Genomic DNA, 57,671 nt, shown 5'->3' with positions numbered 1-57,671 from the left:
ATATTTACATATTCACCTTTTGCAGCATCAAAACCAGTATTTTCTTCTTTACTATTTTCTACTGTATTTACAACTACACCAGCATCAAATCCAGCATTTTCAGCAATTTGTCTTAAAGGTGCTCTTAATGCTCTTTCTACAATAGCTGCACCAATAGCCTCATCACCTTGCAAATTCAAGCTGATTTTTGATTTTGCTTTGATTAATGCAGCGCCACCGCCTATTACTATACCTTCTTCAACTGCAGCTTTTGTAGCACTTAATGCATCATCAACTCTATCTTTTTTCTCTTTCATTTCAGTTTCAGTAGCCGCACCAACTTTAATCACCGCTACACCGCCGCTTAATTTAGCTAATCTTTCTTGTAATTTTTCTCTATCATAATCTGAACTTGTTTCAGCAATTTGAGCTTTGATTTGGTTAATTCTTGCATCAATATTTGCTTTTTCACCTGCACCATTTACAATAGTTGTATTGTCTTTATCAATAATCACGCTTGAAGCTTGACCTAAATCTTGAATACTAGCACTTTCTAAAGTTCTTCCAAGCTCTTCAGAAATCACTTCACCACCTGTTAAAATAGCAATATCTTCAAGCATAGCTTTTCTTCTATCGCCAAAGCCAGGAGCTTTAACTGCTGAAATATTTAAAACACCTCTTAATTTATTTACAACTAAAGTTGCCAAAGCTTCGCCTTCAATGTCTTCAGCTATAATTAAAAGTGGTTTTCCTGTTTTTTGAATTTGTTCTAAAATTGGTAATAAATCTTTTAAGTTGGCAATTTTTTTATCAAATAACAAAATAAAAGGATTTTGCAATTCAGCTGTCATTTTTTCAGTATTTGTAATGAAATATGGGCTTAAATAACCTCTATCAAATTGCATACCTTCAACTACATTTAATTCATCATTGATTGATTTTGCTTCTTCAACAGTGATAACACCATCTTTTCCAACTTTTTCCATAGCATCAGCGATTAAATTTCCGATTTTCTCATCTGAATTCGCAGAAATTGTTGCAACTTGAGCTATTTCTTTTTTATCTTTAACTTCACGAGAAAGTTTTTTAAGTTCAGCTACTATAGCTTCGCAAGCTTTATCCATACCTCTTTTAACTTCGATAGGATTAGCACCTGCTGTAATATTTCTCAAACCTTCTTTAAAAATAGCATGCGCTAAAACTGTTGCTGTTGTTGTTCCATCGCCTGCTTGATCAGCTGTTTTACTAGCTACTTCTCTAACTAAAGAAGCACCCATATTTTCTAAAGAATCTTTTAATTCCACTTCTTTAGCTACACTCACACCATCTTTTGTGATAGTTGGAGCACCAAAACTTTTTTGGATTAATACATTACGACCGCGTGGCCCCATAGTGACTTTTACAGCATCATTAAGTTTTTTAACACCTTCATAAAGTTTATTTCTTGCTTCATCTGAAAAAAATATTTCTTTTGCCATTTTTTATCCTTTTTTATTTAATAATCCCTAAAACATCTTCAACATTAAGAACTAAATACTCTTCATTATCAAGTTTAATTTCAGTTCCACCGTATTTTGCAAACATTACTTTATCATTTACCTTAATATCTTCTATTTCTTTGCTTACTGCAACAACTTCACCATTTAATGGTTTTTCTTTAGCATTATCTGGTATAATAATCCCAGAAGCAGTAGTTTTCATTTCTTCTAAGCGTTTTACTAAAATACGCTTTCCTAGAGGTTGAAAATTCATTTTTTATCCTTTCTAAAATGTGCCATTTTTAGCACTCTTTGTTTTTGAGTGATAGAATTATACATTAAAGAAAGTTAATTGTCAATAAATTAAGTAAAATATATCATATAAGTTTAGTCTATATCACTAAATTTATATGATATATCATTATAAAGGTTTCTCATGAAAAAAATTCTTTACATTCTTTTAGGTGTAGTGTGTATAGCATTTCTAGCTATATATACATTATTATTTACAAGCATGGGTAATGCTTTTTTAAAGCCAAGAATCGAAACGATTATTGCTCAAAAAAGCGGTATGAATGTTAAATTTGAAAATTTTAAAATTAGTTTTTCACAACTTGACATTAAAGCAAATATTGATGATAAATTTTTTGCTAACATAGAAGGTGGCATATCACCTTTAAGACTAGGATTTGATTTAAACTATCTTTTAGGACTTAAACAAAACTATATTCAAAATCTTGGCTTAAAAAGTGATAAAGATTTTACATTTAAAGGTAGTGCTGTAGGTAAAAGTAGTGATTTTTTAGTAAAAGGTAATGGATTTTTGTTTGATTCTAATCTTAGCTTAGATGCAAAAATTGTTGATTTTTCTCCTATAAATCTTGAATTTATTGGTAAAAATATAGATTTGGCTCAAATTTTAGATTTTGCTAATCTACCAAGATATGCTCAAGGAAAAATTAGCATTATAAGTGATATACAAGCTAAAGATTTAAAACCAAATGGTAATGCTTTGATTAATTTTTACACAAGTTCTATCAACAATACTCTAATTGAAAAAGATTTTAATCTAAGCTTACCAAAACAAAGCTATATAAAAGGTGAAATAAGATCTTTAATCCAAAGCAATGAAGTTATTTCTAAAAGTGAAATTTTAAGCAACTTCTTCAAACTTTATACACAAAAAAGCATTTATGATATAGCAAAACAAAGCTTAACTAGTGATTTTGATATCAAAATAGATGATTTTAATCAATTTTCATCTCTAGCCAAAATGAAACTCCAAGGTAAAAGTCAAATTCAAGGTAATTTACTTTTTGCAAACAATCAATTGCAAAAATTAGATGCTAACTTACTTGGATTTGGTGGTAGCTTAAAAGCTGTTTTAGAAAATAATAATCTTAATATCAATACAACTAATATAGAAGTAGCAGAACTTTTAAAAACCATATCCATACCTGCTTTTATTAATTCTAAATTAGTTTTAGATTTAAAAGTACAAGGGCTTGATTTTAAAAATTTCAATCTAAACACTAGGTTAAACAATGCAAATATAAATGTTATGGAATTTAAAAAACTAAGCAATCTTGATTTTCCAAAAACAAATTTTAACTTACAAGCTAAAGCAAATGCGAAAAATTCTTTGATTGATTATGAAGCTTTACTTGATTCAAACATAGCAAAAATACCTCAACTAAAAGGTTCATATAACCTTACAAACAAAGATTTAAACGTACAAATTAGTGCTTTTATAGATAATCTTAACAAATTAAAACCTTTAACCAAACAAGATCTCAATGGACCTTTAAATTTAGATGCCAAAGTTGATCTTAAGTCAAATCAAATTCAAAATCTTGATGCAAATATTAAAATCATGCAAGGGCTTATCAATGCAAAATCCAATGGAAAAAGTTTACAAGCAAAGATTGATAATATAAAACTAGAACAACTTTTTCCTTTGATAGGACAAAAAGTTTTAGCATTTGGTGATGTAAATGCAGATATTGACTTAAAGTCACTTGATTTTAACAATATTAATGGTGATTTTAAAGCAAATATTAATTCTTCTTTTAATGAAGTAGAATTATCCAAGCTTTTAGAGAAAAAATTTCCAAAGAATACTTCAGCAAAAATCAATCTTGATGGAAAAATTTCTAAATCAATCATTGATTTTAACGCTAAAGCTCTAAGTTCATTTGCAAATATTAATTCATTAAAAGGTAAATTTGATCTTAATCAAATGGCTCTAGTAAGCACTTATAATATATCATTGCAAGATTTTTCTAAGCTAGGATTTTTAGTTGATAGAAACTTGAAAGGCAAGGCTGATTTTGAAGGAAAATTTGATTTTAAAAACGCTTTAATAGATGCAAGTATTAATAGTAAAAATATATTTAACGGCTCATTAAATGCCACTTTAAAAAATAATATTTTTAACGCTAAAATGCAAAATACCGATCTTTCAAATTTAACTCAAAGCTTAGATTTGCCTGATTATTACCAAGCAAAATCAAATTTAAGCATTGATTATAATCTTTTAAAAGAAAGTGGTGTAGTGCTAATGAATTTAGCCGATGGGCAACTTAAGAAAAATCTTATCACAAGTGCTTTAATGTTACTTTTACAAAAAGATATCACTCAAGATGTATATCGCAACGGTGAAGCCAAAATAAACATCAACAAAAATCTTATAGATTTAAATTTAAACCTAGTGGCTGATAGAAGCAATATAAATATTAGCAAAGGTAAGGTTGATACAAAAAGTACCAAATTAAACATTCCTTTTAATATCGTCATTGATAGAGCAAACTTCAAAGGTACTATAAAAGGAACAACACAAGATCCTAAAGTAAGTCTTGATACAAAAAGTGTTGTAAATTCTATTGTTAATACAATAGGCGGAAATGCTAGTGATGGTGCTAAAAATACAGGTAAAAAAGTAGATCAAGCAATAGATAAAATTTTTAACAAACTCTTCTAATAAATCTAGCCTTTAAAAAAGGCTAGATTTTTATTAAAATAAACCAAATTTACCATCTTTTTTCTTATATAACACCCTCATTTTTGCATCTATATCATTAAAAACTAAAAATATATCTTTACTTGCTTTTAATTTTTCCAATGCTTCTTCAATTTCCAAAGGCTTATATAGCTCAAGTTCTGTTGGAACTATCTCATCTTCCTCAATCAAGCTCGGTAATACTAAATTTTCTTTTATCTCATCTTGATGTTTATGGGTAATATTTTTATCATGCAATCTTCTTAAAACCTTAGAAATTCTATCAGTAGCTAAATCTATAGCAGCATATAAGTCTTTGTCTTTTTGCTTTACAACCACTGTATTAATACCGGCTAGATTAATGCTAAATTCAGCCCAAAATCCTTTCTTTCCATGCCTTTCATCAGCACTTATAACACAACGCGCAGAAATCACATCTAAGCCATATTTACTTAAAGCATCAAAGCTTTTTTCCACATACTCTTTTATAGACTCAGTTAGCTCAAATTGCTTTCCAACTATACTTGTATTCATTACTTCTCCTTTTTATGAAGTTAAATACATTATAGCACTTTAATCGTAAAAAAATAACTTTTTAAATAAAAAATAAATTTAAAATTTTAAAGGATCTAGAATAAGCACACCATCCTCTGAAAGTTTTTTACCTTGAAAGTGTGTTTTACAAAAAGAAACAATTAAAGCATGAAAAATTTGATAAAGCTCATATAATTTACATTCTTTTTTTAATAAAACACACAATTCTTGTTGATTTTTAGCTATGTCTTTTTTTAAAAAATCTGCCAACTCATCATAACTTTGACACTCATAGCCTAAATAATTAGCTATTTTTGCACTATAAGCATCAACTACTAAAACTTCTTTTTTGCATATATAATTTAAAATTCCATCAGCACTTTCTTGACCAAAACCCTTAATATCCAAAAGCCATTCTCTATCAACTTCTTCTTTAAAAAGCTCAAAAGAATTAAAGTATTGAAAATATTTTTGAGTAAAATTTTTAATATATTTTGCCTTAGTATTATAAAATCCACTTGGCTTTATTAAAAACGCTAAATCTTGGGTATTTAAATTTAATAAATCTTCTATCTTAGTAATATTTGCTTGTTTTAAATTTGTCAAAGCTTTCAATACATTTTTCCAGTTTGTATTTTGAGTTAAAACTACAGAAATTAAAATTTCAAACTCACTTAAAGTATTATTTTCTAGCCATTCAAAATCTTTATAATCAATATTTGCATTAACTAAAGCTTTAAAAATTTCATATCCACTCATGTTTTTTCACTCTTTCTTAAATGCATCAAAATAGCCTCAATTACATCATCATCGTCTTTACTTTTTGCTTTAATGACTTCTTTGCTCTCATCATCTTTTACAAAACAAATATTTTGTTCATAATTGCTCACTAATTTATAATGTTTGCTAGCTAAAATTTTTATGATGATTAAATCCAAAAACTGCTTTGTGAAGATATCAGGCCTTCCAAAACGATCATTCATCTCACTTTCTATCTCATAAACTTCATTAGCACTCATACACTTACTAAGTCTTCTGTAAAGTTCTAATCTCAAACGATCTTCACTAATATACTCACTATTTAAAAAAGCATTGATATTAAGCTTTAGATCTATTTTTTTCTCTTTAATTTCTTCTTTTTTACTTAATTTATTAATCTCATCTTCTAACATTTTAAGATACAAACTATAACCAATTTGTTCTATATGTCCACTTTGATCCACACCTAATAAATTTCCACCCCCACGAATTTCTAAATCATGGTAAGCAAGCACACTTCCTGAACCTAAATAAGAATTACTCTCTAAACTCGTAAGTCTTTTTAAGGAATCTTTTGTGATTTTTTCCTTATCTTCAATCAAAAAATAACAATATCCTTGCTTAGCACTACGCCCTACTCTTCCTCTAAGTTGGTGCAAATCAGCCATACCAAAGCGATCTGAATTTTCTACTATGATAGTGTTTGCATTTGCCAAATCAATACCACTTTCAACTATAGAAGTACAAAGCAATAAATCATATTCTTTATTTTCGAATTTAATCATTTCTTCTTCAGTAGTTTTTGCATCAATTTTAGAATGCAAGATTAAAATTTTTAAATTTGGAAACAAATCTAAAAGATATTTTTTACACCCATCAATACTTGCTATATGATTGTGTATATAAAAAATCTGTCCTGCTCTTCTTAATTCTCTTGAAATAGCTTCTTTAATCAAAGCGTCATTACTTTCTCTAACAAAGGTACGCACATCCAAACGATCCTCAGGTGGAGTTTGTAAAACACTATATGATTTTAAAGAACTAAGAGCTTGATTTAAGCTTCTTGGTATAGGCGTTGCCGACATAGATAGAATATGTGAATTTTTACTTAGTTCCTTGAGTTTTTCTTTTTGTTTTACACCAAATTTATGCTCCTCATCTATCACGACTAAACCCAAATTTTCACACTCAACCCCTAAAAGAGAATGCGTTCCAACCACTACACAAGGCTTATTTTCTTTTAAAAATGCTAAAACTTGTTTTTTTTCTTTAGCACTAGTAAAACGATCTAGCTTAAAAACCTCTATATCAAAAGAATCAAATCTTCGTTTTAAGGTTTTAAAATGCTGGGCTGAAAGCAAAGTAGTTGGCACAAAAAATAAAGCCGTATAACCACTTTTTACACAAGTAAATATAGCGTTCATAGCAACTTCTGTTTTACCAAAACCCACATCGCCACTTAAAAGCCTATCCATCACCTGCATACTTTTTAAATCTTGAGTGATTTCTTGACAAACTTGACTTTGATCTTTGGTGTAAAAAAATCCTGCCTTATTGATAAATTCATCTTGTAATTCTTGAGAAATTTTTAATTCTTTTGCTTTTATCAAAACTCTAGCCGCTGCTAAAGAAACTATATTTGAAGCAATGGCAAATAATTTTTCTTTTAATCTTTCCTTGATTTTTAAAAAACTTCCTTTTCCAAGCTTATCAAGTAAAGGCACGCCACCACTTGCACCGATATATTTATCAATCATATATAAATTTTCAACAGGTAATAAAAGCTTATCGTTATTTAAATACCCAAGAGCGACAAATTCTTTTTTTGCTCCTGCTATTGCAATAATCTCAAGACCTAAAAATTTAGCTACACCATAATCTTCATGCACAACAAAATTTCCAACTCTAAGTTCATCTATTACCAAACTTGCTTTTCTAACTCTTTTATTTTTTTCTTTTTTATTTAAAGATATGATAAGCTCATCTTGAGTACTTAAATTAATTCTTTCTTGGGATATTTTTAATTTAATATTTGAAAATTCTTGTAAATTTAAAGCTTTAAACAAAGCTTCATTTTTTGCCAAAATAGTAATTTTTTTATCTTTGTGAAAAGTGAAAAAATCATAATTATAAGAACTTACCAAATCTTTATAAAATTTTGGTTCAGGTAAAATATTTTGATTGATTTTACTAATATCTTCTTCAAAATCATTTACATCAAATTTTTTTATGCTTACAAAATTTAAATCTAAATAATCACAAAAATCATCAACACACCAAAAACCTAAAGAATTAACATCGTTTATAATACTTTGGCTTTGGAAATTTTGAATTTTTTCTTGTAAATTTTCATATTGCTCTTGACTAAAAGCACTCAAAAAAGGACAAATTTCTATATTGGAGAGTTCAGCAGGGATTGATTTTTGTGTATGTATATCAAAATATCTTATACTTTCTATCTCATCTGAAAAAAGTAAAATTCTAAAAGGTTGTTCTTCATTAATCGCAAAAATATCTATAATATCCCCGCGTATTGAAATTTCACCCTTATCTTGAACTATATCTACAAACTCATATCCACTATGTAAAATTTCTTCTTTAAATTTCTCTAAAGCAAGAAGTGAATTTCTTTTAAGAATAATGTTTTTTAGATGCTTTTTACCTGGTAACTTTTGCAAAATTGTTTTTATAGGAGATATTAAAATTTTATTTTCATTTTCTTTATGATAAGCATTTAATACTTTACAAATTTCAAAAAGTTCTTTAGAAAAAGAGCGTAAATCGCTACCAAATTCTGCTCTAAAATCAGGTAAAATAAAAGTTTTTAATTTTAAAAATAAGCAAACTTGAGCTAATTCATCTGCTTCTTTATCATTCTCACAAATTATTAACTCAGTTTTATTACTTAATAAATATTCATATAATTTAGCTTGCATTTTCTGAATTTTCTATACTCACATCAATAGTTGTAAGCTCTTCTTCTTTTTCAATTATTTTACTACTTCCGTTAAATTTCCCACCATTTTCAATACTTAATTGTTTAACTATGATATTACCATTAAGCACACCGCCGGATAAAATTTCTAAAGAATCAACTTGCATTTCTCCCTCAAAAACTCCATTGATTACTATCTTACTTGCCTTAACTTGTCCTTTTAATACACCACTTTTACCTATCACTATCACATTAGAAGAATTAATTACTCCTGTAATTTCTCCATCCAAATGAAGCATAGAATCAAAATAAAATTTTCCTTCTATTTTTGCTCCGTTTGAAATGACTGTAGTTTCGGATACTGCAGCAATAGAGCCTTTATTAAAGATTGCCATGGCACTCTCCTTTCTTTTTCAAAAATTTGTTCATAGTTTTTTCGGTTTAAATCTATAAAAATCTTAGGATCTAAAAGTTTATTAATAAATCTAACCTCATAATGCAAATGCGGCCCCGTAGAAAGACCTGTATTTCCTGTATAACCCAACAAATCACCTTTTTTTACAAATTGCCCTGCTTTGACAACATCCTGACGCGTCATATGCGCATAAACCGTTTTAAAACCAAAATTATGGATCAAAATCACTGAGTAACCATAGCCATTATTGCTATATGCAGCGTATTCAACCACTCCATTTGCAGGCGCATAAATAGGAGTTTTTAAAGCTGCTCTTAAATCAATACCTGGATGAAATTCTTTTTTATTTAATATAGGATGATGACGCCATCCGAAATTACCTGTGACTCCATTATCTTCTATCACATGACCATTTGGAATTTGTGTTAAAAATAAATAAGCTTGATCATTAGTAAGTTTGACTTTTTCTAATCTTTCTGGTATATCTAAACTTTCATCTTGCTTTAAGCCTAAATTATCCTCAATATCTGCAAGTTGGATTTGGAGTTCATCATATAAGGCTGTTTTTTCCTCTAAACTTTTTTGCATACTCTCATTTTGAGAAAACAATTTAGTATTCTTTGAAGATAATATTTCTTGTTCTTTTAAAAGCTCTGAACGCTTATCTGCTAGATAATTAATATATAAAGCACCTAAAACTATAACAACAAAAACAAAAGTAGTAAAATAAATTATTACTTTTTTTATAATCTGACTTAATAAAAAATGTCTAGAACCATTTACATCTGTAATAGTTAGCGTAAATTTATCTTTCATTATAGCCTCTTAAAAATTTTTCTACCAATACAAAAGAACCAAAAACTAAATATAACTCATCTTTTTTTATTTGTTCAAATTTTTGATAAACAATATCTAATTTTTCTAAATTTTCTAGCAAAACAGAACCCGCCAAAGGTCTATCTTTACTTTCATAATCATAAATTTCAACTATTTTTATTATAGGTTTTAAGACCTTTAAAATTTTATAAGAATCTTTATCTAAAAAGCAATTATAAACTAAATGAACTTTTTTTTCCTTGAAAATTTCAACTAAAGCTAAAGCCGCCATTTCATTATGTCCTACATCAATAAAAATATTTTGACTTATTTGCTCGCACCTTCCTTTTAAATCAAGTTTTGGTAGATTTTTGATACTTTGAATCAATTCTTTTTCATTTTTAGCACAAATTTTAGAAAAAGCTTCTAAAGCTAAAAAAAGATTATCTTTTAAAAAAGTTGCAAAATTGTGCTTTTGAATATATTCTTGCACATAAGGATAAATAAAATTATTTTTTTCTAGCAAACTGATACTTAAACTAGCTTGTTTTAAATTTGCTATTTTTTGAGCCAAATTTAATACTTTTGCTTCTTGCTTATGATTAATTAAAGCTTTAGCACTCATGGCTTTTAATTTTGTTCTTGCTATTTCTTCTAAATTTTTACCTAATAAATCTTGATGATCAAATCCTATTTTAGTAAAAATACTAAAATCTATTTCAAAAACACTTGTCGCATCATACTCCCCACCTACTCCGGCTTCTAAAATCACATAATCACAATCTTTAAAAATAAAAAAAGCTAAAAAAGTAGCGTATTCAAAATAACTAAGTTTTTTTACATCTTCCAAAAAAACACTTTCTAGTTTTTCATGCGCTTTTTCTAAAAGTTCATTGCTTGCAATTTTGCCATTTAACCAAAATCTTTCATTAAATTCAAAAATATGTGGACTTGTATAATGACCTACTTTATATCCTTGCTCTAAAAGTAAAAGCGCTAAAAATCTACCCGTACTTCCTTTGCCATTAGTGCCAATAATTTGGATATTTTTAGTTTTTGGAATAAATTTTTTATACTTCTCATACATACTAAACATAAAAAATCTACTAATTTTCTGCACATACATAGTTTTTTGTGAAAGTGTTTGTTGAAATTTCATGCTAAGCTTTTTGGATTAATTCTTTTAAAATATCACCATCTGGAAATTCTTTTTTTTCTATGCAAGAAGATGATAAAATAAGTTTAACTACTTCTTCTTTATAAATAAATTTATAATCATCTATAAGCTTTAAGGCTTTTTCTATAAAAATTTGAGCACTTTCTAAATTTTTACCCGGAAGTATAACCAAATAAGAACTTTCATCTAAAATCCAAATTTCACCCATATCTTTACATAAATCTTTAAGTATCTTTTTAAACTTTCCACTAATTGCCTTAAAACTATCAACACCATAGACATTAATAACATGCTCTATATTATTAATTTTAAAAAAACATAATGCATAATTAACAGCATAAAGCTTATAGTTTTCATCAAGTTTTTTAAGTTCTTGAGCAAGACTCCACTGCTCTCTTTGCTCATCATCACTTGTGGCTTGAATTTGAGTTTTAATTTGCGCTATTTGCTCGTTTGCATACAAAAGTTTATCTTTTAGTGTATCAAAATTAATTTGAACATTACCATTTTCATCTTTAGTTAAAGCATTAATAAATTTCACATCTTCTTGGCTGTTATCATAAAGCTTTGATACCATTTCATTTAAGCTTTCTAAGTGCTGATTAAAAAAAGAAAGGTTTTTTTGTATATAATATTTATCTGTTGCTTCTTTTTTTTGCAACATTAAATAATACTCATGTGCAAATTCTTTCCTGGCAATTAATTTAGGATTTTCTTTTAAATTTTGTTTAAACTGCTCAAGCTCTTTACTTACTCCAAACAAAGACTCCAAAGAAGCTAGTAAAAGTTCAGCCTGCTTCTCATAAGATCTCTCCTTTAACATAACAATGAGTTTTTCAACTAAAGTGTGAAAATCCAAAAACGCTCGAATATTAAATTCTTCTAATTTTTTTAAAAGCTCATAATCCTCATAAGATTTTTCAAGCTCTCTCCATTTAGCCCTTAAAAGATATATGGTTTCTAAATCCATAGCTTGAGATAATCTGTGTTGAGTAATTTTTGCTAATTCTTTGATTTTTTTATCTTTGCTAATACTAAGCTGTTGCACAATCAAATCAAGCAAAGCATAAACATCTTCATATTTTCTACTTACTTGCCTATTAAGCCTAGAAACTAAAAACATCAAAAACTCATCAATAGTTCGAATGCTTTTTCCTTTTAGCTCTTGCTTATAAATATCATCTAAAAGATTAGTATATTTTTCTATCCTTGCTTTATTAAAACTCATCACTCCCGCTTTTTTAGCACATTCTTCAAATACCTCACTATAATTTTCAGGAGTTGGATGCAACTTACGCTCTTTTAATTTTATCAATGTTTCTTTTGCAATCTCATTGATATGACTTGCCATTTATTTATAACCCCTAATAGCTATGATAGAAACAAATTCATCAAAAGCTTCACTTGATGCATTTTTAATTGCTTCAAATCTAGCTTGATCACTAATAATAGAATTTGGATTAATATCAAAATTATAACTTCCCTTGGTATTTACAACTTCTTCTTTACCATTTTTATAACGCATAAGAAATTCCAAGTAAAGCTCTGCTTTATAATTAACTACATAACCATTTCTATCATACACCATAGGATGAAATTCTAACTTTTTCATCGTAACTATAATAGAACTATCTGCATTATGCTCATCTGTGACTTTTCTGCCAAGCTTATTAAGCATAGCTTCTCTTAAAATATCTGTTATATAAACACTATTTTCGGGATCTTGTTTACTAATATTGATTTTCAAAAATACATTTTCACCCAAAACCCTACTTGCCATTTGAGATGATGGGATATATCCACAAGATATAATAAAAAAAGCAAAAAAAGATATTAAATATTTTTTCATTTAACCACCAAATTTACCAATTTCTTATCAATATAAATTTCTTTTACAATGGTTTTTCCTTCTAGCCATTTTGCAACATTTTCTTTAGCCAAAGCTAAAATCTCATCTTCTTTAGCCTCTGAATTTATTTCAATCTGTGCTCTTTTTTTACCATTAACACTAATAGCTATATTAAAACTATCTTTTACAAAAACTTCTTCTTTTATTTTTAATACTTTAAAATTTTCACATTTAAACAAATGCTCGCTAAGCTCAAAACAAACATGAGGGATAATAGGCTCTAAAATATTTAAAATAATATAAAAAGCTTCTTTTAAAACTTCTTTATGATTTATAGCATTTAAGGCATTTAAAGCTTCCATACATGCAGCTATTAAGGTATTAAAGGCAAAACTTTCTTCATAAACTTCAAAAGATTTTTTCAAAGCTTCATATACTTTTAATCTAGCATATTTTTCTTCTTTATTTAAACTTTGATGATCAATTTCTTGTAATTTTCCACATTCTAAACTCATAGCCTTTTCATAAAGCCTATTGATAAATTTAAACGCACCCTCTAGCGCACTATCGTTCCATTCAAGTTCTTTAGCAGGTGGTGCAGCAAACAATATAAACAATCTTGCACTATCTGCTCCATATTTTTCTATAATATAATCAGGATCTACTACATTACCCTTAGATTTACTCATCTTAGCACCATCTTTAGTGACCATTCCTTGGGTTAAAAGTCTATTAAAAGGCTCATCATCTTTTAAATAACCCAAATCTCTAAGTGCTTTTTGGAAAAATCTAGCATAGAGTAAATGCAATATCGCATGTTCAATCCCGCCAATATATTCATCAACATTCATCCAATAATTAACACTTTTTTCATCTACCGCTTTTTCTTGCCATGTTTTATCATCACTTGCAAAACGCGCAAAATACCAAGAACTTTCAAAGAAAGTATCTAAAGTATCGCTTTCTTTTTGTGCTTTTTTGCCACATTTTGGACAAATGCACTCTTTCCATATTTCATGCTTATCAAGTGGATTTCCCTCTCCATTTATAATCACATCTTCAGGCAAGGTAATAGGTAAATTTTCTATTTTTTGAGGAACTATGCCACAAGAATTACACTTAATCATTGGTATAGGAGCACCCCAATATCTTTGTCTAGAAACACCCCAATCACGAATTTTAAAATTGGTAACCTTTTTACCAATACCCAAAGATTCAATTTTTAAACTAATTTTTTCTCTAGCATCATTACATTCTAATTGATCAAATTCGCCACTATTAGTTAAAACACCTTCTTTTAAAGTGTAGCATTGTGCATCATTTTCATCTTTATAAATTACTTTTTTTATAGCTAAATTATAAGTTTTTGCAAACTCATAATCTCTTTCATCATGAGCAGGCACACTCATAACAGCCCCACTACCATAATCACTTAAAACAAAATTAGCTACCCATAAAGGAATTTTTTCTTTACTTAGTGGATGGATTACATGAAGATTTAAAAAATATCCTTCTTTTGGCGCAGCTTGTCTTTGGCGGGGTGTTTGATTTTGTATATTTTGAATTTTTATGATAGTATCTTGATCTAGTAATTTTTTATCAATTAATTCGTTTACTATTTCATGATCAGGCGCTAAAGCAATATAAGACACTCCATAAATAGTCTCAGCTCTTGTTGTAAAAACATTGATCTTTTTTGAACTGATTTTATCATTTTCTTCTATATCAAAATCAAAACTAAGCCCTATGCTTTTACCTATCCAATTTTCTTGCATAGTCAAAACCTGACTTGGCCATTTTCCTTCTAATTTTTTAAGATCTTGCAATAATTCATCTGCATAAGCGGTAATTTTTACATAATATCCTGGCATTTTTTTTCTAATGACTTCATGTCCACAACGCCAACATTTGCCATCTTCAACTTGCTCATTTGCTAAGACCGTTTTATCATTCTCACACCAATTAACTTCAGCTTCTTTAGTATAAACAAGTCCTTTTTCATACATTTTAATGAAAAATTCTTGCTCAAATTTAGTATATAAAGGATCAGAAGTAGCAAACATTCTTTTTTTAGAAAAGGAAAAGCCCAAAGAAGCAAGTTCATTTTGCATATAATCAATATTTTCATAAGTCCATTTCTTAGGATGAATACCGTGTTTTATCGCAGCATTTTCAGCAGGCATACCAAAACTATCAAAACCTATAGGATGTAAGACATTAAAACCTTTTTTTCTATAATATCTAGCCATAGCATCACCTATGCTATAGTTTCTCACATGCCCCATATGAATTCTACCACTTGGATATGGAAACATAGATAAAATGTATTTTTTTGGTAAAGAAAAATCATCTTTTGGCTCAAAATATTCTTTTTCTTGCCAAATTTTTTGCCATTTTTTTTCTATTTTACCTGCCTCATATGCCATTTTAACTCCTAATTTTCTTCTTGACTTTTTACTGAATCAACTATAACTAAAATCATTGAAAAGATATTAGCTATCAAAGCACCAATTGCTAAAGTATAAACCATAATATTAGCTTCTGGATTAATTTGTATTAAAGCAAAAGCTGGAATTAAATGCAAATCAGCCACTAAAGAACTAGCAAATAATTCAGCTGCTAAGAAATTTCTAACTCCAATTTTCAATAAAGTAGAAATTAAATTCACACAAGCTGCAATAAATAATGCAACTTCATTTTGATCATATAAAAATCCTGCGGTTGTAGTTAAGCTCATTAGAGCAAAAAAGATATAAATAACCTTACCCCAATTCATTTTTACACCGTTCCTTTTTCATACATCGCTCTTAATTTCTCTTTTTCTTGTTTTTTCTTTACTTTTTCTAATTCTTTTTGACGATACTGCGTAACACTAAATTTAAACCATAAAAGTGCTGGACTTGCTACAAATATAGAACTTGCAGTACCTGCCACAATACCCACTATCATAGTTAGAGCAAAACCTTCTATCATAGATCCACCAAAGAAATAAAGCACTACAACAGTGATTAAAGTTAAACCTGTTGTTAAAGTAGTTCTTGATAAAGTTGCAGAAACTGATTCATTAATAATTAAATCAAGTTTTGAATTTTTACTTGTTTTAACACCTTCTCTAATCCTATCAAAAATAATAATCGTATCATTTAAAGAATATCCAAGCACAGTTAAAACAGCCGCCAAAATATCTAAATTTACATCTATTTCAAATAATGCAATAGCACCTAAAGTAATGACTATATCATGAATTTCACACACAATAGAAGCCATAGCAAAACGCCATTCAAATCTCACTGCCAAATAAATCAAAATAGCAATCAAAGAAATTCCAACTGCCATAAGACCTTTATTACGCAGTTCATCTCCTACTTTTGGACCTACTACATCTACGCGGCGCACTTCAAATTTACCTGTATCTTTTAACAAATTTGCAATACTTACTCCAATATCACTTCCCAAGCTATCGCTACTTCCTGAAAAACGAATAATAACTTCATTAGCACTACCAAATTCGGTAACACTAGCTCCTTTTAAATTTTCATTGATAGCTAAAGCTTTGCGAATTTCAGCCAAGGGTGCTTTTTGCTCATATTGAAGTTGTACCAAAGTTCCACCGGTAAAATCAATACCAAAATTCAAACCCTTAGTAAAAAGGATAAAAATAGAACCAAAAAATAAAATAAAAGACAAAGAGATGGCTGCAAATCTCATTCTCATAAAATCATAAATATGTTTTTGACTAAAAAATTGCATTAAGGTCTCCTATATCCAAACCATAATCTTGTGTTATTGCTTTTTTCCATACGGTTCATAAACATTTCAAACATACCATGAGTTCCAACAATAGAAGTAATCATTGAAACTAAAATTCCAATGCTTAAAGTCACCGCAAAACCTTTTACCGCACCTGTTCCATAAGCATAAAGTACTACTGAAGTAATAAGCGAAGTAATGTTAGAATCTAAAATCGCACTCATTGCATGCTTATAACCATTTTCAACACTTTGCCTTATGCTAGCACCTTCTCGCAATAACTCCCTAATTCTTTCATTAATAATAACATTAGAATCTACTGCCATACCTACAGTAAGCACAAGTCCTGCCATACCAGGTAAAGTCAAAGTTGCACCAAACATAGCCATTACAGCAATAATCACTAAAATATTTGCCACTAAAGCAATATTAGCAAAAATTCCTGCTATACCATAATACATCACCATAAATGCAATAACTAATATAGAAGCACCTGCTAGGGCTATCATACTCATTTTAATACTATCAGCACCCAAAGATGGTCCAACACTTCTTTTTTCAAGCATTTTAACTGGTGCTAAAAGTGCCCCGCTTCTTAAAGCAATGGCCACATCATGAGCTTCTTCAACGGTAAAACTACCACTAATTTGACCACTACCTCCACCTATTCTTTCATTAATTCTTGGAGCTGAATATACTTTATTATCTAAAACTATAGCTAAGCGTTTGCCTACATTATTTCCTGTATAGTCTCCAAATTTTTTAGCACCTTCTGAATTTAAGGTAAAATTAATCACAGGAAGATTATTACTTTGCGCAAAACCTACTTTTGCATCTGTTAGCATAGAACCATCAAGAATAGGTATAGATTTTACTAGATATTTAATTTGAGGATTTTTTGCATCTTCAAAAATTAAATCTCCATATTCAGCAGCTTGAGCTGGAGTAAGATTATTTACCTGATCCATTCTAACATCATCTACTTCCATTAATTGTAAATGTGCAGCTTTTGCGATAAGTTCTCTAGCTCTAGCCTCATCTGCAGCAGTTTTAATACCTGGAAGTTCGACTAAAATTTTATCCTCACCTGATCTTGCTACATTTGGCTCTGCAAGACCAAATTGATCAAGTCTATTTCTAATTGTTTCTACAGCTTGCAAAATAGCTTGTTCATGAGTTAATTTAATTTCTTCTTGGGTTAAAGAAAGTGTGTAGTGTAAATTTTCGTGTGTAATAGCCAAGCCTTTAATGTCTTTTAATAATAAATCAACCTTAGCTACATCATTTTCATCCAATAAACTAAATTCAATACTAGTATCATTTACTTTGATTTTATCAACAATAATATCTTCTTTATTGATAGAATAACTAAGAGAAGAGGCTATGGATTTAACCTTTGACTTAACCGCCTCTTCTACTTCTACACCTAATAACATATGCAAACCACCTTGCAAATCAAGTCCTAGGTTAATCTTAGCACCACTTTGGGTTTGCATAAAAGAAGGTATAGAAAAAACAAGCCCTATAAGAAAAACTGCAAAGAAAATAATACTTCTATAAGTAATTTTTCCACTACGCATCAATTTTCTTTGCTATAAAATCTCTAGAAATTTTTACAACTACATTTTCATCATTAAGCTTAACTTTGATAAAATCCTCTTCTGGTTTTACCACCTCGCAAATTATCCCACCATTTGTGATGATTTTATCTCCTTTTTCTAAAGATGAAACCATCAATTTATGGTCTTTTGCTTGTTTTTGTTGTGGTCTAATAACCAAAAAATAAAAAATCGCAAAAAGCACAATGAGAGGCAACAATGAAGTCCAAATATTTCCGTTTTCTGCCATTTCTTCCCCTTTTTTTTAAGTTCATAAATTCTAATTCTACCACTTTTAAAATAATAAAAGCCTTTTTTTCTGCACTTTTATTGTCAAATTTTATTTATTTTTCTTTTTTTGAAAATTTACTTTTCGAATTTATCTCACCATTTTTAAGCATATATGGTTTAATTTTATTACTAAGAAACAAAAGTAAAGCAGGATATTTTTACACCGGTTTTTTTATAGGAATTTTATGGTTTTGGTGGATAGGTTTATCATCAATTTATTTTAATTTAGCTTATTTAATTCCTTTAGAAATTATCTTAATTGGATTAATTTATGGATTTTTGTTTTTTATATGTTTTTTTCTTAAATATGATTTTTTAAGGCTTTGTGGAATTTTTTTACTTTGTTTTATTCATCCTTTTGGCTTTGATTGGCTAAATTGGGGTGTTTTAAGTGTATATGGAATCTTTGATGCAAGTTACCGAGGTATTATAACTATGTTTTTGACTGCTTATTTTTATTATGAAAAATATATTTCAAGATATTATAAAATAGCAATTATTCTAATCCTTATTCTAATCGGAGCTCAATATAATCAAAAACAATCACAAACACTAAATTTAGACTATAAATTAATCCAAACTAATATCTCTCAAGATCAAAAATTCATACAAGAAAATTTACAAACTCATTCTAAAGATATATTTTATCAAATCAACAAGGCCATAAAAGAAGGTAAAGAAGCAATTATTTTTCCTGAAACTGCTTTTGCTTTTGCATTAAATAAAACACCAAGTTATTTACAAGCCTTAAAAGATTTATCAAAACAAATCATCATCATCACAGGTGCTATAAGCACTACACCTAATCATCTATACAATAGTACTTATGTATTTGACAATGGTAACATACAAGTTTTTAACAAACATTATCTTGTACCTTTTGGAGAAGAAATTCCTACATTTAAAAACTTTTTTAAAAAACACCTTTTAAATATTGATGAATTTTCAAAAGGAAAAGAATTAAATCAATACACTCTAAATAATCAGCTCATCACTAATGCTATCTGCTTTGAAGCTACAAAAGAAAAACTTTACAAACACTCAAAAATCATCATCGCTATTTCAAACAATGCTTGGTTTAATTTTTCAAGTGAGTATAAATTACAAAATTTTCTAATGCGTTTTTATGCAAATAATTATAATGTAAGCATATATCATGCAGTTAATGGAAAAGAAAATGCAGTAATTAAGCCAAAAGAAGTATTGATTTTAAAGATAAAAGAAAAACTTTTAAAGCAAAATGAAGCTTAAAAGCTTCATTTTATAATGCCTTAAATTCATCAAGTGCGTCTAATTTTTCCCAAGGATAATCAGCTTGACCCACTTGACCACGAGCAGCTACATCAGCATACATGAAAGTATCTTTACTTGGTTTATCAAGATTGAATTTATTTTTAATCCAATTTGGAGTTAATGGGAAAGTTTTCATCACAAAATCACTTAAAATATCATCATTTAATCTTGTATTTGTTCCCATGCAATCCACACTTACAGAAGTTGGTTTAGCCACACCTATAGCATAAGAAAGTTGTACTATACATTTTTTAGCAAGCCCTGCTGCTACAATATTTTTAGCAAGCCATCTTGCAGCATAAAGTCCGCTTCTATCAACCTTAGTATAGTCTTTAGAAGATTGTGCACCACCTCCTATTGGAGCATAGCCACCAAAGCTATCTACTATAAGTTTTCTTCCTGTTAAACCACTATCATGCAATGAGCTGTGATTTACATATTTTCCCGTTGGGTTGATTAAAATTCTTGTTTTTTCTGGGCAAAAAAGCTCTTTTGGTAAATTTGAATCCAAAATCAAATCCATTACCAAAGCTCTTAAATCTTCTATTTTCATACTTTCAACACAAGGAGCTGAAACTACAATAGTATGGATACTTTGAGGTTTGCAATTTTCAAAATTTTCTTTATTTGCATAATCAATTGTAACTTGAGTTTTAATATCTACTCCAAGTTTATCAGGATTGTTTTTTGCAAACTCATATACTTTATCACAAAGCATTCTAGCATAAGAAATAGCTGCTGGCATATATTCTTTTGCTTCATTGCTTGCAAAACCAAACATTATACCTTGATCACCTGCTCCAATCTCTCCATCTTCTTGATCAACACCTTGATTAATATCAGGACTTTGCTCATTTAAAAATACCATTACATCTAAATCATCAGGGTGTAAACATTGTTTTTTGCTAAAATGCGGATTTCCATTGTAACCAATATCTGCTAGAGCTTTTTTTACAATATTTTCATAATCTTGTTTTTCTAGTTTATATTTTGATTTAATCTCACCACCAATTACTACTTTATTTCCTGCTACAAAAACCTCACTAGCAACCCTTGAGTCTTTATCATGAGTTAAAAAGGCATCAACTATAGAATCAGCTATAATATCAGCACATTTATCAGGATGTCCTGCACTAACAACTTCAGAAGTAAATAAATACATATTTTATATTCCTTATCATAAAAAATTCTAGATTTATTTTAACACAAGCTAACTTAAAAATCAAAAAGCTTATTTAAGCTTTACTTTGCTAGAATAAATTTAAATTTATCACTACAAAAAAGGTAAGAAATGAGTTTATTTTCTTATGCAATCAAACGCTATAAAGATGGAAATCTTATTTTACAAATTTGCATAGGTATTGTTTTAGGAATTTTAGTAGGTATTTTTTCTAAAGATTTAGCTATTTTTGCAAATATTTTTGGTGCTTTATTTACAGGAGCTTTAAAAGCTATAGCACCAATTTTAGTTTTTATTTTAATTTTAACAACCATTTGCACAAAAGAATTTAATCATGGAAGTGAGAAAATAAAACACATTATTTTCTTGTATATTTTTGGAACCTTTTTAGCTTCTTTAAGCGCAGTTAGTATAAGTTTTATCTTTCCTGTAGAATTAGTATTAACCGATGTTGAAAAAGCTTCCACTACAAGCCCTGTGCATATAGGCGAAGTATTTAAAACCTTACTATTTCAAGTAGTAGACAACCCGATCCATGCCTTATCTTCAGGAAATTATTTAAGCATATTAGCTTGGGCTATTGGTGGAGGTTTTGCTCTAAGACATTGCTCTAATGATGCAAAACAACTTTTTACTGATATAAACGAGGGTGTATTAAAAATCGTTAAATTTATAGTCAAGCTTGCTCCTTTTGGAATTTTTGGACTTGTGGCTAATTCAGTTGCTCAAACAGGAGCAGCAGGACTTTTTAGTTATATTAAATTATTAATAATTTTAGTTTTGACTATGTTTTTTGTAGCTTTTGTGATTAATGCTTTAATTGTCTTTGCTTATACAAAGAAAAATCCTTATCCTTTGATTTTTATTTGTTTAAAACATAGTGCTGTTTTTGCATTTTTTACAAGAAGTTCTGCAGCAAATATTCCTGTAAATATGGCACTTTGCTCCAAATTAAATATCAATAATAACCTATATAGCATTTCTATTCCACTAGGTGCTACGATTAATATGGCAGGGGCAGCTGTAACTATCGCCATATTAAGTCTTGCGGCAGCTCACACAGTAGGTATTGAAATAAATTTTTTACAAGCTATGCTTTTGAGTGTTTTAGCTGCATTTGCAGCTTGTGGAGCTAGCGGGGTTGCTGGAGGTTCGCTCTTACTTATACCACTTGCTTGCTCTTTGTTTAATATTGATTATGACATAGCTATGCAAGTAGTTGCGGTTGGTTTTATCATAGGGGTTATCCAAGATAGCGTTGAAACAGCTTTAAATAGTTCAACAGATGTTTTATTTAGTGCTATTTGTTCAGATAATGAGCTTAATTTAAAAATTTAAGGAGGACTTATGAGGCATTTAATTACTACAAAAGATTTTAACGATGATGAAATCTTGGCTTTATTTAAAGAAGCAAAAGAATTTTTGGATGAAAAACCGCGTACATTTTTAGAAGGAAAAAGTGTTACAACAATTTTCTTTGAAAATTCAACACGCACTCAATCAAGCTTTGAAACAGCCGCAAGAAGACTAGGTGCTAAAGTTTTAAAATTAGATGTTTCAAGAAGTAGTTCAAGCAAAGGCGAAACACTTTTTGATACTGCTGCAAATTTAGATGCAATGGCACCAAGTGCTATTGTAGTTAGACACAAAAACTCAGGTGTGCCTCATACTTTAGCAAATTATACTCATTGTCCTATAGTTAATGGAGGTGATGGTAAACACGCTCATCCTACCCAAGCTTTACTTGATCTTTTTACCATAATGGAGCATTTTGATTATAATGTCAAAGGTAAAAAAATAGCCATAGTAGGAGATATTAAAAACTCACGCGTTGCTGCTTCAAATTTAGAATTATTACCTCGTTTTGGTATAGACATTACCCTAGTAGCCCCACCTCATTTTATGCCAAATTATCCTATTAAAAAAACAAATAAACTAAAAGAAGTTATTGATGATGTAGATATTATCATGAGCCTTAGAACACAAACTGAAAGACACAATATTCCAACCTATGCATCGCTTAAAGATTATGCAAATGATTTTTGTATTAGCAAAGATTTAATAAAAGATAAAAATCTCATTATCTTACATCCTGGTCCTGTACATAGAAATATCGATATTAGCGATGAAGTAATGTCTGATAAAAGATGTAAGGTTTTAACTCAAGTTAAAAATGGTGTTGCCATTAGAATGGCTGTATTAAAAAAACTCATTTTAGAAAGCTAAAATCATGCAAAATTGGAACTTAAGTACATTATTTAAAGATGAGCAAGAATTAAATCTTTTTTTACAAAAAACCCAAGATGAAGCTTGTGAATTTAAAAAACAATATGAAAATAATCTTCATAGTTTAAGCAATGAACAATTTTTACAAGCTTTAAAAAACTATGAAGAATTAATCTTAAAACTTTCTCACATACTAACCTATGTGTATTTAAATTTTGCTCAAGATACTACCAAAGGTGCTTTTTATGCAAAATATGAAAATTTAAGTAAAAAAATAGAAGAAAATCTTTTATTTTTTGAACTTGAATTTTGTGAGTTAAAAGAAGAAAAAAGTAAAACTTTCATCACATTTTGCAAAGATTATGAGTTTTATTTAAATAATCTTATCAAAAACAAAAAACACAATCTTTCTAAAAAAGAAGAAAGAGTTATCCTAGCTCTATCAAGTACAGGTTCAAATGCATTTGCAAGATTATTTGATGAAACCTTTAGTGCTTTAAAATTTAATTTTGAAGGACAAAAATTAAGTGAGGAAGAAATTCTAAGCAAGCTTTATGATAAAGATAGAAGTATAAGAAAAAAAGCTTCAAAATGCTTTAGTAAAACCTTAAAAAAACAAAACAAGCTTTTAGTATATATTTTCAATATGATTAAAAGCGAACTTGCTAGTATTTGCGAGTTAAGAGCCTATGAAAGTCCTGAAACTCCAAGACATATAAGAAATCAAATTTCTAAAAAAAGTGTTGATGCGCTTATTAGTGCTGGCGAGAATAGCTTTGATATCGTTTCTAAATTTTACAATGCAAAGAAAAAAATTCTAGGGTATAAAAAGTTAAAAGATTATGATCGTTATGCGCCTATTGGAAAAGAAATGCAAGTTGATTTTGATCAAGGAAAGGATATCGTTTTAAAAGCCTTTGAAAAATTTTCTAAAGATTTTTATATGATAGCAAAAGAAGCTTTTGAGAATAATTGGATTGATATCTATCCTAAAGAATTTAAACAAAGTGGTGCTTTTTCTCACTCAAGCACGCCGCTAAGTCATCCTTTCATACTTTTAAACTATACCAACCAAAGACGCGATCTTTTCACCCTAGCACATGAGCTAGGCCACACTATACATCAAAAACTTTCTTATAAAGTAAGTTTTTTAAATCAAGATACACCTCTAACTACAGCAGAAACTGCTTCAGTGTTTGCGGAAATGTTGATTTTTGATTATATTAAAGAAATTTTAGACAAAGAAGAACTTTTATCTTTATATGCAGCAAAAATTGAAGATATTTTTGCTACTCTTTATAGACAAATTAATTTTACTACTTTTGAACGCAGATTTCATGCTAAAAAAGAAGAACTAAGTGCTCAAGAACTAAGTGAAATTTGGCTTGAAGAATCAAGAAAAATGTTTCAAGATAGCGTAGTTTTAACCAAAAACTATGCTCTTTGGTATTCTTATATACCACATTTTATACACTCTCCATTTTACTGCTATGCTTATGCTTATGCACAACTTTTAGTTTTAGCACTCTATGGTCTATATAAAAGTGGTAAATGCTCTAATTTTACTTCAATTTATATCAAATTTTTAAGTAGCGGGGGAAGTAAAAGCCCAAAAGAACTTGTAGCTATGTTTGGCTTTGATATAGAAAGTGATGAATTTTGGAATATAGGCTTAGAGCAAGTTAGGATACTAGTAGATGAATTTTTAAGGCTAAGTAATGATTGATAAAATTTTAAATAATAAAAATTTTATAACTTTAATGCAAAAAAGCATTTATGAATGTTTGCAAATTTTAATCCAAGAAGATATTGAGTTTAATATCATTGTAAATACTAAATTTGTTACACTCGAACCTCCTTTACCACCAGAATTAGATGTAGTGAGTAAAAATCCTTATTGTCTTTTTGCACTTGGTGGTTATACTTTTAAATCCATAGTTTTAACAAATGAGCATATAGAATTTCATGCAGGTTTTGGGCCTGATGATTTTGCAACCTTTGTGAAAGTGGATTTAGGGGCAATTACTCAAATTCAAGTTGAAGATAATATCATTTTTGTCAATTTTTCAAACTATTTTAAAAAGCAAAATGATCAAAAGTTAAAAGAAAAATCCATGAATGCTTTTTTAAACAATCCCAGCAATAAAGATTTATTTAAAAAATGAGTTTTTTTGAAGGTTTAAATGATAGCCAAAAAGAAGCTATCATGCATATTGATGGAGCTATGCTGATACTAGCAGGTGCAGGTAGTGGAAAGACTAAAACCATTACCACTAGACTTGCCTATTTAATCGATCATGTAGGTATTCCTGCGCAAAATACCCTCACGCTAACCTTTACAAATAAAGCTGCTAATGTAATGAAAACAAGAGCCTTAGCACTTTTACAAGATCAAAATTTACATAATCCCCTTTTATGTACTTTTCATAAATTTGGTTTGTTATTTTTAAGACTTTATAGCGAAAGAATTAATAGAGCAAATAATTTTGTCGTTATCGATACAGATGATAAAAAGAAAATACTAAAAGATTTAGCTAGCGAAAATTTACAAAGCTCTTTAGCAAGCATAGGTGCTTATATTTCAAATTTTAAAAATCAAAGCAAAAGCGCTCAAGAAATACGCAAAGAATTAGAATTTTTAAAAGATGAAAAAAACAAAAATTACGAAGAAATCATTCATTTATATGAGCAATATGAGCATTTTTTAACCCAAAATAATTTCATGGATTTTGATGATTTACTCATGCTAACTAATAAAATTTTAGAAGATGAACAATTTGCACAAGAGCAAAGTCAAAAATATACCTATATAACAGTAGATGAGTATCAAGATACCAATGCCTTGCAATATCAAATTCTAAAAAAACTTTGCGTGTCTCATGAAAATATTTGCGTGGTGGGTGATGATGATCAAAGTATTTATGGTTGGCGTGGAGCTAAAATAGAAAATATCTTAAATTTCAAAGAACAATTTAACAATGTAAAATTAGTAAAACTAGAGCAAAATTATCGCTCAACTAGCGCTATTTTACAAGCTGCAAATGAGCTTATAGAGCATAATAGAAAAAGACTAGGAAAAACTTTGATTTGTACCAAAGATGAGGGCGAAGAAATTACAATTTTACAAAATGATGATGAAAAAATTGAAAGTTTTAAGGTTGCAAGAGAAGTTTCAAAACTTTTAAACTCGGGGATTAATCCTAGTGAAATAGCCATACTTTATAGAGTAAATGCCCTATCTCGTGCTCTTGAAGAAGCTTTTAGCAAAGAAAAAATTCCTTTTAAATTGCTAAGTGGAATTCGTTTTTATGAAAGAGCTGAAATTAAAGATATTATTTCTTATTTAAGATTACTTTCAAATTTAAATGATGATTATTCTTTTAAACGCATTATCAACCGCCCTAAAAGAAACTTTGGTAATGCAAGTTTAGAAAAGCTAGAAAATTATGCCAAAGAAAATCATTTGTCTTTATTTGAAAGTCTATGTGCTTTGCAAGGAAGTGGTTTTTTTAGTAAAAAAACAGACAAAGAGTTAGAAAAATTCATACTAAGCATACACAAAATCAAAGAAAAAGATGATTTGCTTGCAATGATTTTAGCCTTAGAAGAAGAATTTAAAATCAAAGAATTTTACAAAGATAATCCAGAGGGTGAAGATAAACTTTTAAATATAGATGAACTTTATGCTAATTTAAAAGATAAAATTACTCATGGAAATTATAATGGCTTAGATGATATTTTAAATGAAATTTCTTTACTTAATGAGCAAGATGGACTTGATAAAGAAAGTATTTGTATTATGAGTATTCATGCAAGCAAAGGACTTGAGTTTGATTATGTTTTTATCATAGGTTTAGAAGAAGGATTTTTCCCACTCACTAGCGAATCAAGCAATATAGAAGAAGAAAGAAGACTTGCCTATGTAGCAATCACTAGAGCCAAGAAAAAACTTTATTTAAGTTATGCTAATTCTAGATTTTATAAAGGAAGTCGCACAAGATTAGAAAAAAGTAGATTCTTTGGCGAGAGTAATGTAATCAAAAAAGAATTAACACTAGATCATCAAAAAAATTGCTACAAAAAAGGCGATTTAATCAAACATAAAATTTTTGGCATAGGCAGAGTCACTGGGGTAAGTAAAATAGGTGCCGAAGAAAAACTCACGATTAATTTTGGAGGCATAGAAAGAATGATAATGTCAAGTTTTGTGGAAAAAGTAATATGAATAAACTTTTTGTAGCTTACAAACCAAGTGGTATGAGTTCTAATGCTTTTTTAGGCAAACTCAAGAAAAAATATAAAAATAAAAAAGCAGGTTTTTCAGGAACACTTGATCCTTTTGCAAAAGGTGTTTTACTCATAGCCTTTGATCAATACACAAAACTTTTTCGTTTTTTTGATAAAAATCCAAAAGTTTATAAAGCAACACTTTGGCTAGGCGCGCATTCACTAAGCCTTGATAATCAAAATATCAAAGAAATCAATCTTATAAATGCTTTTGAAGAGAAAGTTTTAGAACAAATCAAAAATGAACTTTTAGGTAAAATCACCTACACCCCACCCGCATTTTGTGCAAAAAAAATAGATGGGGTGCGCTCTTATGAGCTTGCAAAAAGAGGTTTTGAAGTCAATTTAAAGCCTTGTGTTATGGATATTTTTTATACTAAAATTTTACACTATAGCCACCCCTTTTTAACCATAGAAATAGCAGTTAGCGAGGGTTCTTATATACGCTCTTATTGTGAATTATTTGCTAGAAAACTTGGTATTAAAGCCACACTAAGCTCATTAGAGCGTTTAAGCGAGGGAAGGTTTTTTTATGAGAATGAAAAAGAGTTAAATCCTTTAGCTTATTTAAATCTTAGAAAAAATACGATAAAATATCCCCAAAAATTACACAATGGACAAAAAATATTTTTGGACGATTTGGAAATTCAAGAAGAAGGTAGCTATATTTTAGAAGAAAAAGATTTTTTTTCTATCATTTCTATCCAAGATAATCAAGTGCAATATTATTTAAATAAGGTATTAAAATGTTAATTTTATCAAGAAAAGAAAATGAAAGTATAAAAATCGGAGATGATATAGAAATCAAAGTAGTTCAAACAGGCAAAGGCTATGCTAAAATAGGCATCGAAGCTCCAAAGTCTTTAATGATACTACGCAAAGAGCTTATCGAGCAAGTAAAAAGTGAAAATTTACATGCAATTAGTGATGAAACGATAAAACTTGACGATCTGAGTAAAAAGCTTAAAAAATGAAAGCTTACGCAAAAGCTAATATTTTTTTAAAAATCATAGGAATTGACTCAAGATCTTATCATTTATTACAATCACGCTTTGTTTTATTAAAAGATATTTTTGATGAGTTAAGCTTTAGTGATGAAAAAACTAAAGAAGGATTTGAAATTATTGGAAATTTTACTCAAGATACCATCATACACAAAGCTTATAAAGAATTAGAAAATTTAGGTTTTTCTAATGAATTAAATGAATTTTTTAAAGACAAAAGTTTAAAGCTTATCAAAAACATTCCCATAGGTGGAGGCCTTGGTGGAAGCAGTACCGATGCGGTTGTATTTTTATTAATGATCAACGAAACTTTAAATTTAAAACTCAATCAACAACAACTTAAACAAATCTGCCAAAACCTTGGCTCTGATTTAATCTTTTTTTTAAGCGGATATGATAGTGCAAATGTTAGCGGGTGTGGCGAGATTGTAGAATATTTTGAAGATGATTTTGCCCAACTTGATTTTACTTTTCCAGCTATTGAATGCTCAAGTGCAAAAGTATATAAAGCATTTGATGAAAGTTCATATGATTTAACAGCGAATTTAAATTTAGCCAAAACACTTAAAACACTTAAAACAAGTGAAATTTTAGAGTATAAAAATACTGATTTAAACGACTTATTTGCTCCTTGTGTAAAAATTTATCCTAAAATGCAAACTTTTCTTAATGAGGCTTATTTTTTAAGTGGAAGTGGAAGTGGAGTTTTTAAGGCTAAATGATGAAAAAAACTATAGTAAAAAACAAAAAAGCTTTTTTTGATTATGAAATTTTGGAAAAATTTGAAGCAGGTATTGTTTTAAAAGGTTCTGAAGTAGTGGCATTAAGAGCTAGTAGAGCAAATTTGAAAGATTCTTTTGTGCGTATTATCAAAGGTGAAATTTTCTTACTTAATGCTCATATTTCTCATCTTAGCACTACACATTCTTTTTATAAGCATGATGAAAAAGGTGCACGAAAACTTTTAATGCATAAAAAGCAAATCGATAGGCTTTTTGGTAAAATTAGCACCCAAGGCTTTACTATAGTGCCATTAGAGCTTTATTTTAATGAAAAAAATAAAGCAAAAGTCTTAATAGCCTTAGCCAAAGGAAAAAACTTACACGATAAAAGAGAAAGCTTAAAGAAAAAACAAGCAGATCTTGAAGCAAGAGCTGCTATGAAAAATCATTATTAAAAAAGGATTTTGATGAAAAAATTTACTTATTTGTTTTTTACATTTGCTTTTGCATTTTTAATAAGTGCTTGCTCAAGTGAAGAAAAAATCGAAAATGAATTTGCATTTGCTGAGTATAAAATGGGTGATGAAATTCTTTTAAAAAGTGTCAATGGTGGCGAGAAAACCCTAGTAAGAACACAAAATGGTTTTGTAGTAAAAGGTGAAGAGGGTAAAATTTTAATGTTTGATTTTTTTGGAACCTTTTGCACACCTTGTCAAGAAGAAGCCACTCATCTAACAAGTTTGTGGCAAAAAAATGCTGACAATTTTATCATCATAGGACTAAGTCATTTTGAAAATGTTAGCGATCAAGCTGTAAAAGATTTTGCCATTAAATATGGGGCTTATTATTTCTTAAGCAATTCTAAAGAAAATGATAGAATTGTTGCACAAGCATTAAAAGATATCAACTATCAAAGCATGGAACAACTTCCTTTTAAAGTAGTTTTAAAAGATGGAAATTATCAAGATCTAACAGATTTTTGGAATAAAGACTCAAAAAGTTATGTGAAATATTATCTTGGAAAAGTTTCTACTGAGATTATGCAAGAAGATATTACTAGGATATTAAATGAGTCTAAAAAATGAAATTTTAGAACAACAAAAACTAGCAGAACCTAAAATGTTTAAGGTTTTGCTTTTAAATGATGATATTACCACCATGGATTTTGTAATTGAAATTTTAATGAATATTTTTCATCATGATTTTGAAAAAGCAAGCGCAATTATGCTTGAAATCCATCATCAAGGAAGCGGAGTTTGTGGCATATACACAGAAGAAATTGCACTTAGCAAAAAACAACAAGTTGATATGGCAGCAAAAAATAATGATTTTCCACTCCAAACAAGGATAGAAGAACAATGAAATATAAAGAATTGATTGACTCATTTATACCAAATGCAAAACATTTAAGCTTTATCAATCATCATGAATTTATCACTTGTGAGCATTTGCTTTTTGCTTTAGTTAAGCTTAGCAATGATTTTAAAAATCTACTTGAAGAAATCGGAGATGGTGATTTACAAGGCTTTGAAAATGAGCTAAAAAATTATCTGGCTAAAAATAATGAAATTTTAAAAAAAGAAATAGAACCTATTTTTTCTGTAATCTTGGAAAATATATTACACAAGCTAAATGCAAAAAATCAAACAAGTGTGATTGATTTTATCATCGCACTTTGCAAAGAAGAAAAAGCTTATTCTTATAATATCTTAAAAAAACACCTAATAGAAGAAGAAAAAATAAAAGAATTGTTACAAAATGCTGAATTTGAAAATTTAAAAACCCATACCATAGAGCTAGTTGAGCTTGCAAAAAAAGGCAAAATAGATCCTGTTATAGGTAGGAAATTTGAACTTGAAAGAATGATGCAAATTCTAAGCCGTCGCAAGAAAAATAATCCTATTTTAGTTGGTGAACCAGGTGTTGGTAAAAGTGCTATTATAGATGGGCTAGCACTAGCTATAGCTGAAGAAAAAGTGCCAAAACATTTAAAAAACTCAAAAATTTATAGCCTTGATATGACAAGCTTGCTTTCGGGGACAAAATATAGGGGTGATTTTGAAAAAAGGTTAAAAGATATCATTAAAGAATTAGAAAATATCCCTAATGCTATTTTATTTATAGATGAAATTCACACCATAGTAGGAACTGGCGCAAGTAATGAAAGTCATGCAGATATGTCAAATTTATTAAAACCTGCATTAAGTAATGGCAACATCAAATGCATAGGTGCAACTACTTTCATAGAATACAAAAATACCTTTGATAAAAACAAAGCTCTAAGTAGAAGATTTGCAAAAATTGATATAGATGAGCCAAGTGAAGAAGAGTGTTTTTTGATCTTGCAAGGCTTAAAAAGCAAATATGAAAATTTTCACAGAATCAAAATCAGTAATGAAATTTTACAAACAAGTATAAAACTAGCAAAACAATTTTTACATGATAAATTTTTACCCGATAGTGCAATTGATTTAATTGATGAACTTGGTGCAAGCTTTGCCTTAGAAGATAAAAAAAGTAAAAAAATAGTAAAAATAAAAGATTTAGAAAATACTTTAGCAAGAATGACACATTCTCATAAAATTTATGAAAGTGATCAAGGTAAAATCTTAAAAAATTTAGAGCAAAACTTAAAGCAAAATATTTTTGGACAAGATGAAGCCATTAAAGCTTTGTGTTCTATTTTAAAACAAAGCTATGCGGGGTTAAAAGGCAAAAATACCCCAAAAGGCGTGTTTTTATTTACCGGTTCAAGTGGAGTTGGTAAAACCGAACTTGCAAAAAATTTAGCACAAATTTTAAACCTTAATCTTGAAAGATTTGACATGAGTGAATACTCGCAAAAACATGATGTAAGCAAACTCATAGGAACTTCAGCAGGTTATGTGGGCTATGAAGATGGCGGCTTGCTTAGTAACAGCATTAGAAAAAATCCTTTTAGCGTAGTCTTATTTGATGAGATAGAAAAAGCTCATCCTGATTTAACTAATACCTTTTTACAAATTTTTGATAATGCAAGTTTAACAGATAATAGTGGGTTAAAAGCTGATTTTAAAAATACTATTATCATTATGACTTCAAATTTAGGTCTCAAAGAAAGTAATGAGCTTGGTTTTTTAAGCAGTAATAAAGAAAAAAGTAATAAAGCCATAAAAGATTTCTTCGCACCTGAATTTATCAACCGTATAGATAAAATCATTCATTTTAATGACTTAAGTCAAGAAATTTTAGAACAAATCGTTCAAAAAGAACTAGATTTAATGGCAAAAAATTTAAACAACATCACCATGGAAGCTGATAAAAAAGTAAAAGAATTTCTTGCTAAAAAAACTAATAATAAAGAATTTGGAGTAAGATTATTAAAACGCATTATTGCCGAAGAATTAGGCGAGAGATTAAGTGATGAAATTTTATTTGGAAAATTAAAAAATGGTGGTAAATTAAAACTCAAACTTTCCAAAAATGAAAAAATTGAATTTGTATTCTAAACTTTTAAAAAGCCCTGATGATGCGCCTGTTTTTATTAGTGAAAAACTAGAAGTAGATTTTATACCTCATGCTTATAGCTTAGGGCTTTTTCCATGGACTAGCAATCCTGTTACTTGGTGGTGTCCTTCTCCTAGAATGGTGCTTTTACCTGATGAAGTGCGCATACAAAAAAGCATAAAAAAATCTTTAAAAACTTATGAAATAAGACTTAATTTTGATTTTAACTCGCTTATAAGTCATTGCGCAAAAAGAAAAAAAACTTGGATAAGTCAAGAATTTATACAGGTTTATACAAAGCTTTTTGAGCAAAATTTAGCTCATAGTGTTGAAGTTTATGAAAATGATGTTTTAATCGGCGGTTTATACGGACTTATAATAGGTAAAATATTTTTTGGTGAAAGTATGATAAGTCTTAAAAAAGATGCCTCAAAAGTAGCCCTAATAAGACTTTGTGAGCTTTTAAAACCATATGATTTTTTAATAGATTGTCAAGTGCCTAATGAGCATTTAAAATTTATGGGTGCTAAAGAAATGACAAAAAAAGATTTTTTGAAAACACTAGAAAAAAAAGTTTCACTTGAAAGTGGCTTTAAAAATTTCAAAAATTTACTATAAAAAGATATACTTATACATAAATAAAATTGCATAAATATTTTGGAATGATTTTTGCTTTTAGTCTATAAAAGCTTTATTTTAAAGGAAAAATTATGATAAGCCCTTTTAAGTCAAAAGAACTTATTGTTAATGCTTTAGCAGGAAGAAATCTAAGAAGTCAAATGATTAATTCTAACCTTGCAAATGTTGATACTCCTTTTTATAAAGCAAGAGATATAGAATTTGAAACTGCTTTAGTTAATAGAGCAAATGAAATTTTCAAAAAAAAAGATACTAAAGAGCTTGAATTAGCAAGCACAAATACAAATCATCAAAAACCTTGGAAATTTCCAGATCCTAATAAATCAACTATTTATTTAAGAGATGGACATTTGGCAAGAAATGACGCAAATACAGTAGATCTTGATGTAGAAACTACTGAAATGAGCAAAAATACTATGATGATTTCTGCTTTAGATGGTGTTTTAAGAAGACAAAGTAATATTTTTTCAACCATCATAGAAACAAGCTCTAAATTAGGCTAGGAGAAAAATAATGGCTTATTTAAGTGATTTTGATATTAGTGGATATGGACTTAGTGCTCAACGCTTTAGAATGAATGTAATTAGCTCAAATATAGCTAATGCTAATACTACTAGAACAGCAGAAGGTGGTCCATATAGAAGAAGAGAAGTGATTTTCAAAGCAACTGATTTTAATGAATTGCTAAACAAGCAAATAGCTAAAGATAATAATTTTTTAGAATATGAAAATCCTTTAAACGATCCTGCTTCACAAAAAGATGCAAAACCTGCTATAATGAGCGTAGTAGTTGATAAAGTTGTAAGAGATGATAAAGATTTTCGTATGAAATTTGACCCATCTCATCCAGATGCGAATGAACAAGGTTATGTTGCTTATCCAAATATAAATCCTGTTATTGAAATGGCCGATTTAATAGAAGCAACAAGAGCTTATCAAGCTAATGTAAGTGCCTTTACTAGCACCAAAACTATAGCACAAAGTGCGATAGATTTACTAAGAGGTTAATAAATGAACACTATTAATGGTATAAATCAATTTAACAATGTTAATAACAAAAACAATAATAACAACACAAGCAACATAGGAGATGAGTTTTCGAGTTTATTAAAAAATTCCATCAACGATCTTAATAAAACTCAAGAAACCGCCGAAGCTGCTATGGTAGACATTGCAACAGGTGAAGTCAAAGACTTACATCAAGCTGCAATTGCGATTAGCAAAGCTGAATCAAGTATGAAATTTATGCTTGAAGTTAGAAATAAGGCTATAAACGCATATAAAGAAATTTCAAGAACTCAAATTTAATATATGCTTTCAAACACCATTAGAAATAGGGTTTCAAAAGTAGCTTTTGCTTTTTGTATGGCTCTGTTTTTTATGGCCTTATTTTTACTTTCTACTTTTTTTCTAACCTCAAAACGCCATATACCAAATACTCAAAAAGAACAATATTTTTCCGCTCTTAGAGGTAATATCATCACAAGCGATAATTTTACCGTAACTTCTAGTAGGCAAATTTATAGAGCTGAAATTGATCTAAGGAGCTTAAATCCCGATAAAAAGGATTTATTTTTAACTCTTTTTCAAATTTATAGTGGCGCAAGTGATGAACAAATGCAAGATATAAAAAAAAGAATGCTTGCAAAGAAAAAAAGAAGTTATAATTTTATTTTACTCCAAGATATTAACTCAAAAGACGCAAGTTATTTAAAAGAACTAGCTAAAAAACTTTATACTCAAGGTTTTTTTAAATCCTTCACAAATAATAATGGCAGAGTGGAGACAAGAGGGCTTGATATTATAGAACACAAAGAAGATCGTGTATATATGCCAAAAGATTCACTTACTCCAATCATAGGCTACACAAGAACCTATATGGATGAGCAAAGTGAAATTTTTAAAAATGTCGGCATAAAAGGTTTGGAAAAATACTATAATGAATGTTTAAATCCTTTGCAAAATGCTAAAATTCAAGGTTTAAGAGATATAGGTGGTAATATCATCTTGAATTTGCATTCTTATGAACAACGCAAAATAGATGGTTGTAATTTATACTTAAATATTTCCTTAAAACTTCAAAAAGGTTTAGAAAAAGCTATCGATAAAAGAAATGAAGATCTAAAAGCCAATGAAATTATAGTTGCCATCATGGAAAGTAAAAGCGGAAAAATTCTAGCACTTGCTAGCTCAAGAAGATATGATCCGCAAAATCGCGGAAAAGATCTATCTGTGCTCAATGCAAGTGCCATAGAATATGGCTATGAAGCAGGATCTGTTATAAAACCTTTTATATTTACCACTGCATTAATGCTTGATAAAATCAAAGTTGATGAAATCATTGATACTCAAGGTGGACAATACAAACTTGGTCGTTTTACCATACGCGATGATCACAAAAAAAATAAAATGAGCATGGAAGAAGTTATTACTTACTCTTCAAATGTCGGTATGATTAAAATTGCCCAAAGATTAAGTAATCTTGAAATCATCTCAGGCCTTAGAATTTTTCGTTTTGGAGAAAAAAGCGGTATTGATCTTCCTTATGAACAAAAAGGAGAAATACCAAATCCAAAAAGATTAAGAGAAGTAGAAAAATCTGTATTAAGTTATGGTTATGGCTTGAAAACAACTTTTATACAACTTTTAGCTGCTTATAATGTATTTAACAATGATGGAATTTACATCACTCCACAAATTGCAAATAAAATTTATCAAGATGGACGTTTAATAAAACTTGATGATGAAGTTAAAAAAGAAAAAATTCTTTCAAGCAAAGCTGCCAAAGAAATGCAGCAAATTTTAATTAATGTTATAGAAAAAGGAACCGGTAAAAAAGCACGAACTCAAGGTATCATTATAGGTGGAAAAACGGGTACAGCTAGGATTGCTGAAAGAAAAGGCTATACTTCAAATCGCTATAATGCCTCGTTTTTTGGCTTTGCAAATGATGAGAAAAATACCTATACCATTGGAGTTTTAGTAAGACATCCTACCAAAGCTTATAGTTATTATGCCGCACAAAGTGCTTTACCTATGTTTAAAGATACAGTAAATCTTTTGATTAAAGAAAGTTATTTAAAACCCATAGAAAGCAAAAACAATGACATTAAAAAATAAAATTACAATAATAATCTTTTTTATATTGATTTTTTTGTTTCGCTTATTTAAAGTATTGGGTTTTATTATTTATAACTTTACTTGTGTTTTTAGTTATATTGTATTTACTCAAACTGCAATCAAAAAAGATAATCCACAAACCAAAAACAAAAGAAACTCTTAAATATTTGATACTATCAGATATTCCGCTTAAAAATATAGATACAAGTTTAACTCAAGATATGAGCTATTTATTTAGTAGTATTAGTGAAGAAAAATTTATAGGTATAAAAACTTGAGATACAAACAATGTTGATAACATGGAAGGAGTGTTTTTAGGATGTAAAAATTTTAATTCCTATATCAACAACTGGGATGTAAGCAAAGTAAAAAACATGGCTAAAATGTTTCAAGGGTGTGAAAATTTTAATCAAGCTCTAGATAAATGGAATACATCTAATCTTGTTAATACACATAAAATGTTTCAAGGGTGTAAAAATTTAATCAAAATATTAATTCTTGGAATACATCTAATCTAAGAATAACTTCTAAAATGTTTTATAATTGCATAAGTTTTAATCAATCTCTAGATAAATGGAATATACTTAAAATTACAAATTCAAAATCTATGTTTGAAAATTGTAAAAATTTCATGCATTCACTTGATAATTGGGACATAAAAAATATAACTATCAAAGATAATATGTTTAGTGGCTGTTGCAAATCCATATTTTCTTTGGCAAATTTTAAACAATATGAGAAATTATTCAAAGACCACAAAAACAATACAACACAATCTTTTCTTTTTGGTAAAAAAGAATATGCTCATATGTATAATCCAAAAACCAAAAGCGAACTAAAAGCCTTAGTTAATGATTTAAACACAAGCCTTAAAGATATCAATGTAAGCAATATACAAGAAATGGATTGTTTATTTAAAAATAGCAAAAGAAAAGATTTTAGTGGTATAGAAGAATGGGATGTATCAAATGTAACAAGCATGAATGAAATGTTTTATGGATGTAAAAAATTCAATCAAAATCTAAATAATTGGGACACAAAAAGTTTAAAGTCCATTGCTGGGATGTTTTACAATTGCAAAACATTTAACCAGCCACTAGATAAATGGAATACTAGCAAAATCATTAGCATGCACGCGGCTTTTGCTGGTTGTGAAAATTTCAATCAAAATCTAAATAATTGGGACGTAACTAAAGTTATAAATATTAGTTATATGTTTTCAAATTGCTTTAGCTTTAATCAAGCTTTGGATAAATGGAATGTTTCAAATGTATTATGGATGGAATATGCATTTTTTTGTGAATCTATTTTCAAAATTCCTTTTTCAAAAACTCCAAAATTTAATCAAGATTTAAACAATTGGAATATTGATAGTGTTATAAACACACAAAGTATGTTTAGTGGATGTATAAATTTCAATCAAAAACTATCAAACTGGAATTTAGAAAATATCCCGAGAAAAAAATATATGTTTTTTAATACCGCTATAAAACATTAATATAAAAACTATATTTTTACTTGATTTAAAATAAACTCTATAAACTCATCACTATCATTAGGACATTTAATAAGCTCATAATCGCTTTTTGCTAAGTGCCTATATTCAACTCCAAGCTCAAAAATCGTTTCAGAGCAATCTATACAAAAAGATATAGGATAAATCAAAGCTTTTTGATCTAAACTTTCTAAAATATCACTTGTGTTAGGCTCAAGCCATTTAACTGGACCTAGTTTTGATTGATATGATAAAATGATTTGGTCAAATTTATTTTTAAGTTTTCCTTTTAAAATATCCACATGCTCTTGCACATGTTTTTCATACAAATCACCTTTTTTAATCACTGAAAGTGGTAAAGAATGCGCAGAAAAAATCAAAGTTTTATAATCGTATTCTCTTTTTTTTTCTAAAATATGCTTTATAATCATTTCATTATAAAGTTCATCTTTATAAAAAACATCAATGATTTTTACATTAGCTTGGTTTTGGATATTTCTTAGCTCATTTTCCACTACTTCTAAAGAACTAGTTACAGTGGTTTTAGAATGATGAGGATACAGAGGAAATAAAATAATTTCATCATTTTTTTGAAAATCATATTTTGAAAAAACCTCATTTGCAAAAGGTGGTACATAAAGACTAATAAAATCGAATTTATATTCTCTAGTTTTAGAATTTAATTTATCACATAAACTTTGTGTGATTTGAGTAAGTGGGGATTTCCCACCCATTTTTTCATAGTTTTGTTTCATAGCTTTTAATCTTGATTTTCTTATTATAAAGGCTACAAATTTTCTTAAAAAAACATTTTTTATCCCTAAAATATAAGGATCATTAAACATATTTTTTAAAAAAACTTCACATTCGTCAAGTTTATTCACTCCACCCATATTTAAAAAAAAGACATATTTCACTATCAAACACCTTCTAAAATTTCTTGTACTCTCAAAGCATCTTCAATGCTAGCCAAATTTTCACAAACCCCATTTTGTAAAAACTCGAAAAAAGCCTCATGCTCAGCATATAAAGGAGAATTTTTATATAAATTTGGAATTTTTTGCATATTAATAAAAAGTTCAAAATTTTTAAGATCAAGTTCATAAGTATGTTTTTTACCTAAAAGTGTGATCTTTCTTATAATGCATTGTCCATTCCAACTATCATGGATATTTGCTAAAATATTTTCCAATTTTAAACTTATCATTACCTCATCTTCAAATTTATCATGATGAAAGCTTTTATAAACATTTGCTTTTAAAATTTGTTCTTGACTTAAAAATCTAACTAAGTCAATATCATGCACACTAAGATCACTTAAAACACCCACATCATTTATTCTTTGTGGATAAGGAGAAATTCTTTGTATGTTAATACTTATAATCTCATCTTCTAAAAGTTTTTCTTTTAAAGTTAAAATAGCCGGATTAAATCTCTCACAAAAGCCCACCCCTACTCTGACTTTATTTTCTCTAGCTTTTTGCTCTAAAATTAAAATTTCATCTACATTTAATGCCAAAGGCTTTTCTATTAAAACATTTTTTATTTTAGGAAAAACCTTTAAAGCTATATCTAAATGCGTATGAGTAGGCGTGGCAATGATAACACCATTAAGATTTTGTGCTAAAAAATCATCAAAATTTTTATGAAAAAAGTGTTTAAATTTATCTTTACAAAAAGGATCATAAAGATGAATTTCTTTTACTTTTAAATTACGCTCGAGTTCTCTTAAATGGTTTTTACCCATTTTACCAAGGCCTATAAGCCCTATTTTCATTTAAAAGCCTCAATCACTCTAGCTTGGTGCTCTTCTTTTAAAAATGCACTCATAGGTAAGGATAAAATTTCATCACTTAATAGCTCCGTATTTGGCAAATCACCTTTTTTATGAGCAAGATAATCGAAAGCTTCTTGCAAATGAAGCCCCAAAGGATAATGCACCGCAGTAGGTATACCTTGCTCTTGTAATTTTTGCATGAATTTTTCTCTATTCTTTACACGCACGCTATATTGAGCCCAAGCACTCACAAAATCATCTTTTTTTGGCGGTAAAATACAATTTTTTAAATTTTCATCATAAACTTTTGCTATTACTTCTCTTTTTTTAATCTCTTCATCTAAGTATTTTAATTTCACATTTAAAACAGCCGCTTGGATGGTATCAAGCCTTCCATTAATACCGATGTATTTATGCTTATATCTTTGCACTTGTCCATGATTTAAATAAATTTTTATTTTTTGCGCTAATTCATCATCTTTGGTAAAAATCGCCCCGCCATCTCCATAAGCACCTAAAGGCTTAGACGGAAAAAAACTCGTGCAAGATATATCAGCTATAGCACATGATTTTATACCCTTTTGACTAGCTCCAAAACTTTGCGCACTATCTTCTATCAAAGCAATGTTTTGACTTTTACAAAGTTCTTTTAAAGCAAATATATCAGGCATAAGCCCAAAAATACTCACAGCAATTACAGCTTTAGTTTTAGGCGTGATAGCGCTTTGAACTTTTTCTAAGCTAAGATTATAATCTTTAAAATCAATATCTACAAAAACAGGCTTAGCACCGATTAGAGCAACCATTTCAGCCGTAGCTATAAAGGTAAAACTTGGCACTATTACCTCATCATCCCTACCCACACCCAAAGCCATCAAGGCTAAAAATAACGCGCTTGTACCACTTGAACAGCCTATTGCATGTTTAACACCTACATATTTAGCCAAATTGTTTTCAAATTCTTCTAATTTTGTACCACCTATAAAAGAGGTGCTTTGTAAAACTTCACCAATAGCCTCATCGATTTCATTTTTATAAGCATTATATTGAGCATTTAAGTCTATAAAAGGAATTTTCATTATATTAACCTTATAAATTTAAAATCATGATTATAAGATAGTTTTACTTAATTTAAAGTATTTTTGGTATTATTTTAAGCAAAAAACTAGCTAGGAAAATCTATGGATATAAGAAAAGAATATTTAGAATTTTTTAAATCAAAAGGACACGAAATCACTCCTTCAAGCCCTTTGGTGCCTGATGATGTGACTTTACTTTTTACTAATGCAGGTATGGTACCTTTTAAAAGCATATTTACCGGAGAAGTACCACGCCCTAATCCTCCGCGTAAAACAAGCTGTCAAACTTGTATAAGAGCCGGTGGAAAACATAATGACTTAGACAATGTAGGCTATACGGCAAGACATCATACTTTCTTTGAAATGCTTGGGAATTTTAGTTTTGGAGATTATTTTAAAGAACAAGCCATTGCTTATGCTTGGGAATTTGTAACTGAAGTTTTAAAATTACCTAAAGAAAAATTATATGTAACCGTTCATGAAAGTGATGATGAAGCATATGAGCTTTGGCAAAAACATATAGAAAAAGAAAGAATTTATAAATTTGGCGATAAAGATAATTTCTGGCAAATGGGCGATACTGGACCATGTGGGCCTTGTAGTGAAATTTTTTATGATCAAGGCGCTGAGCATTTTAATTCTAGTGAAGATTATATGGGTGGAGATGGAGATAGGTTCTTAGAAATTTGGAACCTAGTTTTTATGCAGTATGAAAGAAGTGCAGATGGAACGCTTACTCCATTACCAAAACCAAGTATTGATACAGGCATGGGGCTTGAAAGAGTTAGTGCTATAAAAGAAGGAAAATTTAGTAATTTTGATAGTTCTTTGTTTATGCCTATTATTGAGAGTATTGCAAAACTTTGCGGTAAAACTTATACTTATGAAAGCGGAGCTAGTTATAGAGTAATTGCTGATCATATAAGATCAAGTGTATTTTTACTTGCTCAAGGAGTTGGGTTTGATAAAGAAGGCAGGGGCTATGTTTTAAGAAGAATTATGCGTCGTGCCTTAAGACATGGATATTTGTTAGGTCTTAAGAGAGCTTTTATGTATGAGCTTGTAGATGTAGTTTGTGAGTTAATGGGTGGGCATTATACTTACTTAAATGAAAAAAAAGAATTTATTAAAGAACAAATCAAACTAGAAGAAGAAAGATTTTTAAGCACTATTGAAAATGGTATAGAAATTTTTAACGAAGAACTTAAAAAAACTAAAGATATTTTTAGTGGTGAAGTAGCTTTTAAACTTTATGATACTTATGGTTTTCCGCTTGATTTAACCCAAGATATGCTAAGAGAAAAAAATCTTAGTATAGATGAGGCTAAATTTAATGAGCTTATGCAAGAACAAAAAGATAGAGCTAAGGCTTCTTGGAAAGGAAGTGGGGATAAAGCAGTTAGCGGGGACTTTAAAGTTTTATTAGAAAAATTTGGCAAAAATACTTTTAGTGGTTATGAAAATTATGAAGAAAAAACTAAAATCATGGCTATTTTGGATGAAAATTTTAAAATCATAACCGAAACTAAGGCAGGAGATATAGCGTGGTTAATGCTTGAAAAAACTCCATTTTACGCAACAAGTGGAGGGCAAAGTGCTGATATAGGTTTTATCAATGAAAATGAGGTTTTAGATACACAAAAATTCTTTGATATTAATCTTAGTCAAGTGAAATTAAAACAAGATCTTAAAACAAACGATGAAGTGTTAGCTTGCATAGATACTAAAAAAAGAGAACAAATCGCAAGACATCATAGTGCGACACATTTATTACACCATGCTTTAAGAGAAATTCTTGGCTCACACATTAGCCAAGCAGGCTCTTTAGTAGAACATAATAAATTAAGATTTGATTTTACTCATCCAAAAGCTCTAAATAAAGAAGAATTAAAGCAAATAGAAGCTTTAGTAAACACTTACATCATACAAGCAAATGAAGCTAAAATTGAAATTTTAGCTTTAGATGAAGCTAAAAAAAGCGGTGCAATAGCTTTATTTAGTGAAAAATATCAAGAAAAAGTAAGAGTTTTAACCCTAGGAGCTAGCAAAGAGCTTTGCGGTGGTACTCATGTGAAAAATAGCTCTGAAATAGGAAGTTTTTACATCATCAAAGAAAGTGGTGTTAGTGCTGGGGTTAGAAGGATAGAAGCGGTGGTAAGTAAAGCTGCACTTGATTATGTTAGTGAAAATTTAAAAGAGCTTAATCAAGCCAAAGAAGAATTAAAAACTCAAGATATTTTAGGCTATGTAGCAAAATTAAAAAATGAAATAGTCAGTTTAAAAAATGAATTAAAAAATTCAAACAAAACAGAATTAAACTCTAAAGAACTAAATGGCATTCAATATTGTGTACAAAAAATAGATAGTGGTGATATAAAAACTATGATAGATGAGTTTAAAAACAAATTTAACAAAGCTGTAATTTTACTTTTACAAGAAAAAGAAGGTAAGATTATCATAGCAGCAGGTGTTAAAGACACTTCGTTAAAAGCTGGTGTTTTGGTAAAAGAAATTGCACAAATGCTTGGTGGAAACGGTGGCGGTAGAGATGATTTTGCAACAGCTGGCGGTAAAGATACAAGTAAAATAGAACAAGCACTTGATCATGCTAAAAAAATCATAGAAGAAAGTCTTGCTTAATGCTTTATTTAGCTTCAAGTTCGCCCTCACGCGTTGCTTTGCTAAAAGAAGCAAATATCGCTTTTGAGCAAATTATTATCGATTATGATGAGAGTTTAATAAAAAAAGATAATCCAAGCTCTTATGTGCAAAAAATTGTTTTAGAAAAAGAAAGACAATTTTTTACAAAATATCCTGACTTAAAAAATGTTTTATTTGCTGATAGCATAGTTTGTGCTCAAAATATCATTCTTACTAAAGCTAAAAGCGACAATGAGGCTTTTAATATGCTCAATTTGCAAAGTGGCAAAAGCATTAGCGTTTTAAGCGCGATGATTTTAGTTTTAGAAGATAAAAAGATTTTTAATCTTAGCAAATGTGATTTGATCTTAGATAAATTTGATTTAAAAGATATACAAGAATACATTGATTCAAAACTTTATCAAGGTAAAGCCGGTGCTGTGATGTGTGAGGGATTTCATAAAAAATACATTAAAAAAATCATAGGCCATCAAAGTACAGCACTAGGGCTTAATATAGAACTTTTGAAAGCATTTTTATGATAAAAATTTTAAAAATATTTCTTTCTTTTTGTATAGTATGCATGGTTGGAGTTTTTATATTTATTGCATATTTGTTTTCTGATTCTGATTTAAATCAATATACCTTTAAAGATTACAAACCGCCTCTTACAACACAAATTTTTGATAAAAATGGAAAATTAGTTGCAAATGTTTTTGAGCAACACCGCTTTTATGCCCCTTATGAAGAACTTCCACCAAGACTTATAGAAGCTTTGGTAGCCATTGAAGATACTAGCTTTTTTGAACATGGCGGGGTTAATATAGATGCAATTTTTAGAGCAGCTATTAAAATCATAAGAAGCGGTGGAAAAACTATGGAAGGAGCTTCCACTCTTACTCAACAATTCATAAAAAATACAGAATTAACTCCTGAGCGTACTTTGAGCAGAAAGCTAAAAGAAGCTTTGCTTGCATATAAGATAGAAAACACTTTAACTAAAGAGCAAATTTTAGAAAGATATTTAAATTTCATCTTCTTTGGACATGGATATTATGGAGTAAAAACTGCTGCGCTTGGGTATTTTAGAAAAAATTTAGATGAGCTTAGCTTAAAAGAAATTGCCATTTTGGTAGGTATGCCAAAGGCTCCAAGTACTTATGATCCTACTAGACATTTAGATCTTTCTTTAGCTAGAGCAAATAGCGTAGTACAAAGAATGTATAATCTTGGTTGGATTTCTAAAGAAGAGTATGAAAACGCCTTAAAAGAAATTCCAAAAGTATATGATGATACTTTAACACAAAATGCAGCCCCTTATGTTACTCAAGAAGTTTTAAAACAACTAAGCGGGATTAAAGACTTAAAAAGTGGTGGCTATAAAATAGAACTTGCTATCGATCTTGATGTGCAAAATATTGCAAGAGAAGCCTTAAAATTTGGCTATGATGAAATAGTTAAAAGAGATAAAGATGCAAATTTAAGCACACTCAATGGAGCTATGATAGTAGCAAATCATCAAAATGGAGACATTTTAGCCTTAGTTGGCGGGGTAAATTACACAAAAAGTAATTTCAACCGCGCCACTCAAAGCTTAAGACAACCGGGGAGTTCTTTTAAGCCTTTCTTATATCAAATTGCCATTGACATGGGCTATTCTCCTATGAGTAAGGTTGCTGATATTTCAAGAATTTTTGAAAGTACTAAAAAAGATGAGAAAGATTGGAAACCTAAAAATTATGGTGGAAAATTTCTAGGACTCATAAGTTTAAAAGAAGCGCTAACTGGCTCAAGAAACCTAGCTACCATAAATTTAGCTCTTGCCCTAGGACTTGATGTAATCCACGATAAGCTTCAATTTATGGGCTTTGAAAACATACCGGTTGATTTATCTATAGTTTTGGGTAGCTTTGGAATTTCCATTTATGATTATGCTAAACTTTACACGGTATTTGGAAACTATGGTGTGCAAAAAGACTTATTACTCATTAAAAGAGTAATCGATAAAAATGGTAAAATAGTAGTAGAATTTAATTCCGGAGAAAGAAAAATCAGTGAACCTGAACAAGCTTTTTTAGTCAATGATATGATGCAAAATGTTGTAAAAAAAGGCACTGGGCGTAATGCTAGAGTAGAAGGGATTGAAATAGCTGGAAAAACAGGTACTTCAAATAAAAGTATAGATGCGTGGTTTTGTGGCTTAACTCCTGAAATAGAAGCTATCATTTGGTATGGAAATGATGATAATAAGCCTATGAAACAAATAGAAGGTGGTGCAAGAACTGCTGCGCCGGTTTTTAAAGAATTTTTAACAAAATACTTAGAACTTTATCCTGATAGCGCTAGAAAATTTATCATCCCAAAAGGGGTTTATCAAGGAATTTATGAAAAACAAAGAGAGTACTACACCAATACTTCTCCATTTCCAAAAAACAACCCTGCTCTATCTGAAAATAATGAGGTAATTTTTTAAAAATATTTTTTATAAAATAATAAAAATTATCCTTCTATTTTCCTTTATATGTTTTAATATCACAAAATATATAAAGGATGCTTCATGAATATCACAAACGAACAATTATATAACAAAAGACGCCATTTTTTAAAACTAGGTGCTGGAGCTTTAGTTAGTTCAGCTTTAGTTCAATCTGAATTAATGGCATTAAATTTCTTTCCTGATCCTAACAATGAAAAATTAAATTTAAGTGAAGAAAAAATTGCAACTAATTATGTTAATTTTTATGAATTTTCTACTGATAAAAAAAGAGCTGTTGAGCTTGCAAAAAATTTCAACACAAATGGTTGGAAAATAGAAGTTAGCGGGGAAGTTGAAGAACCTTTGACTTTAACTATGCAAGATTTATTGGCTTTTCCATTAGAAGAGAGAATTTATAGATTTCGCTGTGTTGAAACTTGGTCCATGGTGGTGCCTTGGGTTGGTTTTGAATTGCGTGCTTTAATAGAAAAATGTAAAGTTAAAAGTGAGGCTAAATTTATAAAATTTACCACTCTTTTTGATAAAAATCAATTTGCCGATCAAGCCTCATTTTTTCCAACTCTTGATTATCCTTATGTAGAAGGCTTAAGATTAGATGAGGCTATGCACCCACTAACACTTATGGCTGTGGGCATGTATAAAAAGCCTTTATTAGGACAAAATGGAGCACCGATTCGCCTTGTAGTTCCATGGAAGTATGGCTTTAAAAGTATAAAATCTATTGTAAAAATAGAATTTACCAAAGAACAACCTAAAAGCACATGGGAGTTAGCAAACCCTAGAGAATATGGATTTTATGCTAATGTTAATCCAAATGTCTCTCACCCAAGATGGTCTCAAGCAAACGAGCGTCCTTTGGGAGATTTTTTCACTAAGCCTACGCAAATGTTTAATGGCTATGAAAAAGAAGTAGCGCATTTGTATAAAGATATGGATTTAAAGGTTAATTTTTAATGAGCAAAAAAGTTTATAATATCAGTGGATTTTTAGCTTTTGTTTTAAGTATTGTTTTTAGTGTTTATCAAATCATGCAAGAATTTGATATTGTAAAATCTGTATATTTTTATAGTGGTGTATTTGGCTTAATCTTTTTTGGATTAAGCCTATTTTTTTCACTTTTAAAGTATAAACACACAAAAGATTACCCTAAATTTTTAGGTTTTTATGCATTTTTTTGGGTTTTGATTCACTTTTTTAATTACTTTGCTTTTAGTAAAAATTTAGATTTAATGCTTTTTTTCAAAGATACTTTTAGTAAAAATTTAGAATTTAGTGGTTTTATAAGCTTTTTCATACTCACACTTATGTTTATAAGCTCATTTAAGCTTTTTAAAAAATTAAGCAAGATAAGAAAATTTGGCTATTTTTGCTTTTTACTAGTATCTTGGCATTATTTTTTATCTGCAAAAATACCGCAAATTCCACATTTTTTAGCACTGAGTCTAGCTTTAATTTTTTTGTTTTTTAAATTATGGAATAATTACAAAAAAAGAAGAAATAAATATTTACAAGCTCAATCATTATAAAAACATTTTATATTTTTCACAAACCCTCAACAGAGAGTTTGTGATTTAATCATCGTTTTTAATACTAATATAAACTAATGCTAAAAGCATATAGGTTACTAATCTAGTAGCATCAGGCAAACCATTCCAAGTTTTACTCATCCACATGCCAAACCACTCTGCAGCCACCACTTGAAAACCAAAAAACCATAACAAACAACAACAAGTTAAAGCAATGATTCCAAATTTTTTAGCTTCATGGAAAGTTTTTGCATCTAAATTTCTTGCTTTAAACATATCTAAAGCACCTTTTAAAGCAGTCAGCATAATAAAAGCTTCAAAACAAATAATAAAGATATAAGCAATATGATGGATCGTAGAATTTGTAATAGCCCTATAAACAATAGCATTACCTAAATAATCAGGCTTAGTATCCATACTCATAACATGTTTTACAAACTGAAAATTTGAATTATAATCAGTTATATTACCAAAAACAACAATAGCAGCCAAAGAGGCAACGGTAAGCAAGATAATCATTTTAGAATATCTTATTACACTCATCATAGAAAAACTACAATTGCAATTCATTAAATACTCCTTTTTGTTAAAATTATATTAATATAATACAACAAATATTAAATAAAACTGAAATATCTAACGCAATCTTAAAGAATTGACTACAACCGTTACTGAACTAAAACACATTGCTAAAGCTGCCAAATGCGGACTAAGACTTATAAATGGCACAAGACCTGCCGCAATGGGAATACATAAAGCATTGTAAACAAAAGCCCAAAAAAGATTAAGTTTGATGATATTTTTAGTTCTTTGAGAAAGCTCAAAACAATAAGCTACTAAAGATAAATCATCTTTTATCAAAATCAAATCTCCGCTTTTTTTAGCAAGCTCACTTGCTTTAGAAAAACTTATGCTTGCGCTAGCTAAATTTAAAGCAGGAGCATCATTGATACCATCTCCTACAAAAAGAACTTTTTCTTTTTTGATTTTTTCTTTTATGAAATCAAGTTTTTGATCAGGTTTTAAATCAGAATAATATTCATCAACATTAAGCTCATTTGCTATTTTAGTAACACTTTTTTTATTATCACCACTTAAAATAATACTTTTTATACCTTTTTGTTTTAAATTTGCTATCAAATTTTTAGCTTCGTTTTTAAGTTCATTTTTTAAACAAACCCCGCCAAGACAAATATTATTTTTTGCAAAATACAAACATATAGGTGCTTGATCTTCAAATTCTTGCAAAAATTGCTTGCTTTTTTGTATATCAACACTATTTTCAAGCATTAATTTTTCATTGCCTATTAAATATTTATCATCATTTTCCTCATAAAGCAAACCACTACCCACTAAAACACTTAATTTTCCTTGTAAATTTAAATTTACATTCAATTTTTTAGTAAAAGCCTTTGCGATTGGATGTGAGCTTAAATTTTCAATTTGCGTGAGTTTTTGAAAATTTTCTTGAGTTAGATCATGCTTATAAACACTTAAATCATCTTGACTTAAAGTGCCTGTTTTATCAAAAATAGCAAGTTTTATACTAGCTAAATTCTCTAATACCGCTGGATTTTTTACTAAGATAAAATTTCTTGCACCATTTGCTAAAGCACTAACTATGGCTATAGGGGTTGCTAAGCCCAAAGCGCAAGGACAAGAGATTAAAAGAGTGGCACAAGCATGTAAAAATGCTGCGTTGACTCCTTCTTTAAAATACCAAAAAACAAACACAAAAAGCGATAAAACAATAATACAAGCTACAAAATAAGCTGAAATTTTATTAGCTAAATTTGCTAAAGGTGTTTTGATATTGCCTGCTTTAAAAACAAGATCTTTAATTTGTTCTAATGAGCTTTCAATCGCCTTTTTACTAGCTTTAATCTTTAAGCTTCCATTAATCAACACACTTCCTGCTAGAATTTCATCATTTTGCTTTTTCAAAAGTGGTAAAAATTCTCCTGTTAAAAAACTCACATCAACCTCAGCCTCGCCTGCTATAATCACCCCATCAACAACAACGCTTTCACCCTCTTTCACTAAAATCACATCATTTTCTTTTACAAAAGCACTAGGTATGCTTTTTATACTTGCATCTTCTAAGATTATATTAGCTTTTTTAATATCTATATTTTTTAGTTTGTTTTGATATTCTAAGGATTTAAATTTAGCCTTTTCTTCTAAGTATTTACCTAATAAAACAAAGCTTACAATCATCGCTCCGCCACTAAAATACAAATAACCATCTTTACTAAATACCTCAAAATACACAAAAAAAGAATATATAAAAGAAGTAAAAGCACCTAAGGATATCAAGGTATTCATATCTAAATTTTTATGCCTTAATCCTTTAAGAGCGTGGATAAAAAAACCTTTTCCACAATAAAAAATCGCTATCATAGATAAAAACATTTGAATTAAAGCAGAAACATTTCCTTGAACAAACATTTCAAAATACATCACAATAGAGCTTAAAATTATACTCACAATAAGCTTTGTTTTCATATTTTTAAGCTCTTTAAGTTTAAATTCGTATAAATTTTGCTCTTCTTGTAATATCTCAAAACCCAAAGCCTTAATTTTTTCTTTGATCTTTGCTTCTAAAGATAAATCTTTAAGCAAAAACACTCCACTAGAATTGACATAAGAAACACTTACATCTTCTACCCCATCAATTTTTGCACAAACTTTTTCTATAGCATTAGAGCAATTAACACAGGTCATATTGCCTATTTTTAACTTTAATTCATGCTTCATCTGTCTCAAAACCTAAATCTTGCAATTGTTTTTTAAACTCTTCAACTTGCTCTGCTTTTAAATCAATCTCTATGCTTTTATTTTCAACACTTATTTGCATAGCACCAAATTCATCTTCCAATGAAGCTTTGATTAAATTTACACAACTTTGACAATTAATATTTTTAGTTTTTATAATCATTTATTCTCCTTTTTCTCTGTATTCATATTTATAAGTGTGAAAAATTTTATTTTTTATAAATTTAAAACCCATTTTTTCATAAAGCATTTTTGCATTTATATTTTCATCTTCTACGATTAATGAAAGTTTTTTATCATTTTTCAAAGCTTCATCGAAGGCATATTCAATCAATTTCTTAGCAATGCCTTTCCCTCTTGCCTTTTCATCTACGCAAATACTATCTAAATAAAACTCATTATCGCATTCTTTTAAAACTTTTTCATTAATTCCTAAAAATTCTAAATGCTCATTTAAAGGCTTATCTAGCTCATCTGCCAAAGCCCCATCATAAAAACAAATCACACCTAAAATTTCATTATCTTCTTCATAAACATATATATTTTCATAGCTTAAACGATTATTTTCTTGAGTGAAGAAATTTTCTAAAACCTCTATGGCTTTTTGATGATCATTATAGCCACTAAGTTTATATATAAAATGATCCATTGCCAAAGCAAGCAATTGTATGCATTTTTTAACATCATCTTTCCTAGCTTTTCTGATCACTCTTTTGCTCCTTTAAAATCAAATTTAGACTTCTTAGTTTATACTTTTAACTTTAAAACAATATAAGAAAGAGAGAATTTATGGGAAGAGCGTTTGAATATCGCAGAGCCTCTAAAGAAGCAAGATGGGATAAAATGAGCAAACTTTTTCCAAAACTTGCAAAGGCTATACAAGTAGCAGCAAAAGAAGGCGGAGCTGATCCTGATATGAATCCAAAGCTTCGTAGTGCCATAGCTACTGCAAAAGCTAATAATATGCCAAAAGACAATATCGATGCAGCTATTAAAAGAGCAAGTGGAAAAGATAGTGCTGATATTAAAAATATCCACTATGAGGGAAAAGCAGCACATGGAGCTTTAATCATTGTTGAGTGTATGAGTGATAATCCTACACGCACAGTGGCTAATGTAAAAGCAATTTTTAGCAAAAATGGTGGAGAAATTTTACAAAATGGCTCTTTAACTTTTATGTTTTCACATAAAGCTGTTTTTCATCTTGAAAAATATGATGGAGATTTAGAAGAGCTTGAACTTGAACTCATTGATGCAGGACTTGAAGAACTTGAACAAAATGAAGAAGAATTACTGATTATAGGTGATTACACTGCTTTTGGTGAACTTAGTAACGCCATAGAAAAAAAAGACTTAGTGCTTAAAAAAGCAGGACTTGAATATCTTGCTAATAACCCCGTAAGCTTTAGCGAAGAGCAACTTCTTGATATTGAAAAATTGCTTGATAAATTAGAAGATGATGATGATGTACAAGCAGTTTATACCAACATAGAATAGGAGCAAAAAATGCTTAAAAAAATCGACATAAAAGATGCAAAAAAATACAATTTTGCTATCATTAGCACCGAAAAAGGTGATATGAAATTAGAATTATTTCCCGATGAAGCACCACAAACTGTGTGTAATTTTGCTAATTTAGCTAATGAAGGTTTTTATGATGAGCTTGTTTTTCACCGTGTGATTCCAAATTTTGTAATACAAGGTGGTTGTCCTTATGGTATAGGTTCAGGTGGTCCTGGTTATGAGATAGAATGTGAATGTGACGATCAAAAACACAAACATTTAAGAGGTAGTTTATCTATGGCTCATGCTGGTAGAGATACAGGTGGTTCACAATTTTTTATTTGTCACAGCCCACAACCTCATTTAGATGGAGTGCATACTATCTTTGGACAAATCAATCCTGAAGACAAAGAAAGTTTAGAAGTACTAGATAGCATTAGAGCAGGAGATAAAATCAAAACTATCCAAATTTTAGAAAAACTTTAATTTTACATCTCCTTAAAATTGTGCTATGATTTTTTAAGGAGATTTGTTATGCATTTTATTTTTATTTGTATTCATCTTATCTGCGCTATATTTTTTATAGCCTATGTATTTTTTGATGTTTGTGTTTATTGCTTTGCTTATAAACACGAAAGCAAAGAAGATTGCGATAAAATTAAAAAAGCCTATACCAAGTCAAGTATTTTTATTTTTGCTAGTATTTTTATCTTGCTTTTATTGAGTGGTTTTTATCTTTTAAATTTTTATGAATTTAATTCTTTTTGGGATTTTTTTGCAAGCAATTTTGGAGTATTTTTATTTATCAAGCTTTTGCTGCTAATAACAATGTTAGCTTTAACTTGTTATTCTTTGTTTTTTATAAAAATTTTAAAAAGAAAAGATCCTTTAAAATCTCACTTGATTGCATTGATTTTATGCATTTTAATAGTCATTTGTGCAAAAGCCATGCTATATTTTTAAAACATTAAAACTAAATTTATATCATTAGTTTAAAAAATTAAAGGGTGTTTATGCTTGGTGATATTATAGATTTTTTACTTACTCTTGCAAAAGATTGGGGTTATTGGGGGATTATCTTTCTTATGTTTATAGAAAGCTCCTTTTTTCCTTTTCCTAGTGAAGTAGTGATGATACCTGCTGGATATTTAGCTCATCAAAACGAACTTAACTTTTGGCTATGTCTACTTTGTGGGACTTTTGGAGCTCTTTTGGGTGCTTTATTAAATTATTACTTATGTTATTTTTTAGGGCGTAATGTTATTTTAAAAATATGTAAATATTTTGGAGTTAATGAAACAAAATTTGCTCAGTTTGAAGCCTTTTTCAATAAACATGGTGAAATATCAACATTTAGCGGTAGATTAATCCCTGGATTGCGTCAATACATTTCTTTACCTGCTGGACTTGCAAGAATGAATTTGAAAAAATTTATATTTTATACTAGTTTAGGAGCTGGAATTTGGTGTTTAATTTTACTTATATTAGGTTATATTTTAGGTAAAAATGAAGACTTACTTAAAGAATATCTACATTTTGTTATTATTGCTTGTATTATTTTTATAAGTATGCTTTTAACTATCTATATTTATATACAAAAAAAGAAAAATCACACTTAAATTTTATTAACTTCCTTAAATTACCTAGTGCATATGTTTTTAATATTTTTACAAAAATATTTTAAATTTATAAGATTTTATATTTTAATTTTGATAAAATCTTTAAAAACTATTTTAAAGAATATTTATGCAAAAACCATCAATTCAAAATTTAACTAATTTTTTAATCGAATATATTAGCGTTTTTCTAAGTGCAGGAACTTACACAGCAAGAGTAGCAAAATGCGTTGGAAGGATAGCTAATGCGTATGGTTATGAAATTAATATGAATTTTTTCTTTCATCATACTACGCTAAATATTTTTGATAAAGATGATAACTCTATACAAAGAACCTACATCATACCTAACAAACACAATCATATTAATTTTAAACTTATTTTAGAACTTAGTGCATTAAGTTGGCAAATTCATGATCATAAATACAACCTAGAAGAAGCTAAAATTTCTCTTTTAAAACTCAAACAAACCAAAAGAAATCCTTTTTTAGCTAATTTATTTTTAGTTTCAGCAGCAAATTCGGCCTTTTGTAAGCTATTTGGGGGAGATTTTTATGGATGTTTATTTGTATTTTTAGCTACTTTGGTTGGTTTTAGTTTGAGAGTTTTACTCACTAGAATAAAAATTGATTTAAGAATTCAATATATTTTTTGCTCTTTTTTATCTTCTTTTATTGTGTTTTTTGGAGTGGATTTAAAGCTTATACAAGAAGCAAATATTGCTTTGGGTTCTAGTATCTTGTATTTAATACCTGGAGTTTATTTTATAAACTCAATTATAGATATTTTAAAAGATCACATACTTATGGGTTTTAGTCGTATTATTAGTGTGGCGATATTGGTATGCTGTATTGCTATTGGAATTTATACCACTCTTAGCATTAGTGACTTTGGAATTTTAAGATGATTGATTATTCTTCTATATTTTGGGATATGTTTTTTGCAGCTTTAACAGGATTTGGTTTTGCTTATGTGTGCAATCCACCCTTTAAAACACTCATACTCTCAGCCATATTGGCCGCCATAGCACATGGTATGCGTTTTACTCTAATGGGGTATTTTGGCTTTCAAACCTTGGCTATTGCGACCTTTATAGCTTCTTTTAGCATAGGTTGTCTTGGTTTGTTTTTGGCTAAGATTTTTAAAACACCCGCTGAAATTATAGCTTTTCCTGCTCTTATCCCTATGATACCCGGAATTTACGCATACAAAGCTATATTGTATTTGATTTCTTTTATACGCTCAGAGGATATTGGCGAAAAAACTAATTTTTTGATTCATTTTTTTGATTATTTCTTTACAACACTTTCGGTAACATTAGCTCTAGCAGTAGGAGTAAGCATAACCTTGCTTTTATTTTTTGAACAAAGCTTTATGATGACAAGAAGTATTAAAAAAAGCAAAAATCACGATCAAAATTAATCGTGATTCATTTTATTCTTTGCCTCTATTCCCATGAGTGCAAAAGCTGTTTTAATACTCAAGGCACATATGGCAAAAAGTTTTAAAAGCTCATCTTCATTGCTTGAGCCAACAACTTTATTTTCATTATAAAATTTATGAAATAAAGAGGCTAAATTTTTTAAATAATCAGGAATTTTTTGCAAGGCTCTTGATTCGAATGCATCATTAAGTACTGCTTTTAAATTTAAGCTTTCAAACAAAAGATTCATACCATCTTCATTTAAACTCTCAAATTTAGCATATATAACATCATTTACACTCTTACCTGCTTTGGCAAATACTTGATGAATTCTCGCATGAGCATAATTAATATAATACACAGGATTAGAGCTATCTTCTTTTTTAAACTCATCTACATCAAATTCCAAATGCGTATCACATTTTTTGCTGATAAAAATATATCTTAGCACATCACTACCAAGTTCTTCTAAAACATCACCCATTAAAATGAAATTTCCTGCTCTTTTACTCATCTTATAAGGCTCGCCATTTTTTAAGAGTGAAACCATTTGTGCTAAGATAATTTCAAGATTTTGACTATCATGACCTAAAAATTCCATAGCAGCTTTCATTCTAGCTATATAGCCGTGATGATCAGCCCCCCATATATTGATACACTTATCATAACCACGACTCATTTTATCTTTATGATAAACTATATCAGCAGCTAAATAAGTTCCTTTTCCATCATCTTTAATAATCACACGATCTTTTTCATCACCTTTAGCACTTGATGCAAGCCATATTTTACCATCTTGCTGATAAGTACCACCATGCTCTTTTAAGGCTTTTAAAGTATTTTCTAATTCACTATAATAGCTTGTTTCACTCACATAAGTATCAATAAATATCTTAGCATCGGCTAAATTTTGCTTAATAATTTTTAGCATTTTATCCTTAGCCCAAAGCGCTAATTGTGGAATATTTCCTTCTATAAAAAAATCTTTTTCAAATTCAGCAAAAGCCTCTTTTGCCACATCTATGATATATTCACCTTTATAATACTCATCAGGATATCGAACTTGCTCTTTTAAACAATGCTCTTTTACTGCAAGCAATATAGAAAGACCTAAAAGATAAATTTGATTACCCGCATCATTAACATAATATTCTGTATCAAATTTATATCCTAAATGTCTAGCAACCCTAGTTAAAGTATCACCAAAAATAGCCCCTCTAGCATGCCCTATGTGTAAAGGTCCTGTTGGATTTGCACTAACATATTCAAGCAAAAAACTCTGCTCTTTTTTTTCATCTTTTGCAAAATTTTCACTATCACTCAAAGCTTGCGTAGCCAAAGAATTTAAAAAAGTCTTTGAAAGCTTAAAATTTACATAACCATTTAAAGCCTCTACACTTTCAAAACAATCACAATCTTTTAACTTAGCAACAATATCATTAGCAATTATTATAGGGTTTTGCTTTAATTCTTTAGCTAAAGAAAAAGCCAAAGGTGTAGCAAAATGGGCTAAATTTTTATTCTTAGGATTTTCTAAGATAAAATCTCTTCCTAGTTTCTCTTTAATTTCTTTATAAACTAAAGTTTTCAACATATCGCCTTAAGCTTTTTTTGTTTCTTCATTATTTTCTTTTACCAGCACATCTTTCTCGTTGATTTTTTCAATTTTTTGTGCATCTTCTTGAACGATTTTTTTATCATCATCAGTATTCATTTCATCTTTAAAAGTTTTAATACCTTTTCCTAAACCTTTAGCAAGCTCTGGAATTTTTTTAGCACCAAAAAGTAATACTACAATAAGTAATATGATTAACCATTGGGTTCCACTTGGCATATGCATTTTATTCTCCTTTATTCCATTGAATTTGAATTTGTTTTAAATCATGTTTTGTACTTTTTAATTTTGAAGCTTCAAAAACTGCTTCTAACTCCCTATAACTTTTTTCTAGATCATCATTTATGATTAAAAAATCATATCGATCCAAATAAGCCATTTCATCACTAGCATTTTCTAATCTTTTGCTAATATCTTCTATTTTATCAGTATTTCGCTTAAGCAATCTTTTTTCAAGTTCTTTTTTATCTTTAGTTGTGATAAATACAGAAGTAATATAATTAGGCATTTTTTCTTTAGCTATGCAAAAGCCTTGCACATCTATATCAAAAATGACACTTTTACCCTCTTGCAATGCTTTTTTTACAGGAATTAACGATGTACCATAGTAATTTTTATGCACTAAAGCCCATTCTAAAAAATCACCTTTTTCTATACCTTGTTTAAATTCTTCTTCACTGATAAAAAAATAATCTACTCCATTTTTTTCATTTTCCCTAGGAGCTCTTGTTGTGCTTGAAATAGAAAAATAAATATTATCTTTTTCTTTAAAAAGTTTTTGAAGCAAGGTACTCTTACCTGCTCCACTTGGCCCTGAAATAATTAAAATTTGACCGCTCAATGTTTATCCTCATCAAAGCTTATATTGATGTTTATATTCATCTTCATACCTTTCAAGGCTGCCTTTAAAGTATCATCAGTAATACTTGAAGTAATGGTTTGAGCTATACTCTTACTAAGCTCATTTACCATTTCATCTTCTTGTAAATTTTCTATTTTTTCTTGAGTGCTTAATCTATTTTCTTCTTTCTTTTCTACAATAGCTGGAGCAAGCTCTTCGCCTAAAGCCAACATAATATCATTTTCATTTAAATTTGCAAACTCATCTTGTGTATCGTCTAAAATTTCGCTCATATTTTCCTCTATATTTTCCTCTATATTTTCCTCTATATTTTCCTCTATATTTTCC

The 57,671-nt window shown here is 29.1% G+C and carries 57 protein-coding genes and 2 pseudogenes (1 of these 59 running past the window's edge); 32 read left to right on the top strand and 27 right to left on the bottom strand.

Annotation, left to right across the window (positions count from 1 at the left end; genetic code table 11):
* Together groL and groES are read right to left on the bottom strand one after the other, a co-directional pair.
* On the bottom strand, nucleotides 1–1,457 hold the 5' portion of the coding sequence (gene groL, locus L8V85_RS00290; RefSeq protein WP_070256698.1) for a chaperonin GroEL. Its footprint begins 181 nt before the window's first position; only the first 1,457 of its 1,638 coding nucleotides appear in the window; its start codon is at nucleotides 1,455–1,457; its stop codon lies beyond the left edge, outside the window.
* A 13-nt stretch (nucleotides 1,458–1,470) separates the two neighbouring features.
* On the bottom strand, nucleotides 1,471–1,731 hold the full coding sequence (groES, locus tag L8V85_RS00285; protein ID WP_039626536.1) for a co-chaperone GroES: 261 nt from the start codon (nucleotides 1,729–1,731) through the stop codon (nucleotides 1,471–1,473).
* A gap of 162 nt (nucleotides 1,732–1,893) precedes the next feature.
* On the opposite strand from groES, the gene L8V85_RS00280 reads away from it, so the two are divergent.
* Entirely contained in the window at nucleotides 1,894–4,437 is a 2,544-nt protein-coding gene (locus L8V85_RS00280) for a hypothetical protein (protein ID WP_263737202.1), read from the top strand.
* A gap of 33 nt (nucleotides 4,438–4,470) precedes the next feature.
* Here the strand turns inward: L8V85_RS00280 and hpf are convergent, their stop codons facing one another.
* The 13 genes from hpf to yajC form a co-directional block, all read right to left on the bottom strand.
* Nucleotides 4,471–4,989: a ribosome hibernation-promoting factor, HPF/YfiA family gene (gene hpf, locus L8V85_RS00275; protein WP_220566860.1), complete on the bottom strand. Its 519-nt coding sequence runs from the start codon at nucleotides 4,987–4,989 to the stop codon at nucleotides 4,471–4,473.
* 78 nt (nucleotides 4,990–5,067) lie between these two features.
* Nucleotides 5,068–5,748 carry an endonuclease III domain-containing protein gene (locus L8V85_RS00270; RefSeq protein WP_263693554.1) on the bottom strand — a complete coding sequence of 227 codons (681 nt, stop codon included), beginning with the start codon at nucleotides 5,746–5,748 and terminating at the stop codon, nucleotides 5,068–5,070.
* Nucleotides 5,745–8,684, bottom strand: coding sequence for a DEAD/DEAH box helicase (locus L8V85_RS00265; protein WP_263737201.1), 2,940 nt, complete (start codon nucleotides 8,682–8,684; stop codon nucleotides 5,745–5,747). Before L8V85_RS00265 ends, L8V85_RS00270 begins: the two co-directional genes overlap by 4 nt.
* Nucleotides 8,674–9,078, bottom strand: coding sequence for a bactofilin family protein (locus L8V85_RS00260; protein ID WP_263737200.1), 405 nt, complete (start codon nucleotides 9,076–9,078; stop codon nucleotides 8,674–8,676). The genes L8V85_RS00265 and L8V85_RS00260 overlap by 11 nt, the downstream gene beginning before the upstream one ends.
* Nucleotides 9,006–9,917, bottom strand: a complete 912-nt coding sequence (locus tag L8V85_RS00255; protein WP_263737289.1) for a M23 family metallopeptidase — start codon at nucleotides 9,915–9,917, stop codon at nucleotides 9,006–9,008. The genes L8V85_RS00260 and L8V85_RS00255 overlap by 73 nt, the downstream gene beginning before the upstream one ends.
* Nucleotides 9,904–11,073: a Mur ligase family protein gene (locus L8V85_RS00250; protein WP_263661828.1), complete on the bottom strand. Its 1,170-nt coding sequence runs from the start codon at nucleotides 11,071–11,073 to the stop codon at nucleotides 9,904–9,906. The genes L8V85_RS00255 and L8V85_RS00250 overlap by 14 nt, the downstream gene beginning before the upstream one ends.
* 1 nt (nucleotide 11,074) lies before the next feature.
* Nucleotides 11,075–12,442 carry a hypothetical protein gene (locus L8V85_RS00245; RefSeq protein WP_263671267.1) on the bottom strand — a complete coding sequence of 456 codons (1,368 nt, stop codon included), beginning with the start codon at nucleotides 12,440–12,442 and terminating at the stop codon, nucleotides 11,075–11,077.
* On the bottom strand, nucleotides 12,443–12,940 hold the full coding sequence (gene lptE, locus L8V85_RS00240; RefSeq protein ID WP_133318709.1) for an LPS assembly lipoprotein LptE: 498 nt from the start codon (nucleotides 12,938–12,940) through the stop codon (nucleotides 12,443–12,445). It lies immediately after the preceding gene.
* Entirely contained in the window at nucleotides 12,937–15,366 is a 2,430-nt protein-coding gene (gene leuS, locus L8V85_RS00235) for a leucine--tRNA ligase (RefSeq protein WP_263737199.1), read from the bottom strand. Before leuS ends, lptE begins: the two co-directional genes overlap by 4 nt.
* 8 nt (nucleotides 15,367–15,374) lie before the next feature.
* Nucleotides 15,375–15,716 carry a DUF6394 family protein gene (locus L8V85_RS00230; RefSeq protein WP_263665251.1) on the bottom strand — a complete coding sequence of 114 codons (342 nt, stop codon included), beginning with the start codon at nucleotides 15,714–15,716 and terminating at the stop codon, nucleotides 15,375–15,377.
* A 2-nt stretch (nucleotides 15,717–15,718) separates the two neighbouring features.
* The gene (secF, locus tag L8V85_RS00225) at nucleotides 15,719–16,690 is read right to left on the bottom strand and encodes a protein translocase subunit SecF (protein WP_263737198.1); all 972 of its coding nucleotides are present in this window, start codon (nucleotides 16,688–16,690) and stop codon (nucleotides 15,719–15,721) included.
* Nucleotides 16,690–18,270, bottom strand: a complete 1,581-nt coding sequence (secD, locus tag L8V85_RS00220) for a protein translocase subunit SecD (protein WP_263737197.1) — start codon at nucleotides 18,268–18,270, stop codon at nucleotides 16,690–16,692. Before secD ends, secF begins: the two co-directional genes overlap by 1 nt.
* Nucleotides 18,263–18,538: a preprotein translocase subunit YajC gene (yajC, locus tag L8V85_RS00215; protein WP_039618686.1), complete on the bottom strand. Its 276-nt coding sequence runs from the start codon at nucleotides 18,536–18,538 to the stop codon at nucleotides 18,263–18,265. Before yajC ends, secD begins: the two co-directional genes overlap by 8 nt.
* Between yajC and L8V85_RS00210 the strand changes: the two genes are divergently transcribed.
* Nucleotides 18,508–19,830, top strand: a complete 1,323-nt coding sequence (locus L8V85_RS00210) for an apolipoprotein N-acyltransferase (protein ID WP_263737196.1) — start codon at nucleotides 18,508–18,510, stop codon at nucleotides 19,828–19,830. The two genes, yajC and L8V85_RS00210, sit on opposite strands and share 31 nt — an antisense overlap.
* A 10-nt stretch (nucleotides 19,831–19,840) precedes the next feature.
* Here L8V85_RS00210 and metK read toward each other — a convergent pair whose 3' ends face one another.
* Entirely contained in the window at nucleotides 19,841–21,034 is a 1,194-nt protein-coding gene (metK, locus tag L8V85_RS00205) for a methionine adenosyltransferase (protein WP_133318704.1), read from the bottom strand.
* Between the two features lie 129 nt (nucleotides 21,035–21,163).
* Between metK and sstT the strand changes: the two genes are divergently transcribed.
* From sstT to L8V85_RS00115, 19 genes and pseudogenes are all read left to right on the top strand, one after another.
* Nucleotides 21,164–22,390, top strand: coding sequence for a serine/threonine transporter SstT (sstT, locus tag L8V85_RS00200; protein ID WP_263737195.1), 1,227 nt, complete (start codon nucleotides 21,164–21,166; stop codon nucleotides 22,388–22,390).
* Between the two features lie 9 nt (nucleotides 22,391–22,399).
* Nucleotides 22,400–23,278: an aspartate carbamoyltransferase catalytic subunit gene (locus L8V85_RS00195; RefSeq protein WP_263664375.1), complete on the top strand. Its 879-nt coding sequence runs from the start codon at nucleotides 22,400–22,402 to the stop codon at nucleotides 23,276–23,278.
* Nucleotides 23,279–23,282: 4 nt separating this feature from the next.
* Complete coding sequence (locus L8V85_RS00190) at nucleotides 23,283–25,004, top strand: M3 family oligoendopeptidase (RefSeq protein ID WP_263737194.1); 1,722 nt, start codon at nucleotides 23,283–23,285, stop codon at nucleotides 25,002–25,004.
* Nucleotides 24,997–25,443, top strand: coding sequence for a hypothetical protein (locus L8V85_RS00185; protein ID WP_220566874.1), 447 nt, complete (start codon nucleotides 24,997–24,999; stop codon nucleotides 25,441–25,443). Before L8V85_RS00190 ends, L8V85_RS00185 begins: the two co-directional genes overlap by 8 nt.
* Nucleotides 25,440–27,503, top strand: coding sequence for an ATP-dependent helicase (locus tag L8V85_RS00180; protein WP_263737193.1), 2,064 nt, complete (start codon nucleotides 25,440–25,442; stop codon nucleotides 27,501–27,503). Before L8V85_RS00185 ends, L8V85_RS00180 begins: the two co-directional genes overlap by 4 nt.
* Entirely contained in the window at nucleotides 27,500–28,318 is an 819-nt protein-coding gene (gene truB / locus L8V85_RS00175; RefSeq protein WP_263664372.1) for a tRNA pseudouridine(55) synthase TruB, read from the top strand. The genes L8V85_RS00180 and truB overlap by 4 nt, the downstream gene beginning before the upstream one ends.
* On the top strand, nucleotides 28,312–28,539 hold the full coding sequence (csrA, locus tag L8V85_RS00170) for a carbon storage regulator CsrA (protein ID WP_012661763.1): 228 nt from the start codon (nucleotides 28,312–28,314) through the stop codon (nucleotides 28,537–28,539). The genes truB and csrA overlap by 7 nt, the downstream gene beginning before the upstream one ends.
* A complete protein-coding gene (locus tag L8V85_RS00165) occupies nucleotides 28,536–29,291 on the top strand; it encodes a 4-(cytidine 5'-diphospho)-2-C-methyl-D-erythritol kinase (protein WP_263737192.1) in 756 nt (251 codons plus the stop codon). The genes csrA and L8V85_RS00165 overlap by 4 nt, the downstream gene beginning before the upstream one ends.
* On the top strand, nucleotides 29,291–29,746 hold the full coding sequence (gene smpB, locus L8V85_RS00160) for an SsrA-binding protein SmpB (RefSeq protein WP_039668585.1): 456 nt from the start codon (nucleotides 29,291–29,293) through the stop codon (nucleotides 29,744–29,746). The genes L8V85_RS00165 and smpB overlap by 1 nt, the downstream gene beginning before the upstream one ends.
* 12 nt (nucleotides 29,747–29,758) lie before the next feature.
* Nucleotides 29,759–30,376, top strand: a complete 618-nt coding sequence (locus tag L8V85_RS00155) for a TlpA family protein disulfide reductase (RefSeq protein WP_263661836.1) — start codon at nucleotides 29,759–29,761, stop codon at nucleotides 30,374–30,376.
* Nucleotides 30,360–30,653, top strand: a complete 294-nt coding sequence (locus tag L8V85_RS00150; protein ID WP_220566880.1) for an ATP-dependent Clp protease adaptor ClpS — start codon at nucleotides 30,360–30,362, stop codon at nucleotides 30,651–30,653. Before L8V85_RS00155 ends, L8V85_RS00150 begins: the two co-directional genes overlap by 17 nt.
* On the top strand, nucleotides 30,650–32,779 hold the full coding sequence (locus L8V85_RS00145; protein WP_263737191.1) for an AAA family ATPase: 2,130 nt from the start codon (nucleotides 30,650–30,652) through the stop codon (nucleotides 32,777–32,779). The genes L8V85_RS00150 and L8V85_RS00145 overlap by 4 nt, the downstream gene beginning before the upstream one ends.
* Nucleotides 32,754–33,395: a leucyl/phenylalanyl-tRNA--protein transferase gene (aat, locus tag L8V85_RS00140; RefSeq protein WP_263664369.1), complete on the top strand. Its 642-nt coding sequence runs from the start codon at nucleotides 32,754–32,756 to the stop codon at nucleotides 33,393–33,395. Before L8V85_RS00145 ends, aat begins: the two co-directional genes overlap by 26 nt.
* Nucleotides 33,396–33,487: 92 nt before the next feature.
* A complete protein-coding gene (gene flgB, locus L8V85_RS00135; protein WP_263728303.1) occupies nucleotides 33,488–33,919 on the top strand; it encodes a flagellar basal body rod protein FlgB in 432 nt (143 codons plus the stop codon).
* Between the two features lie 10 nt (nucleotides 33,920–33,929).
* The gene (flgC, locus tag L8V85_RS00130; protein WP_133318691.1) at nucleotides 33,930–34,424 is read left to right on the top strand and encodes a flagellar basal body rod protein FlgC; all 495 of its coding nucleotides are present in this window, start codon (nucleotides 33,930–33,932) and stop codon (nucleotides 34,422–34,424) included.
* A gap of 3 nt (nucleotides 34,425–34,427) precedes the next feature.
* Nucleotides 34,428–34,724, top strand: coding sequence for a flagellar hook-basal body complex protein FliE (fliE, locus tag L8V85_RS00125; RefSeq protein ID WP_133318690.1), 297 nt, complete (start codon nucleotides 34,428–34,430; stop codon nucleotides 34,722–34,724).
* Between the two features lie 3 nt (nucleotides 34,725–34,727).
* Nucleotides 34,728–36,536 carry a peptidoglycan D,D-transpeptidase FtsI family protein gene (locus L8V85_RS00120; protein ID WP_263660141.1) on the top strand — a complete coding sequence of 603 codons (1,809 nt, stop codon included), beginning with the start codon at nucleotides 34,728–34,730 and terminating at the stop codon, nucleotides 36,534–36,536.
* A gap of 290 nt (nucleotides 36,537–36,826) precedes the next feature.
* Nucleotides 36,827–37,054, top strand: a pseudogene (locus L8V85_RS08385) (BspA family leucine-rich repeat surface protein); the annotation flags it as partial.
* Nucleotides 37,055–37,068: 14 nt separating this feature from the next.
* Nucleotides 37,069–38,034: a BspA family leucine-rich repeat surface protein gene (locus L8V85_RS00115; RefSeq protein WP_412175239.1), complete on the top strand. Its 966-nt coding sequence runs from the start codon at nucleotides 37,069–37,071 to the stop codon at nucleotides 38,032–38,034.
* Nucleotides 38,035–38,042: 8 nt separating this feature from the next.
* On the opposite strand, the gene hemH is transcribed toward L8V85_RS00115, so the two are convergent.
* The 3 genes from hemH to L8V85_RS00100 are packed head-to-tail and all read right to left on the bottom strand — an operon-like array spanning nucleotide 38,043 to nucleotide 40,881.
* Nucleotides 38,043–38,948, bottom strand: coding sequence for a ferrochelatase (gene hemH / locus L8V85_RS00110; protein WP_263669847.1), 906 nt, complete (start codon nucleotides 38,946–38,948; stop codon nucleotides 38,043–38,045).
* 2 nt (nucleotides 38,949–38,950) lie between these two features.
* Nucleotides 38,951–39,808 carry a Gfo/Idh/MocA family protein gene (locus L8V85_RS00105; RefSeq protein ID WP_263669848.1) on the bottom strand — a complete coding sequence of 286 codons (858 nt, stop codon included), beginning with the start codon at nucleotides 39,806–39,808 and terminating at the stop codon, nucleotides 38,951–38,953.
* The gene (locus L8V85_RS00100; RefSeq protein ID WP_263737287.1) at nucleotides 39,805–40,881 is read right to left on the bottom strand and encodes a DegT/DnrJ/EryC1/StrS family aminotransferase; all 1,077 of its coding nucleotides are present in this window, start codon (nucleotides 40,879–40,881) and stop codon (nucleotides 39,805–39,807) included. Before L8V85_RS00100 ends, L8V85_RS00105 begins: the two co-directional genes overlap by 4 nt.
* Nucleotides 40,882–40,989: 108 nt before the next feature.
* On the opposite strand from L8V85_RS00100, the gene alaS reads away from it, so the two are divergent.
* The 5 genes from alaS (at nucleotide 40,990) to L8V85_RS00075 (ending at nucleotide 47,550) form a co-directional block, all read left to right on the top strand.
* The gene (gene alaS, locus L8V85_RS00095; RefSeq protein ID WP_263737190.1) at nucleotides 40,990–43,527 is read left to right on the top strand and encodes an alanine--tRNA ligase; all 2,538 of its coding nucleotides are present in this window, start codon (nucleotides 40,990–40,992) and stop codon (nucleotides 43,525–43,527) included.
* On the top strand, nucleotides 43,527–44,069 hold the full coding sequence (maf, locus tag L8V85_RS00090; RefSeq protein WP_258107611.1) for a septum formation inhibitor Maf: 543 nt from the start codon (nucleotides 43,527–43,529) through the stop codon (nucleotides 44,067–44,069). Before alaS ends, maf begins: the two co-directional genes overlap by 1 nt.
* Nucleotides 44,069–46,000: a PBP1A family penicillin-binding protein gene (locus L8V85_RS00085; protein WP_133318971.1), complete on the top strand. Its 1,932-nt coding sequence runs from the start codon at nucleotides 44,069–44,071 to the stop codon at nucleotides 45,998–46,000. The genes maf and L8V85_RS00085 overlap by 1 nt, the downstream gene beginning before the upstream one ends.
* A gap of 84 nt (nucleotides 46,001–46,084) precedes the next feature.
* Nucleotides 46,085–46,978, top strand: coding sequence for a protein-methionine-sulfoxide reductase catalytic subunit MsrP (gene msrP, locus L8V85_RS00080; protein WP_133318683.1), 894 nt, complete (start codon nucleotides 46,085–46,087; stop codon nucleotides 46,976–46,978).
* Complete coding sequence (locus L8V85_RS00075) at nucleotides 46,978–47,550, top strand: sulfite oxidase heme-binding subunit YedZ (RefSeq protein WP_263737189.1); 573 nt, start codon at nucleotides 46,978–46,980, stop codon at nucleotides 47,548–47,550. The genes msrP and L8V85_RS00075 overlap by 1 nt, the downstream gene beginning before the upstream one ends.
* Before the next feature lie 45 nt (nucleotides 47,551–47,595).
* Here L8V85_RS00075 and L8V85_RS00070 read toward each other — a convergent pair whose 3' ends face one another.
* From L8V85_RS00070 to L8V85_RS00055, 4 genes are all read right to left on the bottom strand, one after another.
* Nucleotides 47,596–48,120 (bottom strand): DUF2165 family protein, encoded by a 525-nt coding sequence (locus L8V85_RS00070; protein WP_263666126.1) that lies wholly within the window; start codon nucleotides 48,118–48,120, stop codon nucleotides 47,596–47,598.
* Nucleotides 48,121–48,186: 66 nt separating this feature from the next.
* Nucleotides 48,187–50,307 (bottom strand): heavy metal translocating P-type ATPase, encoded by a 2,121-nt coding sequence (locus tag L8V85_RS00065; protein ID WP_263737188.1) that lies wholly within the window; start codon nucleotides 50,305–50,307, stop codon nucleotides 48,187–48,189.
* Nucleotides 50,297–50,488, bottom strand: a complete 192-nt coding sequence (locus tag L8V85_RS00060) for a cation transporter (protein ID WP_263659023.1) — start codon at nucleotides 50,486–50,488, stop codon at nucleotides 50,297–50,299. Before L8V85_RS00060 ends, L8V85_RS00065 begins: the two co-directional genes overlap by 11 nt.
* A complete protein-coding gene (locus L8V85_RS00055; RefSeq protein ID WP_263737187.1) occupies nucleotides 50,489–51,034 on the bottom strand; it encodes a GNAT family N-acetyltransferase in 546 nt (181 codons plus the stop codon).
* Between the two features lie 80 nt (nucleotides 51,035–51,114).
* Here L8V85_RS00055 and L8V85_RS00050 point away from each other — a divergent pair, with 80 nt between their 5' ends.
* From L8V85_RS00050 to L8V85_RS00025, 6 genes are all read left to right on the top strand, one after another.
* The gene (locus L8V85_RS00050; protein ID WP_263659021.1) at nucleotides 51,115–51,822 is read left to right on the top strand and encodes a YebC/PmpR family DNA-binding transcriptional regulator; all 708 of its coding nucleotides are present in this window, start codon (nucleotides 51,115–51,117) and stop codon (nucleotides 51,820–51,822) included.
* Nucleotides 51,823–51,831: 9 nt separating this feature from the next.
* Entirely contained in the window at nucleotides 51,832–52,314 is a 483-nt protein-coding gene (locus L8V85_RS00045; RefSeq protein ID WP_133318677.1) for a peptidylprolyl isomerase, read from the top strand.
* 48 nt (nucleotides 52,315–52,362) lie between these two features.
* The gene (locus L8V85_RS00040; RefSeq protein ID WP_263737186.1) at nucleotides 52,363–52,791 is read left to right on the top strand and encodes a trehalose-6-phosphate synthase; all 429 of its coding nucleotides are present in this window, start codon (nucleotides 52,363–52,365) and stop codon (nucleotides 52,789–52,791) included.
* A 50-nt stretch (nucleotides 52,792–52,841) separates the two neighbouring features.
* Entirely contained in the window at nucleotides 52,842–53,447 is a 606-nt protein-coding gene (locus tag L8V85_RS00035; protein WP_263737185.1) for a DedA family protein, read from the top strand.
* A 127-nt stretch (nucleotides 53,448–53,574) separates the two neighbouring features.
* Nucleotides 53,575–54,351 carry a threonine/serine ThrE exporter family protein gene (locus L8V85_RS00030; protein WP_220566900.1) on the top strand — a complete coding sequence of 259 codons (777 nt, stop codon included), beginning with the start codon at nucleotides 53,575–53,577 and terminating at the stop codon, nucleotides 54,349–54,351.
* The gene (locus L8V85_RS00025) at nucleotides 54,348–54,866 is read left to right on the top strand and encodes a threonine/serine exporter family protein (RefSeq protein ID WP_263737184.1); all 519 of its coding nucleotides are present in this window, start codon (nucleotides 54,348–54,350) and stop codon (nucleotides 54,864–54,866) included. The genes L8V85_RS00030 and L8V85_RS00025 overlap by 4 nt, the downstream gene beginning before the upstream one ends.
* On the opposite strand, the gene argS is transcribed toward L8V85_RS00025, so the two are convergent.
* From argS to L8V85_RS00005, 4 genes and pseudogenes are all read right to left on the bottom strand, one after another.
* Nucleotides 54,863–56,461, bottom strand: coding sequence for an arginine--tRNA ligase (argS, locus tag L8V85_RS00020; RefSeq protein ID WP_412175238.1), 1,599 nt, complete (start codon nucleotides 56,459–56,461; stop codon nucleotides 54,863–54,865). The two genes, L8V85_RS00025 and argS, sit on opposite strands and share 4 nt — an antisense overlap.
* Before the next feature lie 6 nt (nucleotides 56,462–56,467).
* Nucleotides 56,468–56,707: a twin-arginine translocase TatA/TatE family subunit gene (locus tag L8V85_RS00015; RefSeq protein ID WP_133318671.1), complete on the bottom strand. Its 240-nt coding sequence runs from the start codon at nucleotides 56,705–56,707 to the stop codon at nucleotides 56,468–56,470.
* 1 nt (nucleotide 56,708) lies between these two features.
* On the bottom strand, nucleotides 56,709–57,323 hold the full coding sequence (gmk, locus tag L8V85_RS00010; protein WP_220566902.1) for a guanylate kinase: 615 nt from the start codon (nucleotides 57,321–57,323) through the stop codon (nucleotides 56,709–56,711).
* A pseudogene (locus L8V85_RS00005) lies at nucleotides 57,320–57,671 on the bottom strand (highly acidic protein); the annotation flags it as partial. The pseudogene L8V85_RS00005 and the gene gmk, both read right to left, overlap by 4 nt.

It is taken from the genome of Campylobacter sp. IFREMER_LSEM_CL2090 (assembly GCF_025771865.1).
In the GTDB taxonomy this organism is placed as follows: Bacteria; Campylobacterota; Campylobacteria; order Campylobacterales; family Campylobacteraceae; genus Campylobacter_D; species Campylobacter_D lari_D.
This window is presented reverse-complemented; position numbering and strand designations above follow the sequence as displayed.

Bases quoted from the DNA above. Each gene is read 5' to 3' on its own strand.
- groES (WP_039626536.1), bottom strand. From the start codon at position 1,731: ATGAATTTTCAACCTCTAGGAAAGCGTATTTTAGTAAAACGCTTAGAA.
- L8V85_RS00280 (WP_263737202.1), top strand. From the start codon at position 1,894: ATGAAAAAAATTCTTTACATTCTTTTAGGTGTAGTGTGTATAGCATTT.
- hpf (WP_220566860.1), bottom strand. From the start codon at position 4,989: ATGAATACAAGTATAGTTGGAAAGCAATTTGAGCTAACTGAGTCTATA.
- L8V85_RS00270 (WP_263693554.1), bottom strand. From the start codon at position 5,748: ATGAGTGGATATGAAATTTTTAAAGCTTTAGTTAATGCAAATATTGAT.
- L8V85_RS00265 (WP_263737201.1), bottom strand. From the start codon at position 8,684: ATGCAAGCTAAATTATATGAATATTTATTAAGTAATAAAACTGAGTTA.
- L8V85_RS00260 (WP_263737200.1), bottom strand. From the start codon at position 9,078: ATGGCAATCTTTAATAAAGGCTCTATTGCTGCAGTATCCGAAACTACA.
- L8V85_RS00250 (WP_263661828.1), bottom strand. From the start codon at position 11,073: ATGAAATTTCAACAAACACTTTCACAAAAAACTATGTATGTGCAGAAA.
- L8V85_RS00245 (WP_263671267.1), bottom strand. From the start codon at position 12,442: ATGGCAAGTCATATCAATGAGATTGCAAAAGAAACATTGATAAAATTA.
- lptE (WP_133318709.1), bottom strand. From the start codon at position 12,940: ATGAAAAAATATTTAATATCTTTTTTTGCTTTTTTTATTATATCTTGT.
- leuS (WP_263737199.1), bottom strand. From the start codon at position 15,366: ATGGCATATGAGGCAGGTAAAATAGAAAAAAAATGGCAAAAAATTTGG.
- L8V85_RS00230 (WP_263665251.1), bottom strand. From the start codon at position 15,716: ATGAATTGGGGTAAGGTTATTTATATCTTTTTTGCTCTAATGAGCTTA.
- secF (WP_263737198.1), bottom strand. From the start codon at position 16,690: ATGCAATTTTTTAGTCAAAAACATATTTATGATTTTATGAGAATGAGA.
- secD (WP_263737197.1), bottom strand. From the start codon at position 18,270: ATGCGTAGTGGAAAAATTACTTATAGAAGTATTATTTTCTTTGCAGTT.
- L8V85_RS00210 (WP_263737196.1), top strand. From the start codon at position 18,508: ATGAAGTCCAAATATTTCCGTTTTCTGCCATTTCTTCCCCTTTTTTTT.
- yajC (WP_039618686.1), bottom strand. From the start codon at position 18,538: ATGGCAGAAAACGGAAATATTTGGACTTCATTGTTGCCTCTCATTGTG.
- metK (WP_133318704.1), bottom strand. From the start codon at position 21,034: ATGTATTTATTTACTTCTGAAGTTGTTAGTGCAGGACATCCTGATAAA.
- sstT (WP_263737195.1), top strand. From the start codon at position 21,164: ATGAGTTTATTTTCTTATGCAATCAAACGCTATAAAGATGGAAATCTT.
- L8V85_RS00195 (WP_263664375.1), top strand. From the start codon at position 22,400: ATGAGGCATTTAATTACTACAAAAGATTTTAACGATGATGAAATCTTG.
- L8V85_RS00190 (WP_263737194.1), top strand. From the start codon at position 23,283: ATGCAAAATTGGAACTTAAGTACATTATTTAAAGATGAGCAAGAATTA.
- L8V85_RS00185 (WP_220566874.1), top strand. From the start codon at position 24,997: ATGATTGATAAAATTTTAAATAATAAAAATTTTATAACTTTAATGCAA.
- L8V85_RS00180 (WP_263737193.1), top strand. From the start codon at position 25,440: ATGAGTTTTTTTGAAGGTTTAAATGATAGCCAAAAAGAAGCTATCATG.
- truB (WP_263664372.1), top strand. From the start codon at position 27,500: ATGAATAAACTTTTTGTAGCTTACAAACCAAGTGGTATGAGTTCTAAT.
- csrA (WP_012661763.1), top strand. From the start codon at position 28,312: ATGTTAATTTTATCAAGAAAAGAAAATGAAAGTATAAAAATCGGAGAT.
- L8V85_RS00165 (WP_263737192.1), top strand. From the start codon at position 28,536: ATGAAAGCTTACGCAAAAGCTAATATTTTTTTAAAAATCATAGGAATT.
- smpB (WP_039668585.1), top strand. From the start codon at position 29,291: ATGAAAAAAACTATAGTAAAAAACAAAAAAGCTTTTTTTGATTATGAA.
- L8V85_RS00155 (WP_263661836.1), top strand. From the start codon at position 29,759: ATGAAAAAATTTACTTATTTGTTTTTTACATTTGCTTTTGCATTTTTA.
- L8V85_RS00150 (WP_220566880.1), top strand. From the start codon at position 30,360: ATGAGTCTAAAAAATGAAATTTTAGAACAACAAAAACTAGCAGAACCT.
- L8V85_RS00145 (WP_263737191.1), top strand. From the start codon at position 30,650: ATGAAATATAAAGAATTGATTGACTCATTTATACCAAATGCAAAACAT.
- aat (WP_263664369.1), top strand. From the start codon at position 32,754: ATGAAAAAATTGAATTTGTATTCTAAACTTTTAAAAAGCCCTGATGAT.
- flgB (WP_263728303.1), top strand. From the start codon at position 33,488: ATGATAAGCCCTTTTAAGTCAAAAGAACTTATTGTTAATGCTTTAGCA.
- flgC (WP_133318691.1), top strand. From the start codon at position 33,930: ATGGCTTATTTAAGTGATTTTGATATTAGTGGATATGGACTTAGTGCT.
- fliE (WP_133318690.1), top strand. From the start codon at position 34,428: ATGAACACTATTAATGGTATAAATCAATTTAACAATGTTAATAACAAA.
- L8V85_RS00120 (WP_263660141.1), top strand. From the start codon at position 34,728: ATGCTTTCAAACACCATTAGAAATAGGGTTTCAAAAGTAGCTTTTGCT.
- L8V85_RS00115 (WP_412175239.1), top strand. From the start codon at position 37,069: ATGTTTTATAATTGCATAAGTTTTAATCAATCTCTAGATAAATGGAAT.
- L8V85_RS00105 (WP_263669848.1), bottom strand. From the start codon at position 39,808: ATGAAAATAGGGCTTATAGGCCTTGGTAAAATGGGTAAAAACCATTTA.
- alaS (WP_263737190.1), top strand. From the start codon at position 40,990: ATGGATATAAGAAAAGAATATTTAGAATTTTTTAAATCAAAAGGACAC.
- maf (WP_258107611.1), top strand. From the start codon at position 43,527: ATGCTTTATTTAGCTTCAAGTTCGCCCTCACGCGTTGCTTTGCTAAAA.
- msrP (WP_133318683.1), top strand. From the start codon at position 46,085: ATGAATATCACAAACGAACAATTATATAACAAAAGACGCCATTTTTTA.
- L8V85_RS00075 (WP_263737189.1), top strand. From the start codon at position 46,978: ATGAGCAAAAAAGTTTATAATATCAGTGGATTTTTAGCTTTTGTTTTA.
- L8V85_RS00070 (WP_263666126.1), bottom strand. From the start codon at position 48,120: ATGAATTGCAATTGTAGTTTTTCTATGATGAGTGTAATAAGATATTCT.
- L8V85_RS00065 (WP_263737188.1), bottom strand. From the start codon at position 50,307: ATGAAGCATGAATTAAAGTTAAAAATAGGCAATATGACCTGTGTTAAT.
- L8V85_RS00060 (WP_263659023.1), bottom strand. From the start codon at position 50,488: ATGATTATAAAAACTAAAAATATTAATTGTCAAAGTTGTGTAAATTTA.
- L8V85_RS00050 (WP_263659021.1), top strand. From the start codon at position 51,115: ATGGGAAGAGCGTTTGAATATCGCAGAGCCTCTAAAGAAGCAAGATGG.
- L8V85_RS00045 (WP_133318677.1), top strand. From the start codon at position 51,832: ATGCTTAAAAAAATCGACATAAAAGATGCAAAAAAATACAATTTTGCT.
- L8V85_RS00040 (WP_263737186.1), top strand. From the start codon at position 52,363: ATGCATTTTATTTTTATTTGTATTCATCTTATCTGCGCTATATTTTTT.
- L8V85_RS00035 (WP_263737185.1), top strand. From the start codon at position 52,842: ATGCTTGGTGATATTATAGATTTTTTACTTACTCTTGCAAAAGATTGG.
- L8V85_RS00030 (WP_220566900.1), top strand. From the start codon at position 53,575: ATGCAAAAACCATCAATTCAAAATTTAACTAATTTTTTAATCGAATAT.
- L8V85_RS00025 (WP_263737184.1), top strand. From the start codon at position 54,348: ATGATTGATTATTCTTCTATATTTTGGGATATGTTTTTTGCAGCTTTA.
- argS (WP_412175238.1), bottom strand. From the start codon at position 56,461: ATGTTGAAAACTTTAGTTTATAAAGAAATTAAAGAGAAACTAGGAAGA.
- L8V85_RS00015 (WP_133318671.1), bottom strand. From the start codon at position 56,707: ATGCATATGCCAAGTGGAACCCAATGGTTAATCATATTACTTATTGTA.